42 protein-coding genes and 1 pseudogene (2 of these 43 cut by a window edge) are annotated in these 57,671 nt (G+C 65.0%); 26 read left to right on the top strand and 17 right to left on the bottom strand.

The features are described 5' to 3' along the window. The 3 genes in view from AC27VL_RS07550 to AC27VL_RS07540 are tightly spaced (at most 45 nt apart) and all read left to right on the top strand, a layout consistent with a single transcriptional unit that may run on beyond the window. Positions 1–176, top strand: partial view of a C39 family peptidase gene (locus AC27VL_RS07550; RefSeq protein WP_100553146.1) — the final stretch only. It extends 529 nt beyond the left edge of the window; only the last 176 of its 705 coding nucleotides appear in the window; the start codon falls outside the window, past its left edge; its stop codon occupies positions 174–176. Positions 177–189: 13 nt separating this feature from the next. Continuing rightward, on the top strand, positions 190–942 hold the full coding sequence (locus AC27VL_RS07545) for a hypothetical protein (protein WP_100553145.1): 753 nt from the start codon (positions 190–192) through the stop codon (positions 940–942). A gap of 45 nt (positions 943–987) precedes the next feature. After that, positions 988–2,277, top strand: a complete 1,290-nt coding sequence (locus tag AC27VL_RS07540; protein WP_100553144.1) for a transporter — start codon at positions 988–990, stop codon at positions 2,275–2,277. Positions 2,278–2,321: 44 nt separating this feature from the next. On the opposite strand, the gene AC27VL_RS07535 is transcribed toward AC27VL_RS07540, so the two are convergent. The 3 genes from AC27VL_RS07535 to AC27VL_RS07525 form a co-directional block, all read right to left on the bottom strand. Then, positions 2,322–3,674 carry a sigma-54 interaction domain-containing protein gene (locus AC27VL_RS07535; protein WP_488765948.1) on the bottom strand — a complete coding sequence of 451 codons (1,353 nt, stop codon included), beginning with the start codon at positions 3,672–3,674 and terminating at the stop codon, positions 2,322–2,324. Between the two features lie 231 nt (positions 3,675–3,905). Beyond that, a complete protein-coding gene (locus tag AC27VL_RS07530; RefSeq protein WP_100553143.1) occupies positions 3,906–4,682 on the bottom strand; it encodes a C40 family peptidase in 777 nt (258 codons plus the stop codon). A 132-nt stretch (positions 4,683–4,814) separates the two neighbouring features. Further along, on the bottom strand, positions 4,815–5,354 hold the full coding sequence (locus tag AC27VL_RS07525; RefSeq protein WP_488765947.1) for a C40 family peptidase: 540 nt from the start codon (positions 5,352–5,354) through the stop codon (positions 4,815–4,817). Between the two features lie 111 nt (positions 5,355–5,465). Here AC27VL_RS07525 and AC27VL_RS07520 point away from each other — a divergent pair, with 111 nt between their 5' ends. From AC27VL_RS07520 to AC27VL_RS07490, 7 genes and pseudogenes are all read left to right on the top strand, one after another. After that, positions 5,466–5,948, top strand: coding sequence for an FKBP-type peptidyl-prolyl cis-trans isomerase (locus tag AC27VL_RS07520; RefSeq protein ID WP_025876084.1), 483 nt, complete (start codon positions 5,466–5,468; stop codon positions 5,946–5,948). 99 nt (positions 5,949–6,047) lie between these two features. Next, positions 6,048–7,292, top strand: a complete 1,245-nt coding sequence (locus AC27VL_RS07515) for a DUF418 domain-containing protein (protein ID WP_488765944.1) — start codon at positions 6,048–6,050, stop codon at positions 7,290–7,292. A 54-nt stretch (positions 7,293–7,346) separates the two neighbouring features. Next, positions 7,347–7,498 (top strand): annotated as a pseudogene (locus AC27VL_RS07510) (amino acid dehydrogenase); the annotation flags it as partial. After that, positions 7,495–8,853 carry a glutathione-disulfide reductase gene (gorA, locus tag AC27VL_RS07505; RefSeq protein ID WP_488765943.1) on the top strand — a complete coding sequence of 453 codons (1,359 nt, stop codon included), beginning with the start codon at positions 7,495–7,497 and terminating at the stop codon, positions 8,851–8,853. The pseudogene AC27VL_RS07510 and the gene gorA, both read left to right, overlap by 4 nt. A 437-nt stretch (positions 8,854–9,290) precedes the next feature. Continuing rightward, positions 9,291–10,211: a DMT family transporter gene (locus tag AC27VL_RS07500; RefSeq protein ID WP_488765942.1), complete on the top strand. Its 921-nt coding sequence runs from the start codon at positions 9,291–9,293 to the stop codon at positions 10,209–10,211. Then, positions 10,118–10,546, top strand: a complete 429-nt coding sequence (locus tag AC27VL_RS07495) for an MGMT family protein (protein WP_244900647.1) — start codon at positions 10,118–10,120, stop codon at positions 10,544–10,546. The genes AC27VL_RS07500 and AC27VL_RS07495 overlap by 94 nt, the downstream gene beginning before the upstream one ends. Before the next feature lie 93 nt (positions 10,547–10,639). Then, positions 10,640–11,314, top strand: coding sequence for a rhomboid family intramembrane serine protease (locus tag AC27VL_RS07490; RefSeq protein WP_488765941.1), 675 nt, complete (start codon positions 10,640–10,642; stop codon positions 11,312–11,314). Between the two features lie 177 nt (positions 11,315–11,491). Here AC27VL_RS07490 and AC27VL_RS07485 read toward each other — a convergent pair whose 3' ends face one another. Continuing rightward, positions 11,492–13,078 (bottom strand): phytoene desaturase family protein, encoded by a 1,587-nt coding sequence (locus AC27VL_RS07485; protein ID WP_488765940.1) that lies wholly within the window; start codon positions 13,076–13,078, stop codon positions 11,492–11,494. Then, entirely contained in the window at positions 13,075–13,557 is a 483-nt protein-coding gene (locus tag AC27VL_RS07480) for a VOC family protein (protein ID WP_488765939.1), read from the bottom strand. The genes AC27VL_RS07485 and AC27VL_RS07480 overlap by 4 nt, the downstream gene beginning before the upstream one ends. 125 nt (positions 13,558–13,682) lie before the next feature. On the opposite strand from AC27VL_RS07480, the gene AC27VL_RS07475 reads away from it, so the two are divergent. Continuing rightward, positions 13,683–15,338, top strand: a complete 1,656-nt coding sequence (locus AC27VL_RS07475; protein WP_488765938.1) for a saccharopine dehydrogenase family protein — start codon at positions 13,683–13,685, stop codon at positions 15,336–15,338. A 128-nt stretch (positions 15,339–15,466) separates the two neighbouring features. On the opposite strand, the gene AC27VL_RS07470 is transcribed toward AC27VL_RS07475, so the two are convergent. From AC27VL_RS07470 to AC27VL_RS07440, 7 genes are all read right to left on the bottom strand, one after another. Further along, positions 15,467–17,473 (bottom strand): M13 family metallopeptidase, encoded by a 2,007-nt coding sequence (locus tag AC27VL_RS07470; RefSeq protein ID WP_488765937.1) that lies wholly within the window; start codon positions 17,471–17,473, stop codon positions 15,467–15,469. A gap of 254 nt (positions 17,474–17,727) precedes the next feature. Then, complete coding sequence (locus tag AC27VL_RS07465) at positions 17,728–19,833, bottom strand: M13 family metallopeptidase (protein WP_100553135.1); 2,106 nt, start codon at positions 19,831–19,833, stop codon at positions 17,728–17,730. Between the two features lie 189 nt (positions 19,834–20,022). Continuing rightward, positions 20,023–22,884, bottom strand: a complete 2,862-nt coding sequence (locus AC27VL_RS07460) for a TonB-dependent receptor domain-containing protein (RefSeq protein WP_100553134.1) — start codon at positions 22,882–22,884, stop codon at positions 20,023–20,025. A gap of 177 nt (positions 22,885–23,061) precedes the next feature. Further along, positions 23,062–25,095, bottom strand: a complete 2,034-nt coding sequence (locus AC27VL_RS07455; RefSeq protein ID WP_488765936.1) for an alpha/beta hydrolase family protein — start codon at positions 25,093–25,095, stop codon at positions 23,062–23,064. Positions 25,096–25,263: 168 nt separating this feature from the next. Further along, entirely contained in the window at positions 25,264–28,068 is a 2,805-nt protein-coding gene (locus AC27VL_RS07450; RefSeq protein WP_488765935.1) for a TonB-dependent receptor domain-containing protein, read from the bottom strand. 388 nt (positions 28,069–28,456) lie between these two features. Beyond that, a complete protein-coding gene (locus AC27VL_RS07445; protein ID WP_100553131.1) occupies positions 28,457–31,264 on the bottom strand; it encodes a TonB-dependent receptor domain-containing protein in 2,808 nt (935 codons plus the stop codon). Between the two features lie 357 nt (positions 31,265–31,621). After that, entirely contained in the window at positions 31,622–34,417 is a 2,796-nt protein-coding gene (locus AC27VL_RS07440; RefSeq protein WP_180166303.1) for a TonB-dependent receptor plug domain-containing protein, read from the bottom strand. Between the two features lie 217 nt (positions 34,418–34,634). On the opposite strand from AC27VL_RS07440, the gene apbC reads away from it, so the two are divergent. Continuing rightward, positions 34,635–35,489 carry an iron-sulfur cluster carrier protein ApbC gene (gene apbC, locus AC27VL_RS07435; RefSeq protein WP_089236336.1) on the top strand — a complete coding sequence of 285 codons (855 nt, stop codon included), beginning with the start codon at positions 34,635–34,637 and terminating at the stop codon, positions 35,487–35,489. A gap of 79 nt (positions 35,490–35,568) precedes the next feature. Next, positions 35,569–36,135 (top strand): dCTP deaminase, encoded by a 567-nt coding sequence (dcd, locus tag AC27VL_RS07430; protein WP_089236335.1) that lies wholly within the window; start codon positions 35,569–35,571, stop codon positions 36,133–36,135. A 65-nt stretch (positions 36,136–36,200) separates the two neighbouring features. On the opposite strand, the gene AC27VL_RS07425 is transcribed toward dcd, so the two are convergent. The 3 genes from AC27VL_RS07425 to AC27VL_RS07415 are packed head-to-tail and all read right to left on the bottom strand — an operon-like array spanning position 36,201 to position 37,474. Next, positions 36,201–36,368 (bottom strand): LiaI-LiaF-like domain-containing protein, encoded by a 168-nt coding sequence (locus tag AC27VL_RS07425; RefSeq protein WP_025876120.1) that lies wholly within the window; start codon positions 36,366–36,368, stop codon positions 36,201–36,203. Positions 36,369–36,383: 15 nt separating this feature from the next. Continuing rightward, a complete protein-coding gene (locus AC27VL_RS07420) occupies positions 36,384–36,806 on the bottom strand; it encodes an HIT domain-containing protein (protein ID WP_100553128.1) in 423 nt (140 codons plus the stop codon). Next, a complete protein-coding gene (locus tag AC27VL_RS07415) occupies positions 36,803–37,474 on the bottom strand; it encodes a dienelactone hydrolase family protein (RefSeq protein ID WP_488765934.1) in 672 nt (223 codons plus the stop codon). The genes AC27VL_RS07420 and AC27VL_RS07415 overlap by 4 nt, the downstream gene beginning before the upstream one ends. Before the next feature lie 367 nt (positions 37,475–37,841). Between AC27VL_RS07415 and AC27VL_RS07410 the strand changes: the two genes are divergently transcribed. From AC27VL_RS07410 to AC27VL_RS07360, 11 genes are all read left to right on the top strand, one after another. Continuing rightward, positions 37,842–38,300: a phage tail protein gene (locus tag AC27VL_RS07410; RefSeq protein WP_191078768.1), complete on the top strand. Its 459-nt coding sequence runs from the start codon at positions 37,842–37,844 to the stop codon at positions 38,298–38,300. Continuing rightward, entirely contained in the window at positions 38,300–38,644 is a 345-nt protein-coding gene (locus tag AC27VL_RS07405) for a hypothetical protein (protein WP_100553126.1), read from the top strand. Before AC27VL_RS07410 ends, AC27VL_RS07405 begins: the two co-directional genes overlap by 1 nt. An 80-nt stretch (positions 38,645–38,724) precedes the next feature. Beyond that, entirely contained in the window at positions 38,725–38,967 is a 243-nt protein-coding gene (locus AC27VL_RS07400) for a phage tail assembly protein T (RefSeq protein ID WP_235189890.1), read from the top strand. A 19-nt stretch (positions 38,968–38,986) separates the two neighbouring features. Then, positions 38,987–41,371 (top strand): phage tail tape measure protein, encoded by a 2,385-nt coding sequence (locus AC27VL_RS07395; RefSeq protein WP_488765933.1) that lies wholly within the window; start codon positions 38,987–38,989, stop codon positions 41,369–41,371. Further along, positions 41,368–41,721, top strand: coding sequence for a hypothetical protein (locus tag AC27VL_RS07390; protein WP_100553124.1), 354 nt, complete (start codon positions 41,368–41,370; stop codon positions 41,719–41,721). Before AC27VL_RS07395 ends, AC27VL_RS07390 begins: the two co-directional genes overlap by 4 nt. Next, on the top strand, positions 41,718–42,179 hold the full coding sequence (locus AC27VL_RS07385) for a DUF1833 family protein (protein ID WP_032975025.1): 462 nt from the start codon (positions 41,718–41,720) through the stop codon (positions 42,177–42,179). The genes AC27VL_RS07390 and AC27VL_RS07385 overlap by 4 nt, the downstream gene beginning before the upstream one ends. After that, the gene (locus AC27VL_RS07380) at positions 42,179–42,574 is read left to right on the top strand and encodes a peptidoglycan endopeptidase (protein ID WP_488765932.1); all 396 of its coding nucleotides are present in this window, start codon (positions 42,179–42,181) and stop codon (positions 42,572–42,574) included. Before AC27VL_RS07385 ends, AC27VL_RS07380 begins: the two co-directional genes overlap by 1 nt. Continuing rightward, positions 42,565–50,841, top strand: coding sequence for a host specificity factor TipJ family phage tail protein (locus AC27VL_RS07375; RefSeq protein WP_488765931.1), 8,277 nt, complete (start codon positions 42,565–42,567; stop codon positions 50,839–50,841). The genes AC27VL_RS07380 and AC27VL_RS07375 overlap by 10 nt, the downstream gene beginning before the upstream one ends. 88 nt (positions 50,842–50,929) lie before the next feature. Then, positions 50,930–51,136 (top strand): hypothetical protein, encoded by a 207-nt coding sequence (locus AC27VL_RS07370; protein WP_191078766.1) that lies wholly within the window; start codon positions 50,930–50,932, stop codon positions 51,134–51,136. Positions 51,137–51,283: 147 nt separating this feature from the next. Continuing rightward, on the top strand, positions 51,284–52,645 hold the full coding sequence (gene rimO, locus AC27VL_RS07365; RefSeq protein ID WP_100553120.1) for a 30S ribosomal protein S12 methylthiotransferase RimO: 1,362 nt from the start codon (positions 51,284–51,286) through the stop codon (positions 52,643–52,645). A 38-nt stretch (positions 52,646–52,683) separates the two neighbouring features. Beyond that, positions 52,684–53,466, top strand: a complete 783-nt coding sequence (locus AC27VL_RS07360; protein ID WP_409349552.1) for a DUF3025 domain-containing protein — start codon at positions 52,684–52,686, stop codon at positions 53,464–53,466. A gap of 42 nt (positions 53,467–53,508) precedes the next feature. Here AC27VL_RS07360 and greB read toward each other — a convergent pair whose 3' ends face one another. Beyond that, positions 53,509–54,024 carry a transcription elongation factor GreB gene (gene greB, locus AC27VL_RS07355; protein ID WP_100553118.1) on the bottom strand — a complete coding sequence of 172 codons (516 nt, stop codon included), beginning with the start codon at positions 54,022–54,024 and terminating at the stop codon, positions 53,509–53,511. Positions 54,025–54,102: 78 nt separating this feature from the next. Next, complete coding sequence (locus AC27VL_RS07350) at positions 54,103–55,608, bottom strand: helicase HerA-like domain-containing protein (RefSeq protein WP_180166313.1); 1,506 nt, start codon at positions 55,606–55,608, stop codon at positions 54,103–54,105. A 122-nt stretch (positions 55,609–55,730) separates the two neighbouring features. Between AC27VL_RS07350 and AC27VL_RS07345 the strand changes: the two genes are divergently transcribed. Next, positions 55,731–57,341 carry a transglycosylase SLT domain-containing protein gene (locus AC27VL_RS07345; RefSeq protein ID WP_100553116.1) on the top strand — a complete coding sequence of 537 codons (1,611 nt, stop codon included), beginning with the start codon at positions 55,731–55,733 and terminating at the stop codon, positions 57,339–57,341. A gap of 23 nt (positions 57,342–57,364) precedes the next feature. Continuing rightward, a protein-coding gene (locus AC27VL_RS07340) for a ribonuclease E inhibitor RraB (protein WP_488765930.1) crosses the window boundary here: on the top strand, positions 57,365–57,671 show its 5' portion. The gene runs 41 nt beyond the window's last position; only the first 307 of its 348 coding nucleotides appear in the window; its start codon is at positions 57,365–57,367; its stop codon lies off the right edge, out of view.

The raw sequence follows: 57,671 nt of genomic DNA, 5'->3' as shown, positions 1-57,671 counted from the left end.
GCGCCGCCTGGCCGTCACGTGCTGTTTTCGTCGTGATCGGCAGCGACTTCGATCGCAACACGGCGCTGCTGCAACCCAGCGAACGGCCCAGTGCCCGCGCGTTGTATGCGCGGCAGGGACCGATCACCGATGCCGAACTGGTCGACTTCGGCTTCAGCCACGCCGACCTGTTCTGAAGGAGGCACGATCATGCAATGCCAACGTGTAGTACTCGCCCTGCTGCTGATGCTGTCGGTGTCGCCGTTGATGGCGGCAGACGGTGCACCGGGGCGTGGCCTGAAGGAAATACCCGATCCCGAACTGAACCTGATGCGTGGCCGCTACACCGTTGGTGGCAACAACGTGGCCTGGTTCGGGGTGACGATGATTTCGCAGTGGCAGGGGCCCAACGGTGCAGTGGTGCAGGGAGCGCTGACCCTGGGCATGGATTTCCGCAATGGCGGGACACCGAAACTGAGCTTCCAGCCCAGCGTCCACGTCACCGCCGCTGACGCTCCGTTGCCGACCACGGCAGGGCGCAGCATCGACAGTACCGGCCTGGCCAATGCCAGTGGACTGGTGCAGAGCGTGCAGGTGGCCGGCGATGGCAACACCGCGCGCAACGTGACCACGCTGACCGTGCGTGATGGCGCGGTGCCGACAGCGATGACCGACGACGGCAGCCGCATGGCGCAGGCACAGCAGGGTGGCGCTACCGCCACAGCCATGCTCGATGGCAACCAGGCGCGCCTGCTGCTGCAGGTCGACGGGCAGAGCCTGGTACAGCAGTGGATCCGCAACGGCAGCGTGGGGCAGGGCATTGCCTTGGCCGGCGATGGACAGACCGCCAGCAACCGGCTGCAACTGGAACTGGTACGCAACACCGCGGCCAACAACCTGCCCTTGAGCCAGAACGTGGCCCAGGCGATCGGGATGAACCGCGGCATGGGCCCGGGCCAGTAACACGGCCTGGTCAGGGGGAATCGACGTACAACGCAGGTCACCGACATGCACACTCTCTTCCGGCTTACTCCGTTGGCGCTGGCGGCGCTGGCGGCCACCGCCTTCGCCCAGCAGCCTGCGCCCAATGAGGGCGCCGACATGCAGGCACTGATCGCGCAACTGGAACAGCTCAAGGCCAATTACGCCCAAGAGGTACGACGCCTGCGCGAACTGGACATGCAGGTGCAGGCGATGCAGGCGCGGCTGAGCGGTCGCGCAGGCCCCGGTACGACGCCCGCAGCGCCGTTGGCGCCCGCTGCAGCATCCGCCGTTCCGCCCAGCAGCGAAGGCTATGCCAGCAGCGCGGCCGAGGCACAGCAGGCCAAGCAGGAGGCACGGCGCAGCGTGGACGACGTCAAGCAGCAGCAGGCGGCGTTGTTCTCGCGCCGGTTCACCATCGAAAACGGCCTCACCTATGCGCGCTATGACCGCAAGCAACTCACCCTCAACGGCTTCCTCGCCCTGGATGCGATCTTCCTCGGCAACATCGCGATCGAGAATGTCGAATCCGATTCGTTGACCTACAACCTGGCCGCGCGCTGGGGCGTCAGCCCCAACCTCACCTTGAACCTGGACGTGCCATACCTGGCCCGGCGCACTGTCTACCAGAAGGGCGGTGCCGGCGGTGCAGCAGCGGCGATCGCGCAGGAAGAAACCAACGGCAACGGCATCGGCGATGTCAGCCTGAGTGCCAATTACCGGCTGTTCGCCGAACGCGGCTGGCGTCCGGAGACGGTACTGACCGGTGGCGTGACTGCTCCTACAGGTCGCGCACCCTATGGCCTGGACTGGAAAGTGATCGAGCGCGATGACGACGACTACATCCGCTTCGCGGTGCCGCAGGAACAGCCGACCGGCAACGGCGTGTGGCAGGCCAACCTGGGCGTGTCGATGGTGAAGACCGCCGATCCGGCCATCCTGTTCGCCAACGCCGGCTACATCCACTCGTTCCCGCGCGGCTTCAGCGATATCGACAGCAACCCGGATACGGTCAACCCCGGTGACGTGAAGCTGGGTGGTTCGGTGTACTTCGGTGCCGGTGTGGCATTCGCGTTCAACGAGCGCACCAGCCTGAGCATTTCCTTCAGCGACAAGATCAGCACGCGCGCCTCGACCCGGTTCAAGGGCGGTGAATGGGTGAAGGTGATCGGCAGCGATGCCAATGCGGCCTCGCTCAATCTCGGCGTGACCTACGCGTTGAACCAGCACACCACGTTGGTGACGATGCTGGGCATCGGCCTGACCCCGGATGCGCCGGACTTCACGCTGGCGTTCAAGGTGCCGTACATGTTGTAGGCGGGGCGGCCGGGCCATGCCCGGCTGCTTCAAGCTGCCAGCGGTCAGCGCTGCGCCGGCAGCTCAAGATGATGTTTGCGGCACAACCGATAGACCGTCACCCGCGAGATCTGCATGTGCCGCGCGCACGCCGACACGTTGTAGCCATGCTGGCGCAGCGCCTGCAGCAGTACATCGCGCTCCACCTGGCCACGCGCATCCTGCAGCAGCGCGCGCCGTGCGGGCGCATCGGGTTCGGCCAGATCCAGGTCGGCCGCGCTGATCAGTTCTCCCTCCGCCACGATCGCCGCCCGCTGTACGCGGTTCAACAGTTCGCGCACGTTGCCCGGCCAGTCGAACCCGCGCATCGCCTGGTGCGCGCCAGAATCGAAGCCACGTGCACGGCCGGCATGACGTTGGCGGAATGCGCGCAGGAAGTGTTCGGCCAGCAACAGGACATCGGCGCCACGTTCGCGCAGTGATGGCATCGGCAGGCGCAGCACGTTGAGGCGGTAATAGAGATCGCGCCGGAAGCGGCCGTGGGCGACCGCCTGCTCCAGTTCGACATGGGTGGCCGCCAGCACGCGCACATCCACCCGCAGTGGCTGGTTGCTGCCCACCCGTTCCAGCGTGCCCTCCTGCAGCACCCGCAGCAGGCTGGTCTGCGCATCCGCGGGCAGGTCGCCGACCTCATCGAGGAATACGGTGCCGCCATGGGCTGTTTCGAACAGGCCGATGCGACGTTGGGAAGCGCCGGTGAAAGCGCCACGCTCGTGGCCGAACAGTTCGGACTGCACAAGGTTGGCGGGAATGGCACCGCAGTTCACTGCCAGGAAGGGCTTCCCCGCACGCCCGGACAGCGCATGCAGCGCCTGCGCGGCCAGCTCCTTGCCGGTGCCGGTTTCTCCCGTTACCAGCACCGGCAGCTCGACCGGGGCGAATTTGTGCAGGGCAGTGCGGACGGCCAGCAGGGGGGCGCTGTTGCCGATCAGTGCAGGAAGACCGGCACCGTTGTGGGGCGCGGCGAGTGGCAGGTCATCGCCGTCGCACTGGCGCTGCATCGCCGACAGCAGGTCGGGAAGCTCCAGCGGCAGCGAGAACTGATCCTGGCAGGCCCGCAGCAACGCCCCCCAGGCGGGAGGAGGGCTGCCCAGCCCGGCGGGCAGCACGGCCAACCACGGCAGGTGATGGTGCTGCTCGACCCACGGCAGCAACAACTGCGCCGCCTCTGCGTCCAGATGGCGAAGATCTACGACGGCGACCAGATGATCGCGGCCGCGCAGGCCAATGGCCATGGCAGGTGCCGGGCTGACACAGCGCAGTTGCCATCCGGCGGCCGCCAGCGCGCCGCGCTCGGCGGCCGGTGGCTGGCCGAACCAGATCACGCAGCGCGATGGAATCTCCAGGCTTGCCGCCATGCCTTCCCCCAGCATCCGGGCAACGCGGGCGGCTGACAGGTCATCATCGGTGTGCCGCCCCACGCCGGGATGCTGCGGCCACGCGTGGGTGGCCGGTTGCGGCCCAAACGGACCGTGACATCAATGACCAACGCAGCATGCGTCGACCAGCGGCCATCGCCGGCCCAATGAACCAACAAAAAAGCCGCTGCAGGGCAGCGGCTTGTCAGGTCACGTGCGGACGGCCTCGAATCAGAGGTCGACCCGGCGGGCCTGCATGAACTTGTTGCCCCAGTAGCCACTGAGCAGGGTGTCGACGCGGACGTCCTTGCCGGTGCTCGGGGCATGCAGGAAGCGACCATCGCCCACATAGATGCCGACGTGGTCGACCCGGCCCTTGCGGCCGAAGAACACCAGATCGCCTGCGGCCAGGGCGGCGCGGTCGTTGATCAGTTCGGCATTGGCGTCATGCGCCATTTCACGCGAGACGCGCGGCAGCTCGATGCCCAGGGCCGAGCGGAACACATAACCGACCAGGCCGCTGCAGTCGAAGCCGCTGTCCGGATTGCTGCCACCCCAACGGTACGGGGTGCCGAGCAGGGTCATGGCCCGGCGCAGCAGCGACTGCACCTTGCCGTTGTCGGCAGCGGTACCGACCACGACGCTGCCATTGGCGGCGCTGCTGGTGTCGTAATTGGCGAGGAGGCGGCTGAGGTCACCGGCCACCATGGCCGAGCGGTCCATCAGCGGAATGGTGTCATTGGCGGCCAGGTGCGGCAGCAGGGCGGCCAGGGTGGCGCTGGCGGCGGCATCGGCGCGGCTGCGCTGCGGAGCGGTGGCGTCGGCCTTGGCGGCTGCGCGGGGAGCGGTCTCGGCGGTGGCAGCCGGGGTCGCATCGGTACGGGTGGGAGCGGACTGCGACCAGGCGGGAAGGCTGGTCAGACACAATGCCAAGCCCAGCAGAAGCGGGCGGACACTACGCGAAGAAGCGGCGGTCTGGCCTTGGCACGTCGGGTCGTTTGTCGTCACGCGTCGGTCACAAGGAAAAAAACGATGGGGCATCATGCCCTGTAAAAGCGGTAATAAGTTAAAAATTCCGTTAGTAAATCGTTAGTTGCGCAGTGACGCCTGTCACAATTTTGAACATATCGCCTGTTCATTTTAGCGAAGGACGCGTTTCGCCCCTGTGTAGTGGTCCTTCCAGTAGGGTCCGCTGAGCGAATCCAGGCGCACCGTTCCGCCGGTGCTCGGGGCGTGCACGAATCGACCTTCGCCCACGTAGATCCCCACGTGACTGACATTGCCGCGGCTGCCAAAAAAGACCAGGTCGCCGGTCGCCAGGCGCTTCGGATCGATCTTCGGGCCCTGTACCGCCGCCAGGTCGCGTGAGGTCCGCGGCAGCTTCAGGTCCAGCATTTCACGGTAGACGTAGGCGACCAGGCCACTGCAGTCGAAGCCGGATTCAGGCGTGTTGCCGCCATAGCGGTAGGGCGTGCCGACCAGGCTGATGGCGCGCATCAGCACCGAATTGGCGGCCTCGGGGTTGTCCGGTGTGGTACTGGGCCAGCTTGCCGCAGGCGGTGGCGGTGTGGAACGGACGGCCTTGCCGCCGCCACAGGCGGTCAGCAGAAGGGGCAGGGCCAGCAGCAGGGCGGGCGCGAGGAGCCGGCGCGTGCCGGACGAAACTGGCGTGATGTGCATGTTCTCCGGATAATGCGCGACCTTGGATTGGCCGTCATGATGGCGGCGTCCCCGCCGGGCGACAACCCGCCCCAACCCGCCTGCCTCCGGCAGATCCAGACAGAGTTGCGCATGAAGATCGAAAAAGACCGCGTTGTCCGCTTCCACTACACCGTCTCCGAGGCCGGCCAGGAGCCGATCGAATCGTCCAAGGACCGCGGCGAGCCGCTGGCGATCCTGATCGGCCACGGCAACATCATCCCGGGCCTGGAAAACGCCATGATGGACAAGGAAGCCGGCGCGACCTTCGACGTCGACGTTAAGGCGGCCGATGCCTACGGCGAGCGCCGTGATGGCCTGTCCCAGCGCGTGCCGAAGAAGCACTTCGGTACCGCCAAGCTGGTCCCGGGCCAGCAGGTCGTGCTGCAGACCAACTTCGGCCCGCGTGCCGTGACCGTGCAGAAGGTCGGCATGAGCGTGGTCGACGTCGACCTGAACCATCCGATGGCCGGCAAGGACCTGCATTTCGACGTCGAGATCGTCGACGTGCGCGAAGCCGGCAAGGAAGAGCTCGAACACGGCCACGTCCACGGCGACGGCGGTCACCAGCACTGATCGCGTTGCGATCGTGATGGCAGCAACGGCCCGCTTTGGCGGGCCGTTGCGTATGTGGAACAGGGCGGAGCCATCCATGGTCCGCAGGCCGGCGGCATAATGACGGACCTGCACGCCGGATGCCCCGTGAACACCGCTTCCCCTTCCCTGCAACCGGTGGCTTCCGGCGAACGCATCGCCCTGCTGGACATACTGCGCGGGTTTGCCCTGCTGGGCATCCTGCTGATGAACATCGAGGCCCTCAGCGGGCCGCTGGACCTGGCCTTTACCGGCATCGACGCGCATTGGCAGGGCATCGACTACTGGGCCGATGCCTTCGTCTATGTGTTCGTGCAGGGAAAATTCTTCACCCTGTTCTCGCTGTTGTTCGGTGCGGGCTTTGCGGTGATGGCCCAGCGTGCTGAAACGGCGGGTCGCCCGTTCACTCCGTTCTACCTGCGCCGCAGCGCCGGGTTGCTGCTGATCGGCCTGTGCCACGCATTGCTGGTCTGGTCGGGCGACATCCTGGTGCTGTATGCACTGGCCTCGCTGCCGTTGCTGGCCTGTCGCGAAGCACCGCGCAGCTGGCTGCCGTGGATGGGTCTGCTGGTGTATGCACTGGGTGTTGCGCTGATGCTGCTGGTCGGCGCAATGGTGTCGATGGCCACCCCGCAGGACCTGCAGAAGATGCTGGTCGACGCGCAGCAGGGCATCGACCAGCAACGTCTGGTGTATGGCCAGGGCGACTGGATGCAGGCCAACGTGCAGCGCCTGCATGAGTTCGGCGCGTCGCTGGGCGGCATGTTCATTTCCGGGCCCGAAGTGCTGGGTATGTTCCTGCTGGGTGCCTGGTTCGCTGGCAGCGGCGCATTGACCGCGCCCGAGCGTTTCCCCCGGTTATATGCCGGCCTGCGCTGGGTCGCGCTGCCTCTGGGCCTGCTGGTCACCCTGGCGGGTGTGTTGTGGAAGCCCTATCTGGCGCCGGGTGTCTATGACCTGCCGACCACTGCGGCAATGGCACTGGTGGCCGTGGGCGGCGTGCCGATGTGCCTGGGCTATCTGGCCTGGATCGTGCACTGGCGTGCGCGCATGGGCTGGCTGGCGCCGGTCGGCCGGATGGCGCTGACCCATTACCTGGGTCAATCGCTGGTCTGTACGTTGCTGTTCTATCACTACGGGCTGGGGTGGTTCGACGCAGTGCCGCGTGCCTGGCAGCTGCTGTTCTCATTGCTGCTGTTCGCTGCGCAGGTAATCCTCAGCCATCTGTGGCTGCGCCGTTTCCGCTTCGGCCCGATGGAATGGCTGTGGCGTGCGATGACATACCAGCAGTGGCCGGCAATGCGCGGTAGGGCCGGGCAGGGGTGATCGATGCAGGCCACGCACATCTCTTCCTGCGTGGCTGCGTGCATCGCCACGCGTGTCGCTGCATACCCTCACGTCTGGCCTGCAGCGGGCCATGGCATGCTCGCAGCAGCATGAGCGCCTGCGTCAGCCAGCTGCCCGCCGATCTTCTCTGCGGGCGCACGCCCGCCATCGATCCTGTTCCCTGTCGACCCGAGCGATTCCGATGAACACTCCTTCTTATGACTACGATCTGATCGTCCTTGGCGGCGGTTCCGCTGGCCTGGCCGGCGCCATCCGCGCTGCGCAGCATGGCAAGCGTGTTGCCCTGCTGGAGCCGGGTGAACTGGGCGGCACCTGCGTGAATGTAGGTTGCGTGCCGAAGAAGGCGATGTGGCTGGCGGCCGATCTGGCCGAGCGCATAAGCCTGGCCAGCGCGATGGGCTTCGACGTGGACGCGCGTCCGGCACTGTCGTGGAAGGAGCTGGTGATCCATCGCCAGGCCTACATCAGCAACATCCACACCAGTTATCACAAGCGGCTGGATGAAACCGGCGTGGTGCGTATTCCGGCCCGTGGCCATCTGCTGGATGCGCACACCGTGGCGTGCAGTGATGGCGTGCAGTACAGCGCTGCACAGATCCTCATCGCTACCGGCGCCCATCCGCAGCGGCCCGACATTCCCGGCGCCGAACTGGGCCTGGTGTCCGACGATTTCTTCGACCTGCGCGCGGCACCGGCCGAGGTCGCGATCATCGGCGGCGGCTACATCGCGGTGGAACTTGCCGGGCTGTTGCAGGCGCTGGGCAGCAAGGTGAGCCTGCTGGTGCGTGGCAGTCGCCTGCTGGAGCGCTTCGACTACGAGCTGACCGCGCAACTGGCCGAGAACCTGCGCCAGCAGGGTGTTCGCATCCACTTCGATTACCGTCTGCGTGAGTTGAAGCGCGACGGCGAGCGCGTGCGCGCTTTCGGCCATGACGGCCCGATCGACAGCGTGTTCGACGCCGTTTTCTTCGCGACCGGCCGGCGCGGCAACAGCAGGGATCTGGGCCTGGAAGCGCTGGGCATCGGCATCGGCGAACACCAGCAGGTGGAGGTGGACGAGTGGCAGACCACGGCGGTGCCGAGCGTGCATGCGGTCGGTGACATCGCTGGCAAGGTCGGCCTGACGCCGGTTGCCGTGGCTGCATCGCGCCGTCTGATGGATCGTCTGTTCGGTGGCCGCCCGGACGCGAAGATGGACTACGACAACGTGGCCAGCGTGGTGTTCTCGCACCCGCCGCTGGGCGCAGTGGGCATGAGCGAGGAAGACGCGCGTGCGCGCTTCGAGCAGGTGACGGTGTACCACAGCCGGTTCCGGCCGATGCTGCAGGCACTGGCCAACGGCACCCAGCGCAGCCTTTTCAAGATGGTCTGTGCCGGGCCGGAAGAGCGTGTGGTGGGTGTACACCTGCTGGGTGAAGCGGCCGACGAGATCCTGCAGGGTTTTGCGATGGCGGTGAAGATGGGCGCGACCAAGGCGCAGTTCGACGACACGGTGGCGATTCACCCGACGTCTGCTGAAGAAGTGGTGTTGATGCGCTGAGCCGACACTCACGGTAGTGCCGGCCACTGGCCGGCAACCTCAACAGCAACTCACGGTAGTGCCGGCCGCTGGCCGGCAACCTCAACAGCAACGGTTGAAGCAACAGCAACAGCGTGCATTCCGTGGGATGGCGGGGTGGGTCCGGTTGCGGGGGACGCTGCAAGTACGTCCCTGTAAGCTCGGTCGCCGCATCCATGCGGCTCACGCCCCCGCAACCGGACCCACCCCGCCTTCGACAGGTTCCCGCAATCTGTCTGGATGGCAGGGCCTGCTCTTGGTGGGTGTCGACCTTGGTCGACACGTAGATCCACGTCATGCGTGGATCAGGCGTTGCAGTGGGCATGAACGGGAATCGGATCGTTCGCCCAGAGGTGCCATGAGACAATTGGAAGTAATCCGGCTCCTTCCAGTCGCCCGTGCGGCCCGTTTTCTTCCTGATGTCTACCTCTTCCCCCCGCATTGCCACCACGTCCCCGCGTATCGCCCTGGGCGGCATCGGCCTGGCTGCGATCGGCGCCGTTGCCGCTTCGGGCAAGGCCATCATCGTCAAGCTGGGGCTGCGCCATGGCGTGGATGCCACCACGCTGCTGGCGCTGCGCATGCTGATGGCGCTGCCCCTGTTCGCGCTGATGGCGTTGTGGGCGTCGCGCCGTGCGGAGCGATTGTCCTGGGCTGACCGGGCGCGCGTGCTGTGGCTCGGCTTCACCGGTTACTACCTGTCCAGCCTGCTGGATTTCCAGGGCCTGCAGTACATCAGTGTGACCCTGGAACGGTTGATCCTGTACTTGAACCCGACCCTGGTGCTGCTGATCAACGTGCTGCTGGCGCGGCAGCGGCCGGGTCGCTGGCAGATCGGTGCACTCGTGCTCAGCTATCTCGGCGTGCTGATCGCGTTCGGCCATGACCTGCAGCGCGAAGGTGGGCAGATTATTCTCGGCAGCCTGCTGGTGCTGGGCAGCGCGCTCAGCTACGCGCTCTATCTGTTCGGCAGCGGCCAGGTGGTCGCCCGTATCGGCGCAGTTCGTCTGACCGCCTACGCCAGCTGCGTGGCCAGCGTGCTGGTGCTGCTGCATTTCACCATCACCCATCCACTGCCGTTGCTGTGGCAGGCCCCCGCTGCGGTGCAGTGGCTGTCGCTGATCAATGCGACGGTCTGCACCGTGCTGCCGGTGCTGGCGATCATGCTGGCGGTGCAGCGCGTCGGCTCGTCGCTGGCCGCGCAGGTGGGTATGCTGGGCCCGGTTTCCACCATCGTGATGAGCCTATGGCTGCTCGACGAACCGATGGGGCCGGCGCAGATCGCCGGCACCGTGCTGGTCCTGCTCGGCGTACTGCTGGTGACGCGGCTGCGCCGCTGACACCGGAGCAGGCGCGTGCGCGCATCCTGGCGGTGATCCATGCGATTCCGCCGGGACAGGTGATGGGCTACGGCCAGGTCGCAATGCGCGCGGGCCTGCCCGGACGCGCCCGGCTGACCGCGCGCATCCTCGGCCAGAATGAGGATCCCACACTGCCCTGGCACCGGGTGCTGCGCTCGGATGGGCGCATCGCCATGGCCGAAGGTTCGGCCGGCTGGCGCGAACAATCGCAGCGGCTGCGTGCGGAGGGTGTCGTCGTGGAAAACGGCCGGGTGCGGATGCCCGCAGTCGACCCGGCGGCGGCGCTGGATGCCGCCGTATGGGGACCGGGTTGATCGCTGCCTGCGACTGAACGGGCGACCGTCCGCTCGGGTCAAAAAGGGCCGGTGCTGCGGCTATGATGGAGGCCGTTCCATGCCGGTGTCCCCATGTTCCCGCGACTGCCAACCGTTACCAAGGCCCTGTTGATCGCCAACGCGATCCTGTTCCTGCTGCAGCAGCCGTTCCTGCTCGGCATGCAGACCTTCGAACCGTTCATGCTGCAGCCGCTGCAGCAGGGCTTCGATGCGTTCTCGCCGGGTGGCAACTTCCAGCCGTGGCAGCTGCTGACCTACGGCTTCCTGCATGGCAGCTTCGGGCATCTGTTCTTCAACATGCTGGCTGTCTTCATGTTCGGCGCGCCGCTGGAACAGATCTGGGGCGAGAAGCGCTTCCTGATCTACTACCTGGTGTGCGTTGTCGGCGCCGGCCTGTGCCAGTTGCTGGTCGGCACGATGCTGGAGAACCCGGCCACGGTGCTGGGCGCTTCCGGTGGTGTGTTCGGCCTGCTGCTGGCCTACGGCATGCTGTTCCCCAACCAGCGGGTGATGCTGCTGTTCCCGCCGATTCCGATGAAGGCGCGTACGTTCGTGATCCTGTTCGGCGTGGGCGAGCTGGTGCTGGGCATGACCGGTTGGCAGCCAGGCGTGGCCCATTTCGCGCACCTGGGCGGCATGCTGTTCGGCTGGCTGCTGATCCGCTACTGGCGTGGCCAACCGCCGTTCAACAAGCGTCGTCCCCCCGGCCCGCCGAAGCGCCCGAATCATCTGCGCAGCGTCAAATGAGCCGCAGGTTCATTTGACGCCGGTAGATGCCAACCTTGGTTGGCACGCTTTGACGCCGGTAGATGCCAACCTTGGTTGGCAATCATCTCTGCCACGTTGTGCCAACCAAGGTTGGCGCCTACCAACAGCGGGCAATGCAGGCGGCGGGTTGTGCCCACATCCACGCATGGCGTGGATCTACTGGTCCTGCAGCACCACCTGCGCCGCATTGTGCCCGGGCGCACCGGTCACCCCGCCGCCCGGATGCGTGCCCGCTCCGCACAGGTACAGGCCGGGCAGGGCGCCGCGATAGCCGGCCTGGCCGACCATCGGCCGTGCCGAAAACAGCTGGTTGGCGCTGAGCGCACCGTGGAAGATGTCGCCGCCGATCAGCCCGAACGTCCGTTCCAGGTCCAACGGTGAAAGCGCCTGCCGACCGAGCACGCTGTCGGCGAAGCCGGGGGCGTAGTGATCGACGGTAGCGATCATCAGGTCGGCGACGGTATCCCAGTGGTCATCCCAGTGACGGCCATCGGGCAGCTCCGGCGCCACGTGCTGGCAGAACAGGCTCGCCACATGCTGCCCGGGGGGCGCCAGCGAGTCGTCCAGCGTGCTCGGAATCAGCATCTCCACGATCGGCTCGCGCGACCAGCCATCGCGGCGTGCATCCAGCCAGGCACGGTCCATGTAATCCAGGCTGGGCGCCATGATGATGCCGGCACTGAGGTGGTCGCCCGGGCCGGGCAGGGCGCGGAAATCCGGCAGTCGCGACAGCGCCACGTTCATCCGGAACGTGCCCGAGCCGCAGCGCCAGTTCGCCATCCGCTCGCGGGTGGTGGCTGGAACCTGCGCAGGCTGCAGCAGTTGTTCGTACAGCAGCTTCGGATTGACGTTGGCCACCACGGCACGTGCGCGCAGGTTCTCACCGCCTGACAGTGTGACGCCGACCACGCGTCCGTCTTCAACCTGCAGGCGCTGCACGCCGGCATCGACGCGCAGCTCTGCACCGGCCGCACGCGCGGATGCAGCGATGGCCTGGCTGATCGCTCCCATGCCACCGATGGCGTGGCCCCAGGCACCCTTGACCCCGTTGCACTGGCCGAACACGTGATGCAGCAGCACGTAGGCGCTGCCGGGCGTGTAGGGGCTGGCGTAGTTGCCAACAATGCCATCGAAGCCGAACAGGGCCTTGATCGGCTCGCTCTCGAACCAGCGGTCCAGGTATTCGGCGGCCGACAGCGTGAACAGATCCAGCAGTTCCTGCCGCAATGCAGGATCAAGTGCGGCCAGCTCGCGCCCCAGCCGGCCCATCTGCCACAGCGCGGGCAGCGCGCGCCAGCCAGCTGTCACCCCGAGGTCGGGCGGCGGACGCAGCGCCCAGTCGCGCAGCACGTCGGCAAATACTTCCAGGCGCGCTTCATAGGCGGGCAGCGCCTGCGCATCGCGCTCGGAAAATTTCGCCACTTCCGCCTGGGTGCGGCCCGGTGCAGACAGCAGGTAGCGACCATCGGGCAATGGCAGGAAGTTGTTGGCCGGCCGCGCGACGATGCGCAGCCCGTGCGCATGCAGCTGCAGTTCCTCGATCACCTTCGGCTGCAGCAGCGACACCGTGTACGAGGCCACCGAGTTGCGGAAGCCGGGATGGAACTCTTCGGTGACCGCCGCACCGCCGAGTACACCACGGCGCTCCAGCACCAGCACCCGTTGCCCCGCGCGCGCCAGATACGCCGCACACACCAGCCCGTTGTGGCCGCCGCCAACGATGATCGTGTCCCACGTCGTCATGCGTTGCGGATCGCTGCTTCAATGGTGGCGATGTCGATCTTCGTCATCGGCATCATCGCGTTGAAGGCGCGCTTGGCCAGGGCCTTGTCCTTGCTGGTCACCGCTTCGATCAGCATGCGTGGGCTGATCTGCCAGGAGATGCCCCAGCGATCCTTGCACCAGCCGCATTGGCTCTCCTGGCCACTGTTGCCGACGATGGCATTCCACAGGCGATCGGTCTCGTTCTGGTCCTCGGTGGAAATCTGGAACGAGAACGCTTCGCTGTGCTTGAAGGTCGGGCCGCCATTGAGGCCGACACAGGGGACACCGCAGACCGTGAATTCGACGGTGAGGACATCGCCCTGCTTGCCATCGGGGAAGTCGCCTGGCGCGTGATGCACGGCGGTTACTTCACTGTCGGGAAAGGTCTTTGCGTAGAACGTGGCGGCCTCGAGCGCACCGCTGTCATACCAGACGCAGATCGTGTTCTTGTGAGCCATGGTGGGGCTCCGCAGCGGACGAAGGCGCAGCGATAGCATGGGTCGTGTTAATGCCGGATCGTGCTGCACTGCGGGAGCTGGCGGCGTCGCGCTACCATGGGCAGACGACACGACAGGGACGATGCGTGAAGATCCTGATTCTGGGTGGATATGGGGTGTTCGGGGGGCGTCTGGTCCGCTTGCTGGCGGACCTGCCGATGCTGGAACTGCTGATCGGTGGCCGCAACCTGGCGGCGGCGCAGGTCTTCTGTGCAAGCTACGTGGGGCAATCGACACTGCGCCCGCTGCAGGTCGACCGGCAACAGTTGGCCACGGCCCTGCAGGCCGAGCGGCCGGACCTGGTGGTGGATGCCTCCGGTCCTTTCCAGGACTACGGCGAACATCGCTACACGGCGATCGAAGCCTGCATCGCTGCCGGCATTGATTATCTGGACTTCGCCGACGCGGCGGACTTCGTATTCGGCGTTTCGCAGTACGACGAGCAGGCCAGGGCGGCCGGCATCTACGTGCTGTCCGGCGTCAGCAGCTTCCCGGTACTGACCGCCGCGGTGCTGCGCGAGATGGCCACGCACATGGATATCGTCAGCGTGGAAGGTGGCATCGCGCCATCGCCGTATGCCGGCATTGGTCTGAATGTGATGCGTGCGGTCGTCGGCTATGCCGGTGCACCGGTGAAGCTGCGCCGCAACGGTCGCGATGGGCACGGCATCGGCCTCGCCGAGAGTCGCCGCTTCACCGTCGCGGTGCCGGGGCGGCTGCCGCTGCGCAACCTGCATTTCTCGCTGGTGGATGTGCCCGATCTGCAGGTGCTGCCACCCGAACATCCGACGATGACCGACATCTGGATGGGGGCTGGCCCGGTGCCGGAAATCCTGCATCGCGTGCTGAACCTGCTGGCCAAGGCGCGTCTGCACCTGAAACTGCCGTCGCTGGAGCCGTGCTCGCGGTTGTTCTACACCGTACTGAACCTGATGAAGTTCGGTGAACATCGCGGCGGCATGATCGTACGCGCGGTGGGCACCCGCGATGGTGCGCGCGTCGAACAGAGCTGGCACCTGCTGGCCGAGGCCGATGACGGTCCGTACATTCCGTCGATGGCGATCGAGGCGGTGATCCGCAAGCAGCTGGCCGGTGATCGGCCGACGCCCGGGGCGCGCGCGGCCACGCATGCGCTGGAGTTGAGCGACTACGACCGCCTGTTTGAAGGCCGCACCATCCACACCGGTTTCCGCCGGGACATGCCGGGTGCCAGCCTGTACCAGCGCGTGCTTGGCAGCGCATACGCGCAACTGCCGGCCAGCGTGCAGGCGCTGCATGCGCCGTCTGCAGCCAAGCGCTGGAGCGGCACGGCATCGGTCGAGCGTGGTCGCGGGCTGCTGTCGCGGTTGCTGGGGAAGGTGTTCGGCTTTCCCGCGGCGGGCGAGAGTCTGCCGGTCAGTGTGGAGTTCACCCCGGAGGCCGGCGGTGAGCGCTGGACGCGGACCTTTGCCGGCCGTCGTTTCTCTTCGTTGCAGACGCAGGGGCAGGGGCGCAACGAAGCGCTGCTGGTCGAGCGCTTCGGCGTGATCTCGGTAGCGTTGGCGCTGCTGGTCGATAACGGGCGGCTGCAACTGGTGCCACGACGCTGGTCGCTGTTGGGCATGCCGTTGCCGCAATGGCTGCTGCCGGGGGAAAACAGTTTCGAGAGTGATGAGGACGGATGCTTTGTCTTCGACGTGGAGATCGGCGCGCCAGTGGTGGGGCGGATCGTGCATTACCGGGGAACGTTGAGGGCGGGTTGATGCCCATCCACGCCTGGCGTGGATCCACCCCAGGCAACGGCAGTAGATCCACGCCATGCGTGGATGGCCAGAACCACGAAAAAGGGCGCCACGAAGGCGCCCTTTCCGTTACCGCTATCGCATCAACCTCAGCGCCAGACCTTGATCTGCTCGGCGTCGGTACGCTGCATCGGCTGGCCCGGCTTGCAGCTGAAGCTGGCGCCGAACGCCGGCAGGTTCGACAGCGGGCCGTTGGTGCGCCAGCGGCCCGGTGCACGGATGTCGGCGGTCAGGCGGCGTGCGGCCTCGTTCGGCGACAGCTGCTGCGGCCACAGCGCGGCCCAGGCGCGGAAGAAGCCCTGCTGCTGTGCCGGCTTGGCCTTCGGCTCCTGCGCGGTGTAGGCGGCCCAGGCCAGTTCCAGACCGGCGATGTCGGCCAGGTTCTCTTCCTGGGTCAGCGTGCCGTTGACCTTGGCTCCCTTCACGCCGGGGAACTCGTAGGCGCCGTACTGGGTAGCGACACGGCTGCCGAGCAGGGTCCAGGCGGTCTTGTCGGCCGGGGTCCACCAGCTGCGCAGTTCGCCCTTGGCATCAACCAGTGCACCCTTGGCGTCGATCGCGCGGGTCAGCTCGTGGCCGACCAGGCCACCGAAGCTGCCGAACTTGTCGGCGGCATCGGCCTTGGCGTTGAACACCGGGCCCTGCAGGATCGCGGCGGTGACGATCAGCCGGTTCTGCGCAAGGTCATAGGCCAGCGACGGCTGCTGCGGCAGCACGTCCCAGCGGCGGTCGGCGTTGCCCTTGCCGATGCGCTTCATTTCCTCGCGGTGGCGCCAGGTGGAAGCGATCAGCATGTTGCCGCCGAACGAACCACGGCCCATCGGCTGCACGCTGTAATCCAGGTCACGCAGCGGGGTGCCGATCTCGATCTTCAGCGCGGCCAGCTTGGCCTGCGCTTCGGTCTTGGCCTCGGCGCTCATCCAGCTGTTGTTCTTGACCGCCTCGATCTGCACTTCGCGCACCTTGTCGACGATCCACGCCGCCTGGCGACGGTCTTCGGCAGACAGGTAACGCGCGGCGTATTCGCGGCCGACCATCGGGCCAGCGGCCACGTTGATCGCGTCCAGCACGCTTTCCCAGCGCTGCGGCGGCAGGGTCTCGCCACGCAGCACGCGGCCACGGAATTCGAACTCCGCATCGCGGTACGCCTTGGACAGGTAAGGTGCCATCGAGTCACCCACGCGCCAGCGCAGGTAGGCCTTCCACTGGTCCGGCTTGAGCTTGGTGACCATGCCGTCGAGCTGCTTGAACAGCGCCGGATCGGCCAGCGAGACCAGGTCATCGTTGACGCCCTGCGCCTTCAGGAACGCATCCAGCTGCAGGTTGCGATAGCGGCTGTTGAGGTCCTTGGTGGAGATCGGCGCGTAGTTGTTGAACGGGTTGTTGATGCCCGCCAGCGACTGCGCGTTGCGGGCCAGTTCGGTTTCCAGCGCGATCACTGCCTGCGACTCGGCGTCCAGCTTGGCCGCCGGGGTGCCGGTCAGTGCCAGGATCTGCTTGACGTAGTCGCGGTAGCGGCCCATCAGCGCGACGGTGTCGGCGTCGGTGCGGGTATAGAAGGCCGGATCAGGCAGGCCCATGCCGCCCTGCATGAAGTAACCGATGTGGCGGTCCAGTGCCTTCAGGTCCACGTCCGGACCGAAGTTGAAGGCCACCGGGATGCCGACCTGGTGCAGCGCAGCGATCGAGGCGGGAATGTCCTTGGCCTTCTTGATCGCGTTGATGCGGGTCAGCAACGGCGCGATCGGGTTGGAACCATCGGCCTCCACTGCAGCTTCGTCCAGGCCGCTGGCCCAGAAGTCGCCCAGCAGCTTCTGCACGTTGCCCTGCGGCGCCTTCATCGAGGCGTCCAGCAGCTCACGCTGCTGCTGACGGCTGCGGTCGACCAGCTGGCCCAACGCGGTGGCGGCACCGATCTGCGGCACCGGGTTGGCCTTCAGCCAGCCCGCGTTGGTGGCGTCGTAGAAATCGCTGCACTGCGCACTGACGGCCGGGGCGCGCGCGGCCTTCTTCTTGGCGGCGAACGCATCGTGGGTCGGAACCAGGGTCGCCAGGCTGATGCCCAGGGCGATGGCAAGCGGACGGAAGTTGGGCATGTAGAACGAATCCGTGATGGATTGAGGGCGGGCGAACTATAGCAAGCCGGGCATGGGCGCGGCATGCACGCATCACGGTGCATCCGCCGGGCATGGCCCGGCGCTACCGGGTGGGTGGCATGGGCACGGGATGCACGCGTCACGGTGGCTACTTTGTGCCATGCGCCGACCAAGGTCGGCCTCTACCCGCGCGAAAAAACAAAGGCCCGGGAAATCCCGGGCCTCTGCAGGCAAACCGTGGCCTCAGCCGTGGCTTACCAGATCACCACCTGCGAGTCGCCGGTGCGCGACATCGGCGTACCCGGCTTGCACTGGAAGGCCGCGGTGAAGGTCGGCAGGTTCGACGGCGCACCGATGGCACGGAACTGCGCCGGCGCGTGCGGGTCGGTTGCCAGGCGGACCTTGGCGTTCTCCGGGGTGTACTTGGTGCGCCACACGGTAGCCCAGTTGAAGAAGAAGCGCTGATCGCGGGTGAAGCCATCGATCTTCGCGTCTTCCTTGCCGGCCGACGCCTTCTGCAGTGCGTCGTAGGCGGTGGCCAGGCCACCCAGGTCGGCGATGTTCTCGCCCAGGGTCAGATGGCCGTTCACGGCCTGGCCGTCGACCTTGTACTGGTCGAACTGCTTGACCAGCTTGCCGGTCAGGCCAGCGAAGTTCTTCGAATCGGCTTCGGTCCACCAGTTCTCGAAGTTGCCGGTCGGCCCGAAGCGGCTGCCCTGGTCGTCGTAACCGTGGGTCATTTCGTGGCCGATGACCGCACCGATACCGCCGTAGTTCAGCGCGTCGTCGGCCTTCGGGTCGAAGAACGGCGGCTGCAGGATGGCGGCCGGGAACACGATCTCGTTCTGCAGCGGGTTGTAGTAGGCGTTGACCGTCTGCGGGGTCATGCCCCACTCGGTCTTGTCCACCGGCTTGCCGATCTTGGCCAGGTTGTACTGGTAGTTGAACGCGGTGGCCGCGCGTACGTTGCCCAGGTAGCTGTCACGGTTGGTCTGCAGGCCCGACCAGTCACGCCACTTGTCCGGGTAACCGATCTTCGGAGTGAAGGTTTCCCACTTGGCGATGGCCTTGGCCTTGGTCTCTTCGCTCATCCAGGACAGGCCCTGGATGCGTTCCTTCAGCGAGGCGGCCAGGTTCTTCACCAGCTCTTCCATCTTCGCCTTGGCTTCCGGCGAGAAGGCAACCTTCACGTACAGCTGGCCGAAGGCTTCGCCGGCGTCGCTCTCGATGGTGCCCAGCACGCGCTTCCAGCGCGGCTTCTGTTCCTTCTGGCCATTGAGGGTCTTGCCGTAGAACTCGTAGTTTTCCTGCACGAAGGCATCAGCCAGGTACGGCGAAGCGCTGTCCACGGTGTGGAAGCGCAGGTAGGCGCGCCACACCGACGGATCGGTGTCGCCCAGCGCCTTGCTCACTTCCTGGTGGAAGGCCGGGATGGCCAGCGAGAACTTCTCCGGCGCGGCCACGTTCTGCGACTTGAAGAACTCGGTCCAGCTGAAGTTCGGGGTCAGCGCATCGGCCTCGGCCAGGCTGACCGGGTGGTAGTACAGCGAGACATCGCGCGACAGCTCGACGCTGGACTTGGATGCCTTGGCCAGGCGGGTCTCGAACTTGACGACTTCTTCAGCCTGCTTGGCAGCATCGGCAGCGGCGACGCCGGACAGTTCCAGCACCTTGGCCACGTGGGCCTGGTAGGCCTTCAGCTTGTCTGCCTTGGACGCGTCGGTATAGAAGGTCTTGTCCGGCAGGCCCAGGCCGCCCTGGCTGGCGTAGGCCATGTTCACGGCCGAGTTCTTGAAGTCGGCTTCGGCGCCGAAGCCGAACAGCACGTTCTCGCCCTTGGCGGCGCTGGTGCGCAGGTAGTTGGCGATGGCGGCCTTGTCCTGCAGGCCATCGATCGCAGCCAGGTCGGCCTTCAGCGGCTCGATGCCCTGGGCGTTGACCTTGGCTTCGTCCATGCCGGTGGCCCACAGGTCGCCGACGATCTTCTCGATGCCGGCCGGGTTCTTGACCTGCGCGACCTGCTCGGCCAGCTGGTGCTGCACGGCCACCGAACGCTCGTCGAGGATGGTGAAGGCGCCCCAGCTGGTGCGGTCGCCCGGAATCTCGTTGGCGGCCAGCCACTTGCCGTTGACGTAGTCGCCGAAGGCGGTGCAGGCGTCAAGGTTGCTGTCCAGATCGCTGGCCTGGAAGGCGTTGTAGGCCGGCAGCTTGCTCTCGTCGAGCTTGTAGGTGGTGGCGGCGTCGGCCGCGGCCGGCGTGGAGGCGGTGGCATCCTTTGCCGGGGTTTCGTTCTTGCCGCAGCCGACCAGCGCGGCCGAAACGGCCAGGGTCAGCAGCACGATCTTGGGAGTACGGGTCACTTGAATGGCCTCCAGGCCGAGTGAGTCAGGGAAGGGCCGTGGTGACGGCCGTGGGCCGAACGATACGCCGCCGGCCCGCACTGCAAGGGTGTCGAAGGTCATGGCCGGGCGCAAGGGCCTTGCCGGCACCGGAAAAAGACAGACCCGGCAAAAGCCGGGTCTGTCGGGGGTACTGCATTTGTTGCTGGATCAGAACTTGTACTTCAGACGCACGAACGGGGTGCGGCCGTAGTAGTCGTACTGGGTGGCGAACGGGTGGGTGTTGCCGTAGCGCGAGGAGTACACGCTGCTGGAGATCAGCGGCGGCTTGGCATCGAACACGTTCGAGACGCCCACCAGGATCTGCCAATCGGCCTGCTCGTAGCTCACCGAGGCGGTGTGGTACCAGCGGCTGCCAGCGGTGATGTCACGGTACGAATTCGGACGACCCTGATAGGTGAAGGTCTCCGACAGGTCCGGGTCCTGGGTCGACGCGATGTACTGGGTCATCCAGTTGTAGGTCCAGTCGCCGCGCTCCAGGCTCAGGCCCAGGTTGCCGACCAGGTCCGGGCGACCGAAATCACCCAGCTGATCGGACGAGGACAGGCCGCTGGCAGCTGCGCTGTCGAACAGCTCGGCGGTGTCTTCAACGGTATAGGTGACCTGCGAATCCAGCGAGAACTTGCCGAAGCTGAACTCGTGTTCCCAGTTCAGGGTCAGATCCCAACCGCGGGTACGCTGGCGGTTGATGTTCAAGTACTGCGCGTACACCTCGGTGACCATGTTCGCGTTGGCACCCGAATTCGGGTTACGACGCATCAGGTCGCAGTACCGGTTCGGATAGGTGTTCGACTCGTAGCAGCCTTCCAGGATGGAGGCTGCACTCAGCGCGGTGATCTGGTCGCTGACTTCGTAGTCGAAGTAGTCGATCGCAATGCTCAGGTCAGCAAATTCCGGGGTGAACACCAGGCCGAGGCTGCGTGCACGCGAGGTTTCCGGCTTCAGGTCGCCGCCAGCGCCGCCGCGGGTGAAGACGGTGGCGCTGCTGTTGCCCGCAGCGGTGTAGTCGCCCGGAATACCGGCAGCGGCGCAGTTGGCAGCTGCGTTGCTGTTGTTGCCTTCGGCCCAGCGGATGCAGGGATCGATGGCGGTCTGCGCCTGGAAGCCGGTCTGGTTGCCCAGATACAGCTCGTACAGGCCCGGTGCACGGTAGGAGGTGCCGATGGTGCCGCGCAGACGCAGCGACGGGATGATCTGCCAGTTGACGCCGAACTTCCACACCTTGTCCGAGCCGGACACGGTGTCGTACTTGAAGACACGGCCCGAGCCATTCAGCGACAGCGACTCGATGCCCGGAACACCCTTGATGACCGGCACGTCCAGTTCGACGAAGGCTTCCTTCACCTTCTCATCGCCCTTGGTGCGACCCGCGGTGGTCGAACCCCAGATGTCGGCGAAATCGGCGCCCGGCTGGTCGTCGATCTTGTAGTTGCGGTACTCGACACCGACGGCGGTGGCCACGGCACCGGCCGGCAGATCGAACAGCTCACCACTGAACACGGCGTTGACCGTGGTCTGATCGTAGGTGGTCTTGCCCTTGGCCCAGACGCCGAGGATCGAGACCAGCTCGTCGACCTTCGAGCCATTCAGATAGCCAGGATCGAAGTAGTTCGCCGCTGCAGTGCCGGAACCCGGACGGCCGATGTCGCCGCTGATCGAGTTGCGGATGCCGAGGTTGCTGTACTTGCCACTGGAGTGGCTGTAGTTGGCGTTGACTTCCCAGCCCCAGGTGCTGCTGCCGAAGCCGCCATCGAACTTGTTGGCGAAGTAGTAGTAGTCAACTTCGGTCTCCGAAGCGGACTTGAACGGCAGCACCGGCTGGGCGCGGGTGGTGGTGCCCGGGATCAGCACGGTCGGGAAGAACTGGCGCCAGGCGAAGTTGTCCGTGGTGCGGTTGTTGTACAGGAACTGGGTCTTCCAGTTGAACGAGTCAAAGCCGAAGTCAGTGGCAAAGTAGACCGTCTTGCGCTCTTGGCGGTTGATGATCTGGCTCTGACCATAGGCCGGGAAGTTGTACGGCTCCTGATAGGTCGCCAGCGGATTGCCGTTGGCATAGGTCTGGTTGGCGCGCGGACGATAGCCCGGGAACGGACCGACCGTGCTGCCATCAGTGCTGGGCACGTAGCGGGTAGTGCCGACGTCGATGACGTTGTGCAGCATGTTCTGGCAGTTGGCCAGATTGGTGCCGGCCAGGATCGAACGGTCAACGCGGTCGATGCGGTTGCCCTTGTCGTCCCATACGATGTCTTCAGAGCACTTGAAGAAATCGCGGTCGCCGCGGGTCAGTTCGTTCTGGCGATACCATTCCACGGCGGCAACGATGCTGCCGTTGTCGAAGTTCCAGCCGTTGGCCAGCGATGCGGAGAACACTTCGCCGCCGCCCTCGGTCGGAACGCGACCGCTGATGGTCAGTTCTGGACGTTCGAAATTCTTCTTGGTGATCAGGTTGACCACGCCGGCCACGGCGTCGGAGCCATAGATCGAGGACGAACCGTCCTTCACGATCTCGGCGCGCTGCAGGACAGCGGTGGGCAGCACGTTCAGGTCGAATGCGCCGACCGCGCCGCGGGTGCCGGCCGGGCCGGGACGCTGGCCGTCCAGCAGGATCAGCGTGCGGTTCGCGCCCAGGCCACGCAGCGAGAAGGTCTGTACGCCGGTACCACCGTTGGTGGTGAAACCGCCGAACTGATTGGTGATCTGCGTTTCGGCGGCGCCGATCGCCGACTTCTGCAGGAATTCACTGACGCTGGTCTGGCCCTGGGCGGCATTGCGCTCGGTGTCGATGGTGAACACCGGCGAGGTGGTCTCGTAGTCCGCCCGACGGATCAGGGAGCCGGTGACCGTGACCTTGTCAAGGTCAGTTGCCTTCTTGTCAGACTTCGAAGCACTTGACGCCGCTGCTTCCTCGCGGGTGGATTCCTGGGCCAGCACCGGAGCTGCCTGCAGGCAGGCAAGCACTGCCAGGGCGAGCGGCAGGCGGCTGGGCGTAATAAGGCGGTTGGTCTTGCGCATTGTGTCGGATCCCCACTTGTTATGCTTCGGTTAACGGAGTGTATGCACAGCGTAAATTAAATGCAACATGAATACCCTCGTTGTGTAACTCACTGTTGCTAAGGGGAAATTCAGGAGTTCGGGCGTGAAAAACCCCGCTGGCCTGATCAGCGGGGTGGCGGTTTCCGCACGGGTGGCTTACAGGCCGCCGGGGCCGCAGTCCTTGGCCAGGAAGTCGGCCATCAGCGGCAACGTGGCCCGGTAGTGGCTCGGGTACCACGGCATGCTGTGCGGCATGTCCGCAATCAGTTCGAACTTCGCCGGAACCTTGCCCTGGACGGCGTTGTAGAAGGATCGGGCATGGAACGCCGGAGTGCGTACGTCACGATCTCCGACGTACAGCAGTACCGGAATGTTCGCCTTGGCCGTGTTCTGTATCGGATCCATGCCTTTGACGGTCTGCCCCTGCAGGATGCGCTGCAGGCGGTTCTCGCTCCAGGACATGCCGACTCTGCCGAGATCGGTGACAGGTGCGCCGGCAATGGCGCACTGGAAAGGAGAGGGGCTGCGGACAGTGGCAGCAGCTGCAGCGAAGCCGCCGTAGGAGTATCCGAAGATCGCCAGGCGGTCTTTTGCGGCGATCCCTTGCTGCACCAGCCACGCCGCCGCATCGTCATTGTCGTCCTGCATCTTCAGGCCCCACTGCTTGTCACCTGCGATCCAGTGGTCGCGACCGAAGCCGGTCGAGCCGCGATACTGGGGGCGGATGACGGCGTAGCCACGCGAAGTGAAGTACGGCACCCAGCCGGAGACATCCCAACCGGCATAGTCACGCGCCCACGGGCCGCCGTGCGGGTGCACGAGCGCGGGCAGTGGTTCTCCACCTTCTTTCCAGCCAGCAGGCAGATCCAGGATGGCAGGAATCTTTCGTCCGTCGCGAGCGGTGTAGGTCACCCAGCGTTGCTCGCCGATCTGCTTGCCATCGATCCACGGGCGTTCACTGCCCAGGGTCGTCACCTGCTTGCGGTCGCTGAGTACGTGATAGGTGGTGGGGGTGTTGGCGCCGTTGGTGGTAAAGAGCACGCGGGAGAGATCGTCGTTGTAACCGGTGATGGCGACGTACTTTCCCGGGTAGGCCTGCTTCAGGCCGTCATACAGGGCCTTCATCTGCGGGTCGACATAGATCGCCTCGCGTCGCGGCCCGTCCACATAGAAGCCCAGAACCTGGTTGAAGTTGCTGGGTTTGCTGCCCAGGATGAGGCCGCTGATCGGGTACTGCGGGTGTGCGGCCAACGGCTCCTTGTCGAAGCTCCGGGTTGCCGGGTCGTACAGGCGGGCCTGCACCTGCTCGGAGTATCTGTCGGTGAGGATGTAGAGCTTGCCGGTCTGGTCGTCGATGCCGGCCACGTCCATCGTGTAGCGCTCACTGAGCTTGGTCGTCAGCGCATCGTGCTTCTCGAACTTGCCGCTTGTCTTGTCCTTGATCAGGATCTGCTGTTCGTACTCGTTCGACCCGGCCGGTTCGATCTGGGTCCTGGTCAGGAGCTCGCCGCTGCGGGGGTGGAACAGCCCCGGAGTCGAGCGCGCATCACCACGGAAGAGAAGTTCGGTCTGGCCGCTCTTGAGGTTGAACAGGTAGTAGCTTGCAGAGAACGTTGACTGGTTGATCTGCGAAATGATGACTTTGTCAGGGTCCAGCGGCAGCGAATGCACCAGCGACGCGGTACCTGCCAGCTCCAGGCAGCGTTGTGTCTGTTCGCTGATGCCGAGCTTGCGCGAATTGTCGGCAAAGGCCTCGTCGAACTTGGCCTGGCTGGTGTCGGTCAGGTAAGCCTTCGACAGAAAGGTCTTGGTGGTTCCCACCGAGTTGCCTTCTCCGCAACCGGCCAGCTGCGCGGTCAGTTCCTGGCGACCGATGACGAGGCTGCGGCCGGCCTTCAGGGCGCTGGCGGCAATGAACTTCATGCGATCGCCGGAAGGCGTGATGGCCACCGGGCCGGCGCCCAGATTGTCCAGGTTCCAGTTGGCCAGTGCGGTGTCACCGTTGTCGCTGCCCGGGGCAGCGATGATCGCAACCAGCTGCTTGCCATCAGGGCTCATGGTCACGGATTGGATGGCCGGGATCTTGGCGAAATCGTCGACAGGCAGAGGGGTGGCCAGTACCTGGCCCACGGCCAGGCCGAGCAGGGTGGCAGCGATGCCCAGGCGGGCGGCGAGGCGGGCGTCTTTCATGTACAGGGCATCCTTGGCAGCGTGACTGGAAGATGACCTGAAGATGAACGAACAGCCTTCGTCCGTCAACTTGGCGTGAAATCCCCCCGCCGGACAGGCTGGGCGGGCCTCAACGCAGAAGACCCCGCCGGGGCGGGGTCTTCTGCTGTACGCGAACGTGTCGACGGATCAGTGGTTGCCGAACTCGTACTTGGCCTGCACGTAGATGGCACGGCCGTAGGCGTTGTACAGGTAGTTGTTGTATGGCTGGCCGCTGGTGCCGGCGAAGCTGTACCGCTGGTTGTCCGGCAGCTTGTTGAACACGTTGTTGACCATCAGTGACAGGGTCAGGTTGTCCATCGCCCGATAATTCACGCTGAGGTTGTAGGTGGTGTACGAGCCCCACTTGCCGGCCTTGTAGCCGGAGGTGTGGACGTAGTCGTAGCCGTTGCCCAGGTAGGCCATGTAGTTCGGCGTCTTGCCGATGTAGTTGGCATACAGGGTGGTGGTCCACTTGTCCTTGGCCCAGCCGATCGAACCGTCGGCGCGCACCTTGGCGTACGAGTCGTACACCCACATCGCATACGGGTCGCGCAGCAGGTCCAGGTACTCATCGCCCGGCTGCGGCTGCAGTTCGCGCTTGAGCATGTCGGTGTAGTTGCCGGAGAACTGCAGCGAACCGAAGCGGCCGAGGTCCTGCACGTACTTGAAGCTGGCCGTCAGCGCCTGCAGGTTCTGGCTGGCCACGTTCATCTTCGGCGTATAGATCTCATCGAGTACGCCGGAGGCATCACGGGTGATCCAGTCGCTCACGTTCTGGCAGCTGGCCGAGGTGTTGTTGGTCTGGCCGTTGCGGCAGTAGTACTCGGCCAGCAGCAGCTGATCGGAGCTGAGCGTGTTGACCTCGTTCTTGATCTTCCAGTTGTAGTAGTCCACCGACACCGACAGGTTGTTGATCGGAGCCCACACGATGCCGGCGTTCCATACATCTGCGGTGATCGGTTCCAGGTCGGGGTTGCCGGACTGCGTTCCAAACACTGACACGCTGTCATACGGGCAGCCCGTCGTGTTGGCCGGGTCGTAGCCAAGCTGGCCGCAACGGTAGTAGTCGGTGGAGCCGTTGGCGTAATAGCCGCTGACACCCTGGAAAGCGTCGGACAAGGTGGGCGCACGGAATGCGGTGCCGTACTTGCCACGGAACAGCAGGCTGTCGATCGGACGGAATTCCAGTCCGACGCTGTAGGTTGCCTTGTCGACGGTGCTGCTGCCGATCTTGAAGGCGTCGTAGCGACCGGAGCCGGTTACCGTCAGCGATTCCAGCAACGGCATGCGCAGTTCAGTGGTCACTGCATAGTTGCTGCGATGGCCTGCGCCGGACACCGCAGTGGTGCCCCAGACGCTGCCATCGACCAGGCGTGCATCCGGCGTATAGTCCCAGCCTTCGCTGCCACCTTCGACCACCACTGCGAAGCCCGCATCGCCGCCGGGCAGCTTGAACAACGAACCGTTGGTGACCTGCGCACGCAACAGGTTCTGCCAGGTCCGGCTCTGGCTGTAGGTGTAGCCGGTGAAGCTCTGGAAATCTCCGCTCGGCAGCGGCGAGTAGAACGCTTCCCAGTCCGGGCTGTAGATGTCGTAGCCGGTACTGGTGGTACCCAGCACCGGCCCCAGCACACGCTGCTCGAAGTAATCGTTGATCGGATCGTTCCAGCGCACGAAGTTGCGCTCGGTCAGCTTGTACTCGCCGCGGGTGAAGCTTGCGCTGTAATCCCAGTTGCCGACCGTGCCGCGACCGCCGAGCGTGACCTGGTAGGCCTTGTTGCGATCGGTGTTCATGATGTCGCGGTAGCCGCCGCCGCCGATGTCCTCCGGCGCGAACACGCGCTGCAGGTTCATGTACTGGCCGCTGTCCTGATCATAGAAGCGGCCCCAGCCAGAGGAGGTGCCCCACCAGGTGTAGCCGGAGCCGGTGGCGTACTTCACTTCTTCCAGGCTGTAGAGCGCGTCGCCGAACAGCTGGAAGTTGTCGTTCACATCGAAGGTCATCGAGCTGTAGATCTGCCCGCTTTCCTTGCCGTTCTTGATGGTCTTGTAGCCGGTGCCATACACCGAACCACAGGCCTGGCCGGTCGGCCGGGTGCCGAGCACGGTGGTGCCGTCGAACTGGCCCCCCACGTTGGCGCACAGGTTCGGGTCCATCATCGCGTAGCGATTGCTGTTGGCCGGCAGCAGTACCAGGAAGTCGTTGGAGACGTACTGTGGGCTGTAGCCGTCGGGATTGTTGACCTTGGTCAGGTCGCGCTGGTAGCCCCAGATCGGGCTGGTCTTTTCGTACTGCACGTTGACCAGCGCATTGAAGCGGTCGTCCTTGGAATTGAACCCGCGGGCGCCGCTGAAGCGGAAGCTGTTGCCGCCCCCTTCGCTGTAGGCGCCGCCGCGGATGTTCAGCACGCCGCCGTCCATGCGTTCCTTGAGGATGATGTTGACCACGCCGGCGATCGCATCCGAACCGTACAGCGACGACTGGCCGCCGGGCAGGATCTCGATGCGCTCGACGATGTCGATCGGAATGCCGCTGATGTTGTTGAAACTGTCGCTGCCGTTGTACAGCGCCGGATACGAGAGCATCGGGCGGCCGTTGATCAGGTACTTGGTGTAGCCGGGGCTGAGCCCGAACATGCCGGCTGCCTCGGCACCCTGGGTGAACGAAGCAGAGGTCTGTCCGCCCTGCAGGCCGCCGGTCGACAGCGAGGACTGCTGCAGGACGTCGGCGACACTGGTGAAACCGCGGGTCTGGATGTCCTCGGCGGTAACGGTCAGGACCGGCGTGTGGTTCTCGATCTGCGTCTGCGGGATCAGTGACCCGGTGACGGTGACGCGGTCGAGCTGGGTCGGCGCGTTGTCCTGCGCGTGGGCTGCGCCGGAGGCGAGCAGGGTGCCGATCAGGGCGAGGGTCAGGGGGTGACGCGAAGGCGTGGAGCGATGGCGAGACATGATGGATCCCCGTGTGAGCGATGTCGTCTGGCTGATGTCCTCCGTGACATCTTCATGATTTGTTCAGTTGCAATCCATTCAGCAGGACCGTAACACGGCGTTCACGTTGTCAAAATGCTGCGGTCATACGGATGTGCCACGTGCTCGCGGGAAATTCCTTTGTAATCAATGGATAAACGGGTTTGTCTGGGAATGTTTCAAAATGTTGCGATGCAGAACAATATGCTTCGATAGCAATATTTGTCTTCAGGATCAAAGGCTTGGGGTCGCCTTCAAATTCTTTCTGATTATTTAATTTATGGGACTTATTACTTTGATTCGTCTCAATTGGCGGGCATGAAAAAGGCCCCGCCGAAGCGGGGCCCTTGGGTTGCTGCGAGAGCGGCGCTTATTTCTTGCCGAACTCGTACTTGGCCTGCACGTAGACCGCACGGCCGTAGGGGTTGTAGATGCTGCTGTTGTACGGCGCGTCGATGTTGCCGGCGTAGCTGTGGGCCTGGCCGTCGGGCATCTTGTTGAACACGTTGTTGACCATCATCGACAGCGTCAGGTTGTCCATCGCCTGGTAGTTCACGCTGAGGTTGTAGGTGGTGTACGAGCCCCACTTGCCGGCTTCGTAACCAGACGGATGCACGTAGTCATAGCCCTTGCCCAGGTATGCCATGCGGTTGGGCGTCTTGCCGATGTAGTTGAAGTACAGCGTGGTGGTCCACTTGTCCTTCGCCCAGCCCACCGCACCATCTGCACGCACCTTGGCGTACTGGTCGTAGTTCCACATCGCGTACGGGTCGCGCAGCAGGTCCAGGTAGTCGTCGCCCGGCTGCGGCTGCAGTTCGCGCTTGATCATGTTGGTGTAGTTGCTGGAGAACTGCAGCGCACCGAAGCGGCCGATGTCCTGCACGTACTTGAAGCTGGCCGTCACCGCCTGCAGGTTCTGGCTGGCGATGTTCATCTTCGGCGTGTAGATCTTCTCCAGCTTGCCGGTGCCGTCACGGGTGATCCAGTCGCTCACGTTCTGGCAGCTGGCCGAGGTGTTGTTGGTCTGGCCGTTGCGGCAGTAGTACTCGGCCAGCAGCAGCTGATCGGAGCTGAGGGTATTGACCTCGTTCTTGATCTTCCAGTTGTAGTAGTCCACCGACACCGACAGGTTGTTGATGGGGGCCCACACGATGCCCGCGTTCCAGACGTCGGCGGTGATCGCTTCCAGCTCGGCATTGCCGGACTGTTCGCCGAACACCGATTCGTTGGCATACGCACAGCCCACCGTGTCGCTCGGGTTGAAGCCGAGCTGTCCACAGCGGTAGTAGTCGACCGAGTCGTTGGCGTAGTAACCGCTGCGGCCCTGGAAGGCATCGGACAGGCTGGGCGCGCGGAAGGCGGTGCCGTACTTGCCGCGGAACAGCAGGCTTTCGATCGGGCGGAATTCCACGCCGATGCTGTAGGTCGATTTGTCGACGGTCTTGTCGGCGATCTTGAACGCGTCGTAGCGGCCGGAGGCGGTCACGGTCAGCGACTCCAGCAGCGGCATGCGCAATTCGCTGGTCAGCGCGTAGTTGCTGCGATGGCCGGCGCCGGCCACCGAGGTGGTGCCCCAGACGCTGCCATCGAGCAGGCGCTGGTCGGGTGCATACGACCAGCCTTCGCTGCCGGCTTCGGCCACCACTGCCAGGCCCGCATCGCCACCGGGCAGCTTGAACAGCGAACCATTGGTGATCTGCGCACGGCCCAGGTTCTGCCAGGTGCGGCTCTTGTTGTAGGTGAAGCCGGTGAAGGTCTGGAAATCACCCGCCGGCAGCGGCGAGTAGAACGCGCCCCAGTTCGGGTTGTAGATGTTGTAGCCGTCGTCGCTGACGCCCAGCACCGGACCCAGCACACGATCTTCGAAATAGCTGTCGATCTCGTTGGCCCAGCGCGCGAAACTGCGCTCGGTCAGCTTGTACTCGCCGCGGCTGAAGCTGGCGCTGTAGTCCCAGTTGCCGACGTTGCCACGACCGCCCAGAGTGACCTGGTAGGCCTTGTTGCGATCGGTGCTCATGATGTCGCGGTAGCCGGCGGCGCTGATGTCCTCAGGCGCGAACGCGCGCTGCAGGTTCATGTACTCGCCGCTGGCCTGGTCGACGAAGGCACCGAAGCCGACATTGCTGCCCCAGAAGGCGTAGCCCGAACCAGCGGTGTACTGCACTTCTTCCAGGCTGTAGAGCGCATCTGCGAACAGCTGGAAGTTGTCGTTGACGTCGAAGGACATCGACGAATAGATCTGGCTGCTTTCCTTGCCGTTCTTCAGCGTCTTGTAGCCGGCACTGAAGGGCGAGCCACACGATTCACCGGCCGCACGCGTGCCCAGTACGGTGGTGCCGCCGAACTGACCGGCCACGTTGGCGCAGCGGGTCGGGTCCATCATCACGTAAGCGTTCTGCTGGCCCGGCAGGTAGACCAGGAAGTCGTTGGTCGGCACCTGCGGCGTATAGCCCTTGGTGTTGTTCTGCTTGGTCAGGTCACGCTGGTAGCCCCAGATCGGGCTGCTCTTCTCGTACTGCACGTTGACCAGCGCGTGGAAGCGGTCATCGAAGGCATTGAAACCATGCGCGCCGCTGACGCGGAAATCGTTGCCGCCACCCTCGGTGTAACCGCCGCCGCGCACGTTCAGCACGCCGCCGTCCATGCGGTCCTTGAGGATGATGTTGACCACACCGGCGATCGCGTCCGAGCCGTACAGCGACGACTGGCCACCCGGCAGGATCTCGATGCGCTCGACGATGTCGATCGGGATGCCGCTGAGGTTGTTGAAGGTGTCGCTGCCGTTGTAGAGGGCAGGGTAGGACAGCATCGGCCGTCCGTTGATCAGGTACTTGGTGTAGCTCGGGCTGAGGCCGAACATGCCCGAGGCTTCAGCGCCCTGGGTGAACGAGGCGGAAGTCTGGCCGCCCTGCAGGCCGCCGGTGGTCAGCGAGTTCTGCTGCAGCACCTCGGCCACGCTGGTGAAACCGCGGGTCTGGATGTCCTCGGCGGTGACGGTCAGGACCGGCGTGTGGTTCTCGATCTGCGTCTGCGGGATCAGTGAGCCGGTGACGGTCACGCGTCCGAGATCGGTGGGAGTGTTCTCTTGGGCGAGCGCGATCGCGCTGCTGCTGGCCAGGATCAGGCCGCTGAGGACGGCGCGGGTGAGCGGGTGACGCGGGAAGCCATTGCGAGACATGCGGTACTCCGTGTGGTCGTGAGAGACGCGTTTCCCTTTCCTGGGAACTCATGGATTGTTCAGCAGCCTGCAGACGCAGAAAGGCGGCGTTTTTCGAACGTAACACACGCTTAACTTGATTTGCGCGGCTTTGTAACGCTCCAATGGCTCGGCATTTGAGGTTAATCAAAGTGCCTTTAAAAACAAGATCTTGCGAGATCTTCGATGCTTTGCCGAGTTTGGCGGAATGAATGTTGTGTAAATATTTCTTGATTAACAATTGAGGCGTCGCTGCATTTGGCGCGGCGTGTCCAGCCCAAAAAAAAGGCCCCGCCGAAGCGGGGCCTGGTCCGGAATAAGACCCGGAAAACGACGGGATTACTTGCCGAAGTCGTACTTCACCTGGGCGGAGATCTGACGGCCGTAGACGCTGTAGAAGCCGCCATTGAACGGGGTCGATTCATTGCCCGGGTAGTTGTAGCGCTGGCCTTCCGGCAGCTTGTTGAACACGTTGTTGACCATCAGCGACAGGGTCAGATCGTCCTGCGCCTGGTAGTTCAGGCTCATGTTGTACGTGGTGTACGAGCCCCACTTGCCGGCCTTGGCGCCGGAGGAGTGGACGTAGTCATAGCTGCGGCCGGTGTAGGCCAGGTAGTTCGGGGTGCTGCCGACGTAGTTGGCATACACGGTGGTGGTGAACTTGCCGATGTTCCAGCCTACCGACAGATCGCCACGGACCTTGGCGAAGTTGTCGTAGTACCACATGTTGTACGGATCGCTCAGCAGATCCAGCTTCTGTGCACCCGGCAGCGGGGTCACTTCACGCTTCAGCATGTTGGTGTAGTTGCCCGAGAACTGCAGCGAACCGAAGCGGCCCATGTCCTGCAGGTACTTGGCGCTGACCGTCACCGCTTCCAGGTTCTGGCTGGCAACGTTGAGCTTGGGCGTGTACACGCGGGTCAGGTTGCCGCCGGCATCGCGGGTCACCCAGTCGGTCACGTTCTGGCAGCTGGCCGAGGTGTTGTTCGGCAGACCGTTGTGGCACTGGTACTCGGCCAGCAGCAGCTGGTCGGTGCTGAGGGTCTTGACCTCGTTCTTGATCTTCCAGTTGTAGTAGTCGGCCGACAGCGAGAAGTTGCTGATCGGAGCCCACACCACGCCTGCGCTCCACACGTCGGCAGTGATCGGCTTCAGTTCCGGGTTGCCGGACTTTTCGCTGTACACCGAGGTGGTCTTGTAGAACGAGCAGGCTTCGTCGCGCAGGGCGTAGCCCAGCTGGCTGCAACGGTAGTAGTCGTTCTGGCTCGACGCGTAGGAGCCGCTCATGCCCTGGTAGGCATCGGACAGGGTCGGCGCGCGGAAGGCGGTGCCGTACTTGCCGCGGAACAGCAGGCTTTCGATCGGACGGAATTCCAGACCGATGCTGTAGGTGGCCTTGTCGACGGTGCCGTCGCCGATCTTGAACGCGTCATAGCGGCCCGAGGCGCTGACGGTCAGGGTCTCCAGTACCGGCATGCGCAGTTCGCTGGTCACCGCGTAGTTGCTGCGATGGCCGGCGCCGGCCACGGCGGTGGTGCCCCACACGTTGCCATCGACGAACGCCTGGTCCGGCGAGTAATCCCAACCTTCACTGCCACCCTCGAGGACGATCGCCAGGCCGGCGTCGCCGCCCGGCAGCTGGAACAGCGAGCCGTTGGTCACCTGTGCACGGGCCAGGTTCTGCCAGGTCTTGCTGCGGTGGGTGCCGTAGCCGGTGAAGCTGGCGAACTGGTCCGGGGTGATCGGCGAGTAGAACGCGGCGTAGTTCGGGTTGTAGATGCCGAAGCCATCAGCGGTGGTGCCCAGGCGCGGGCCCAGCACGGTCTGGCCGAAGAAGTCCTCGATCTTGTCCTTCCAGCGCACGAAGCGGTTCTGGTCCAGACGGTACTCACCGCGGGTGAAGCTGGCGCTGTAGTCCCAGTCGCCGACCATGCCCTTGCCGCCCAGGGTGACCTGGTAGGAACGGCTCTCATCCGAGTTCAGGATGTTGTCGTAGTGGCCGGGGCCGATTTCTTCCGGTGCGAAAGCGCGCTGCAGATTGACGACCTTGCCCAGGCCCTGGTCGTAGAAGCCGCCCATGACCGACTTGGTGCCCCACCACAGGGCGCTGGAGCCGGAGGTGAACTCGGTCTTTTCCTTGCTGTACAGCACGTCGGCGAACAGCTGGAAGTTGTCGTTCACGTCGAAGGTCATCGACGAGTAGAACTGACCGCTGTCCTTGCCGTTCTTCAGGGTCTTGTAGCCGGCGCTGTACACCGAGCCGCAGGACTCGCCGGAGGTGCGCTTGCCGACGGTGGTGGTGCCGTCATACAGGCCAGCCACGTTGCCGCAGCGGGTCGGGTCCATCATGTACAGCTTGTTGTCCGAGTTGCCGATCACGGCAAAGTCGTTGGACGGCAGCTGCGCGGTGTAACCGACCGGGTTGTTCTGCTTGGTGATGTCGCGCTGGAAGCCCCAGATCGGGCTGCTGTTTTCCAGCTGCACGTTGACCAGTGCATGGAAGCGGTCATCGAAGGCGTTGAAGCCCTTGGCCGCGCTGAAGCGGATGTTGTTGCCACCACCCTCGGTGTAGGTGCCGCCGCGGACGGTCACGGTGCCGCCGTCCATGCGCTCCTTCAGGATGATGTTGACCACGCCGGCGATCGCGTCCGAGCCGTACAGCGAGGACTGGCCGCCCGGCAGCACTTCGATGCGCTCGACGATGTCGATCGGAATGCCACTGATGTTGTTGAAGGTTTCGCTACCGTTGTACAGCGCCGGATACGAAAGCATCGGGCGGCCGTTGATCAGGTACTTGGTGTAGCCCGGGTTCAGGCCGAACATGCCGGCCGCTTCGGCACCCTGGGTGAAGGCGCCCGAGGTCTGGCCGCCCTGCAGGCCGCCGGTGGTCAGCGAGGACTGCTGCAGCACTTCAGCAACGCTGCTGAAGCCGCGGGTCTGGATGTCCTCGGCGGAGATCGACATCACCGGGGTCTGGGTTTCAACCTGGGTCTGCGGGATCAGCGAACCGGTGACGGTGATCTTGTCCAGGTTGGTGGCCTTGTCCTGGGCCATTGCCGGCGAGGCGGCAACCAGGGCGGAGATCAAGGCGACAGCGAGGGTGTTGCGACGTGCGGAATTGCGAAGGTCTTTCATGTAGTTCCGTTCAAAGAGCAAATACGAGTACGGCACTGCGCATGCGCCATCGTGCGTGCTGCAACAACCAGCCGCGGAGCCCAAAACCAGTGCTCAGCGAACGTAACATGAACTTAACAATCTGTGCACGAATCTGTAGCAATCCTGAATTTCAGTCAGCGTACGTCCAGCTAGTATGATGTTGGGTTCTTCTTATCGATTCACCCCGGAGTCCGCAGTGAACAGTTCTTCCCGTCGTCCGCATGCCAGCCAGGTGCAGAAGGGACTGGCGCCGCATGCGCGCATCCGCAACGTGATCGCGGTGGGCTCGGGAAAGGGTGGGGTGGGCAAGTCGACCACGGCGGTCAACCTTGCCGTTGCCCTGCAGCAGCTTGGCGCGCGCGTCGGCGTGCTTGACGCGGATATCTACGGCCCCAGCGTGCCGGCGATGCTCGGCCTGTCCGGTCGCCCGGAAAGCCCGGACAACAAGAGCATCGAGCCGATGCGTGCCTTCGGCGTGGACACCATGTCGATCGGCTATCTGGTCGAGGACGAGACACCGCTGATCATGCGCGCACCGCGCGCGACGGCGGCGCTGACCCAGCTGTTCGAAGACACGTTGTGGGACGACCTGGACTATCTGCTGATCGACCTGCCGCCGGGTACCGGCGACATCCAGCTGACGCTGGTGCAGAAGATCCCGCTGGCCGGCGCGGTGATCGTCACCACGCCGCAGGACATCGCCACGCTGGATGCGAAGAAGGCGCTGAAGATGTTCGAGAAGGTCGAGGTGCCGGTGCTGGGCGTGGTCGAGAACATGGCCGTGCATACCTGCAGCAACTGCGGGCACGTGGAGCACCTGTTCGGCGAGGGTGGTGGCGAGCGCATGGCCGCGCAGTACGGCGTGCCGCTGCTGGGGTCGTTGCCGCTGCAGATCGGCATCCGCGAGCAGGGTGATGCCGGCACCCCGATCACCGCCGCGCAGCCGGATTCGGCGGCGGCCCAGGCCTACCATCGCGCTGCCCAGCGTCTGGTCGAGGAGGTGGGCAAGCGCCCGCGCGCCTCGATCCCGATCCTGTCCTCGCTGCTGTAAGGGCCCGCTGGCGGGGCTGCGGCGGCGACGCCCGGCCCCCTGTTAGAATCCTCGCGCCCCCTTGCACCCAGGACAGAGCATGAGCATCAAGAGTGACCGTTGGATCCGCCAGATGTCCGAACAGCACGGCATGATCGAGCCGTACGAGGCCGGGCAGGTCAAGCAGGTCAACGGCGAGCGCATCGTCAGCTACGGCACTTCCAGCTACGGCTACGACGTGCGCTGCTCGCGCGAGTTCAAGGTGTTCACCAACATCAACTCGACGATCGTGGACCCCAAGCATTTCGATCCGGGCAGCTTCGTCGACATCGTCGGTGATGAGTGCATCATTCCGCCGAACAGCTTCGCGCTGGCGCGCACGGTCGAGTATTTCCGCATCCCGCGCGACACCCTGGTGGTGTGCCTGGGCAAGAGCACCTATGCGCGCTGCGGCATCATCGTCAACGTGACCCCGCTGGAGCCGGAGTGGGAAGGCCACGTGACCCTGGAATTCAGCAATACCACGCCGCTGCCGGCACGCATCTACGCCAACGAAGGCGTGGCGCAGATGCTGTTCTTCCAGTCCGATGAAGTGTGCGAGACCTCGTACAAGGACCGCGGCGGCAAGTACCAGGGCCAGACCGGCGTGACCCTGCCGCGCACCTGAAGGTGGCGCCGGGCGATGCCCGGCGTTCTGCGTGATCACGAAGGCGGCGCATGCGCCGCCTTTGCTTATTTGCCGCGACCGAACAGGATCGCGATGCCTACGGCCACCAGGCCGAGCGGCCACCAGGTGAGCAGCAGGCGCGACAGGTTCAGGTTGGTCCAGCCCAGGTTGCTGGCCAGCATGAACAGGCCAATCAGGATCAGCAGGATGGCGGCGACGATATTGAATCGCATCGGGTCGGCACTGGCTCAGGAATGGGCCGGATATCCTAGCCGTTCCTTCCAGTAGGCGACATGCTGGTCCAGCGCGGCCGGCTCATAGCGGTGCGCCGGGCCGCTGCCCCAGACCGGTCCCGGCCATGCCGGATCGCCGTCGTGGCGGCCGATCACGTGGAAATGCAGCTGGCGCACGATGTTGCCCAGCGCGCCGATGTTGATCTTCTCAACCCCGTCGGAACCGTGCAGCGCCTTGCAGGCGCGGTTGAGCTCGGTGCGCAGCTTGTCCTGCTGATCGCCATCCAGCTCGATCCACTCGGTTACCCCGGCCAGGCGCGGCACCAGGACCAGCCAGGGGAATCGTTCGTCGTTCATCAGTCGCACTTGCGACAACGGGCCTTCGGCCACCAGCACGCTATCGGTGGCCAAGCGTGAATCGAGTTCGAAATCGCTCATCCAAGATGCTCCGAGAAGAAGTCCAGGGTGCGTTGCAGCGCCAGGGCGGCGCTGTCTGGATCATACGCATGTCCGACCTCGCGGTTGAAGGCATGATCGGCCGGATAGACGTAGGTCGTCATCTGCGGCAGCTTCTCGCGGTGGGCCTGGATCGCCGCCGGCGGGATGCTCTTGTCCTGCGCGCCGAAGTGGAACATCACCGGGGCCTTCGGCGTTTCATCCAGGAACTGCACGTTGCGCGCCCCGTAGTAGCTCACCGAGGGCAGGCCCAGGCGCAGCGCGGACAGCAGCGCGACGCTGCCGCCCCAGCAGTAGCCGACCGTGCCCACCTTGCCGTGCGGCGCCAGCCGGGTGGCTGCGGCGCGGACCACTTCCAGCGCCTTTTCCATGCCCAGGGCGGTGACCCGTTCCAGGCCATCCTTCACGCCTTCGGGGGTACAGGGCAGGGCATCCGGATCGGCCTCGGGGCCGTCCACCAGGTCGAAGAATGACGGTGCCAGCACCGCGTAGCCCTCGGCCGCGAAACGTTCGGCCACGCTGCGGATGTGCGGGTTGGCGCCGAAGATTTCCTGCACCACCACCAGGCTGCCACGCGGAGGGCCTTCGGGCAGGACCTGCCAGGCACGGACCGGACCGTAATGCGTATCCAGGGTGATCCATTCGGACATCGGGGGGTACCTCGTTGCAGGGAACAGAACGGCATTGTCGACGCTGTGAGGGTTAGCGCGATGTCAGCGGCTGTGCCGCATCGGGCGGCTACTGGGAAATGGCGGTGGTTTCCCAAGGCGGTGCAGATGGTGGTTTTCGCATTGACCGGTGCACACCCGGCGCCTAAGCTTTCAGCCAGGATGACATACAAGCCTCCGGCGCAAGCCGGGGGCTTTTTTGTTGTCCGCGCGTTGCCCGAGGGCGGCGTGGAAACAGGCGGCTGTGCCGGGCCAACCGCGACGAAGACATCCAGGCCGACCCGAGCCTGACAACCCCGAAACCCAGCCGCCGCAAGGCGGCTTTTTCATTTCCAGGAGAATCAACACCATGTCCATCAATCAAGCCATTTCCGCCCAGGACTCCGCGCTGTATGTGAAGGCCGGCACCGCGCCGACCGCGCCGAACAATCCGGCTGGCTACACCGAGATCGACGGTCTCACCGCCTTCCCGTTCGGCCGTGGTCAGGCCAACACCCTGGATGCAACCAACCTGCGTTCGAAGCAGATGGAGAACATCGCAGGCCTGTCCGGCGGCCAGGCCGTACAGGTGTCCGGCCATCGTTGGCCGGTGGGCAGCTCGGCGGGTCAGGAAATCCTGCGTGACGCCAATCCGGATGCCGACCTGCACTTCCTGATGGTGCTGCCCACCGGCGATGCAGCCACCTTCGTGGCCAAGGTCGCAGCCTTCAACGTCGCCCCGGGTACCAACCAGGTGCTGACCTTCACCGCCGATCTGTTGCCGCGTGATTTCGCCATCGTCACCGCTGCTGCTGGCGGCACTCCGTGATGTTGCTGGGCAAGCAGCAGATCCTGGATGCACATGATCGCCGCCATGAGGACATCGCCGTGCCCGAATGGGGCGGCAATGTGCGTGTGGCGATGATGTCGGCCAGCGACCGTGACCGCTGGGAGCAGGAGACCTACGGCGGTGATACGCCCAAGGTGGATGACTTCCGTGCGCGCTTCGTCGGCCTGTGTCTGGTCGACGAAATGGGGGGGCGCCTGTTCTCCGACCATGAGGTGGCCCAGCTGGGCGCGAAATCGGCGGCGGCGCTGGATCGCGTGTTCCGTGTCGCGCAGACGCTCAATGCGCTCGGCGATGCGGCCGTGGGAGAGCTGGAAAAAAACTGATCCGCCGGCCTGAGCGCCGGCTTCAGTTCCGGATCGCGTGGAGGCTGGGCCTCCCGCATCCGGACCACCTGCTGGCGGGAGTGACGTCCCGCCAGCTCTCGGAGATGTATGCGTTCGCACGCCTGGAACCGATGGATCAGCCACTGCAGGGGATGCTTGCGCAGCTGACCAGTGTGCTGGCCCAGGTACATGGCAACGCGACCACGGCCGAGGACTTCCTGCTGGTGCGGCCGCGCGCCTCGCCGGAGAAGGCTGCCAAGGAACGCTCGCAGCAGCTGCTGGAGATGTTCGGCAGCGCATCGCGCCGCAACGCTGCGCCGTGAACCCAGGCGGGGCAGGGCATTGCTTCTCCGAGGTGTGGCATGCAATCGAACCTGGGGCCCTGCGGGGCCCCTCATCATTCTTGGAGGAACGCATATGGCGTCCACTAACCAGAATCTAGACGTAGTACTGCGGGTCAACACGACGGGCTTCCGTAACGCAATGGCGGAGGCCAGCCGCCTGGCAACGCAGAATCTCAAGACGCTGCGCGCAGAGGCAGAGCGGACGGCAGCGGCCCTGGCGCGTGTGCATTCGGCACCGGAAGGCGCGGCGGCAAAGGCAGGGGCAAGCGCAAAAGGCGGGGAAGATGTACTCCGCAGCGGCGTGAAGGAGCTTGGCAACGGCCTGCTGACTGCTGCAGGCGGCCCATGGGGCATCGCCATCGCGTCGGTGCAGAAGCTCGGCGAAGCGTACATGGACATGGTCAAGGCATCCGAACGTGCCCGCGCCGAGTTCAATGAACAGATGCAATCGCTGAAGCTGATGTCGTTCACGATGGATGAAGTCGGCAAAGGTCTGCGGGATCGCAGCATGCCGATGGATGTCGCCGTCGCTTCGCTGCATGAGCAGGCAAAGGCCATGCGCGAGCTCGAAGCGCGCAAGCGCGCGCTGGAGGGGGCCGTCACCCATTGGGAAGGGCGCGTGGCCTATGGCCAGCAGTCGGCGCGGGAGGGCGCCGGCATGAGCGCGGGGGCCGACTACGCAGGGCTGAAGGCCGCGCAGGACGCCTTGAAGGAGTTTGAGGGCAAGACCGATCCGGTGCGGCGCCAGTTTCAGGAGCTGCAGGAACAGATCCGTGGCTCAATGGATCCAGAGCTGTTCAAGAGGGTCCAGGACGCCATCAGCAATCTCGACATCCAGACGTTGGTCCAGCTCAAGGCGGAGCTTGGCGCTGCCAAGTGGGAGGCGCTGCAGGCGGGCTCGGCCATCAGCGGCATGTTGGGCGGAATGCAGGGTGATGCGTGGCGGGATGAGGTGGAATGGATCCGCCAGACCCGTGGCGAGTACGCGGCGTGGATGGTCGAGCGTGGAAAGCAGATCAATGCAGCCGGCGGCCCGGACAAGATGAACGCGCGTAGCCGCGCCGAATTCAATGCGCTGGCGGCGCTGAAGAAGGCGGACATCGAGCGCAAGGATCGGTTGCGCGAGCAACAGCAGGGATCGCAGCGGACTGTTGAGCGGGTCGATGCTGAAGCGGCGGCTTATCAATCTCTTATCGACCGCATTGACAAGCAGATCGCACAGGACCGGGTGCAGAGCCAGTTGAAGGAAGGCATGACTGCGACAGAGAAGCTGCAGATCACCCTGCTGGATGAAATGCGGCATGCCGAAAAACAGCTGAGTCTGGAAAAGCGCCAGCGGATCGAAGCATCGCTCGCGGGCGCTGTCGTCAACGCCAAGGAAGCGGCAGCACTTGAGGCTACGAAGAAGGCCCAGCAGGACCTGCTGAAGCTGCAGCGGGAGCTCCAGCAGGCGGCGCAGGCACAGCAGCGCGGCAACGACCAGGAACTGTTCGGCATCGGCCGTGGCGCAGCGAGCGTGGATCGCATGCAACGCCGTTCCGCGCTGGATGAGGACCGCGACAACCGAAAGCGTGCGTTGGACGACGAGTCGCGCAGTGAAGACGGCAAGGTCATCGAATCGGAGCGCTACAGGACCCTGCTGGCCGAGCTCGATGCGTTCCATGAGCAGTCCCTGCAACGCGAGGCCGCGTTCCAGGAGAGCAAGAAGGCATACCAGTCCGATTGGAAGAACGGCGCGATGCGGGCCTTCGAGGACTACGCCGACGCTGCCGCCAACGCTGCCGAGCTGAGCCACGGCGTGTTCAGCAATGCCCTGGGGGGGCTGGAAGAAGGCTTGGTCAAGTTTGCCCAGACCGGCAAGCTGTCCTTCTCCGACCTGGCCGACTCGATCATCGCCGATCTGGCGCGCTTGGCAGCCAAACAGATGGTCAGTGGGCTGATCAGGTCGGTCGGGCAGATGTTCGGGCCGAAGATCACCGGCTTTTCCATCGGCGGTTACACAGGCCCGGGCGGCAAGCACGAGCCGGCGGGCATCGTCCACAAGGGCGAGGGCGTGCTCAGCCAGGAAGACATGGCCGCTCTCGGCGGCCCCTCGGCGTTCTTCGCCCTGCGCACGTCGCTGCGGACCGGCAATGGCCTGTCCGGTGGCGACAGCGGTGGCTATGTGCAGGTGCCGATCGCCCGTGCCGGCGAGGGTGGGATGAACGTGGAAATCAACAACTACGGCGAAAGCCGGGTCAATACCCGGGAAGAGCGACAACGCATGCCGGATGGCAGCGAAGTGCGGCGACTGGTGATCGACATCGTGGGCGACAGCCTCAACGGTGGCGAGCTGGGCGCCATTGGACGGGCCCGATATGGATGGACGGAGGCAGTGGGATGAGCAGTTGGCCAGAGTATGCAGAGATTCGTTTCGCCGACTATGGCGAGGAGATCGTCGCGTCCGAAGAGCGGACCGACATGGAGCGCGGGCCGAGCAAGATGCGCACGCTCAACAGCCGGGTGATGAAGAATGTGTACGCCTCGGTGCAGTTCCGCAGTGCGGCCGACGCCGAAGCGTTCGAGGAGTGGTACCTGCGCGATGTCGGTCGTGTCGGCTGGTTCACGATGGAGCACCCGCGGACCGGGCAGCCGATCAGCGCCCGCTTTCCGCAGGGGATCGGCCGCCTGGTGCCGCTCAACACCCAGTTCCGTTTCTCCAAGCGTGATCTGGTGCTGGAGTACATGCGATGAGCTCGTTCCATGAACGTCGCCAGCGCCTGGCCGATACCCAGGGTCCGCTGATGCTGCTGGAAGTGTCGGCGCCATCGATGCCGGAAGTACTGCGGATCGTCAACGACAACGTGAACTGGACCAGCAATGGCAGCGAGTTCATCGCCGCGCCATTCGGCTTTCAGCTTCCCGACGACGTCAGCGGGCAGGCTCCGCGTGCGCAGCTGGTGATCGACAATATCGGCCGCGCACTCACCGAAGACCTGGAAGCACTGGCCCCGGGCGAGATGGTGACCGCCCGGTTGATGCTGACCGACCGTGCCAACCCGGATGCCATCGAGGCCGAGTACGACCTGCCGATGACCCAGGTATCGGTCAACACGCGCACGGTCAGTGCCCAGTGCGGCGTCGACTTCCTGATGCGCCAGCAGGCCGTGCTGCTGCACGCCAATCCTTTCACGTTGCCGGGGATCTTCTGATGCGCCTGGTCGACGTCGAGCGATGGGTGGGCATTCCCTATGACGAAGCCGCGTACGACTGCGCCGACCTGGTGGTGCAGGTGCAGCGGGCGCTGTTCGCCCGTGAAGTGGAGCTGCCCGGACGGCGACCGCGCGGGCGGCGCGGCTCGGCCGAGCTGGGCCCGCTGTCGCGCGCGCAGGCGGTAGCCCGCGAGGGCCCCCCGCAGGACGGCGACCTGGTACTGATGATCGAACGCGGACAACACAACCCCGGCCATGCCGGGGTTTTCTTTTTCCTGGCCCACGAGGGCTGGGTTCTGCACAGCAATGAAACGAACGGCTGCAGCGTGCTGCACCGCGTTCGTGACCTGCCCGGATATGGGCTGAGGATCGAGGGATACTACGCATGGAACTGACCCCACAACCGGCGACCGACGGTCGCCTCATCATCACCCCGCATCCGGTGCTGCTGGATGGCCAGCGCAACGTGCCGGTCGACCTGCGCCCGGGCGAAAGCCTGTACGCCTTCCTCATGCGCCATATCGATGGCCTTGATGGGCAGGCCTGGCAGGTCTGCGTGGATGGTATCGATGTCCCGCGTGAGCAGTGGATGCAGGTGCGCCCGCGGCATGGGCAGCTGATCGAAGTGCGCAGCGTGGTTGGCAAAGCGGTGATCCCGCTGGTGGCGATGATCGCGCTGACCTACTTCACCTTCGGCATCGGCGCGCTGGCGGCAGGCTCCGCCTGGGGTGCGGGAGCGATCGCGGGCACTTATGGCACTTTGGCCGCTTCGGCGGTCTACGTGGCCGGCAGTGTGCTGATCAACAAGGTTCTCACTCCGAAGCCTCCCCGGCCCGGTGGTGGTGGTGTTGCCGATACCGCCTATTCGCTGGCTGCGCCTCGCAACCGCGTGCGCGCCTATGAGCCGCTGGGCCTGCTGTTCGGCTCCACGCGCGTGGCGCCCGATCTGATCAGCCGTCCCTATACCTGGTTCGAAGGCGATGAGCAGTTCGTCGGCATGACCCTGAGCCCAGGCATCAATGTCGGCCGTGTCGAGGCGCTGCAGAACGGTGAGTCACCGCTGTCCAGCTATGAGGGGGTGCGCACCTGGTTCCGCGGTTTCCCGCAGATGCCGGACGAAGCGATTCCGCTCTACAGCAACGCGGATGTGATCGAAGGCGCTCTGTTGCTGGATACCGGCAGCGACGCCAAGCATGTGGCCAGCCCGTGGGTGGAGCGCACCAGTTCGGCCGAGACGCTTCGCCTGCAGGTGAACGTGGAATTCCGTCTGTGGGACACGACCTCCAAGGGCAAGGACAAGGACAACCGCGAGCAGCTCCAGATCCAGTACCGCCCGGTAGGCACCACCAACTGGCAGTTGTTCGGCAACTACAACCTTGTGGGGCGCACGCAGAAAGCCCGTCGGGTGAGCTACGGTCGCGATGTGGAGCTTGGCCAGTACGACGTGCGTGTGCGCGTGGCTGGACAGAACACCGATGGCAGCGGTGCGCAGGCGAACTTCACCTGGACCACGCTGGTCAGCGTGCAGCGTGACGATGCCAGCCATGCCGGCATTCCCGCGATCGGCCTGCAGATGAAGGCCTCCGGCCAGCTCAACGGCACCCCGGATGAAATCCGCTGCGTGGCCCATTCGCGGCCGATCCCGGTGTGGAAGGGCGATGCGGTTGGCTGGGTGACCGAGGAGACCAGCAACCCGGGCGCGCAGATTCTGGCCTACGTGCGAGGCATCAACGACGAGAATGGCAAGCGCATCGCCGGCCTGGGCATGGCGGATCGACGCATCGACATTGAAAGCCTGAAAGCCTTCATGTTGCATTGCGCAGACAATGCGCTTGGCTATGACTACTGGCTGACCGAAGTGCGCAGCCACCAGGCGGTACTGGATGCCATCGCCCTGGCCGGCTTCGGCCAGGTGACCTGGGCAAAGGGTCGCCTGGGCGTGGCATGGGCCGCCGACGAGCAGCCGCTCTCCGGCGTAGTCAACATGGCGACGATCAAGAAGGGCCAGTTCCAGGTCGACTACACCCTGGCCAATGCCGCCGATGGCATCGAGTACAGCTATCTGGACCGCCGCACCTGGAAGGCGGCGACGCTGCGCGTGCCGGCACCGGGTGTGGAAGTGATGCTCAACCCGGCCAAGATCACCGGCGAGGGCGTCAGCACCGAAGCCCACGCCGCGATGCTGGCGCGTTGGCATCTGGCGCAGAGCGTCTATCAGTACAAGTCGATCAGCTACAGCACCGACATCGAGCACCTGGCCTACTCGCGGTTGTCGGTGCTGGCGTTGCAGCACGACCTGACCCAGTGGGGCTTCGGTGGCCGCCTGATCGGCGCGACGGTCGATGCCGAAGGTGTGACCACGCTGCAGCTGGACGAGCCGGTACCGCCGCCGGCGGTGGGCAGTGCGTTCATTGGCCTGCGCATCCCGGGCGAGCGCGTCTACCGCGTACTGCGCGTGGTACCTGGCAGTGAGCCGAGCGACACCCTGGTGTTGGCGGATCCCTGGCCGGCCGACGCGTCGCTGCCTGGCAGCAGCGAGAACAATCCTGCCCACGACACGATCTGGATCTACGATTTCAAGCAGACGCCGGGTACCCGCGTGCGCGTGACCGGCATCCGTCCGGAAGGCGACCTCAAGGGTGCATCGGTGGACGTGGTGCAGGAAGGGCCAGCGTTCTGGCACTACGTGCGCACCGGCCAGTACGTGCCGCCGTCGAACGAATCGTCGCTGCAGACCCGGCCGATCGCCAGCAACCTGAAAGTGATCGAACGGCAGGTCAGCCAGGGTGGCAGCGTCCATACCGAACTGCAGGCGAGCTTCGACATCAGCGGGCCGGTGGGTGACACGCTGGTGCTGTCCGATCCAGACGGCAATGCCGCGTTGGAGGAAGTCGCACGCACCACGACGCGCTCGGCAAGCTGGTCGATCCCCGGTGCGGGCACCTATCCCGTCGTCGTGCGTCCGTACAGTCCGGAGGGACGCGCCGGCGTGGCGGTGTCCACCCAGTACACCACGATGGGCGCCGATGCCCCGCCTGTCCTGGTCGACCTGTTCGACATCGAAGAGCTCAGTGGCGGTGTGCGCCGCTACGTATGGGGCTTCTTCAGCGATACGGTGCAATCGACCGACTTCGCCGGTGTGGAAATCCGCTACACCGCGGGCAGCATCGACAACCCGCTGTGGGAGCAGATGACACCGCTCGGCGATGCGGGTGGCTTCTTCACTGCCGCGATCGAAGCGGTGCTGCCGGCGTCGGGCAGCTGGACCTTTGCCTGCCGCAGTCGCAACACCTCGGGCGTACTGTCGACGGCCGCCCGCTACGTGCGACGTGCGCTTGGCCGCAACGTCGGGCAGACGCTGGAGGGAATCGGCGGCGTGGTGGAGTCGGTCAAGCAGGATCTGGGCAAGGAAATCACTGCCCGCATCGACAACGACCTGGCCAACGCCACCCAGGCGGCCGAAGCACTGCGCAGTGAATCGCTGCGCCTGCAGGGACAGATCACCGAGAGTGCCACGCACCTTGCCCAGCAGGCCGGGCAGCTGGACCAGCAGGCGCTGGCGATCAAGGCAAGCACCGATGGCCTGGCACGCGAAGTGCTGGACCGCGCTGCAGGCGATCTGAATACCCGCACCGAGCTGACCACGGCGGTGACCCGCGAAACCAGCGAACGCCGGTCGGATGTCGAGAATCTCACGCGGATGGTGAGCCAGCTGTCGGCCGGCAGTGGCGTGCAGTTTGACAGCAAGCGCATCTGGTACTTCGACAGCAGCGTGGAAGGATGGGGCGCGAACGGTGGCAGTCCTACGCTGGTGGATGGCTGGCTGCGTCCGGCCAACCATGCCAGCGATGCCTTCGTGACCAGCCCGCGTGGCCAGGACGTCCAGGGTGCGGCGCACCGCTTCGTCAAGCTGCGCATCCGCAAGGTGGGTAGTCCTGCCTACGACGGGCGACTGCTGTGGAACGGCCCCGGCCAGTCGTGGGACGACGCGCGCATGGTGCAGTTCGCAGAGCCGGGCTATGACAGCAATGGCATCGCGACGCTGGATGTGGACAACATTCCGTGGAACGGAACCGTGGTCGACCAGATCCGCCTGGATCTGTCCAAGGCGCAGACCGATGCCCACTACTTCCTGCTGGACTGGGTGGCGATCGGCCGACCGACACCGGGCGCATCGGTGGCGATGCTGCAGGACGAAGCCAGTGCACGCATCGCAGCCGATTCCAGCGAGGCCAGTCGTCGAGAGACACTCGGCGTGCAGCTGCGAGGCAGTTACGAAGGAAGCGATCTGGCGGGCGTCAGCCAGGGCCTGATCGCGGCGGAGAAGTCCGCGCGGCTCAGCGGTGACCAGGTCAACGCACAATCGATCCAGGCACTGCAGGCACGCATGCCCGCAGGTACCGGCGCGGTGGCTACCAATGCAAGCGTCAGCAGCCTGCAACAGGCAATGGTCACTGCCGATACCGCGCTGGGGCGTCGTGTGGACAGCCTGGACGCCACGATGGGTGACAAGGTCGGCTCCAGTGCCTTCAATGCGCTGAAGTCGGAAGTGGGGCAACTTGACGGCAAAGTCACCACCAGCAGCCAGGACCTGGTGCAGCTGAAGAGCCGGATGGAGGCGGTGATGGGGGCGGGCAGCAACCTCGCGCTCAATGGCGATTTCAACCTGGGCCCCGAAGGTTGGACGTTCTTCAATACAACGGCTGCATCGGTGGTGCGGGAGGGGCGTGGCAACAGCCTGTGCTGGAAGGCCGGCCCCTATGCCGGTGGCGCCAACACGGTGGTCAGCGCGGCGGTCAATGAGGGGCGGATCATTGCCTTGACGGCCGGGCGCCGCTATCGCGTTTCCTGCTGGACGCGGACCAGCGAGGACTTCGATGGTACGGCCGACAATACCAAGCTTCGTATCGGCGACCAGAACGGCAATCTGATGGCGGCTGCGACAGCGTCGTTCCCCAGGTCCGTGGATTGGGTGAAAACCGAGACCTTCGTGAACCTACCGGCCTCCGGCACGGTGCAGGGCATCAAGGTCACGATCAATCGCAACGGCACGGCCGGCACGCTGTGGCTGGATGACCTGTGGGTGGAGGAAGTGACCGACGCCGATGCGAATGCTTCGGCGATCACGGGTCTGTCGACCAAGGTGGAGCAGATCGATGGCAAGCTGACGACCGCCGCCGAGGATGTGACACGCCTGGCGTCCGGTATCGGCAACATGGTGGCCTACAACATCATTGCCAATGCGCACATCAACGCCTGGCCCACCGGCGGACCGCGTGCATCGGGTGTTTACCGCGCCAACGGCAGCATCGTGGCCGGCATGGGGGCCAACCGCGGCCTGCGGGTAGGGGTGATCAATGCGGACAACAGCATCAGCAGTACCGCTGTGTTCGACACGTACGGCAATCTGCAGGCTGAATCGGCCCGTTTCAACGCCTGGTACGACGAGACCCTGAAGGACAACCAGTACTTCATCGCCTATACGTCTGACGCGGTGGGGGCGATCAGCAGTGGTACCAACGCCGACACCGTCGGCCTGCGCACGCGCCTGCTTGATGCCGGTCTGTCGCAGGAGAATCTTGTGGCGCTTTCCGGCGGACGGATGCTGGTGATGGTCGGGCGCAGGAAGAGTGGCGCCGGTGGCGGCAGGCAGATCCTGTCTCCGCCCGCGCTGGATGCCAGCCGCGTTGGCATGTGGGTGGAAATGACCATCACCCTGCTCAATGGTGTACCGACCGGATCGCAGGACTCGTCGGCGCTCGACCGTGCCTCGCGGGCCAATGCCGAAGCGCTGACCGGGCTGCGCACCGATGTGGGCAAGCTCGGTACCGACCTGGCATCTGCGGCGGACAGCATCACCAGTCTGGGTGCACGGATCGATACGTCCGTGGTGAGCAATGACAACCTGCTGCGCAACAGCACCTTCGCCGGCAGTGCCGCGTGGTGGACGTTGACCCGCACGCTGCCGGCCAACACCGTGGAGTGGGTGAAGGCCTCTGGCCAGGGCGGCGATGCGTTGTTGATGACGCACGGGCCGCAGGCGGGCCAGAATCCGGCAATCACGGCCAATGATGCGCGCTGGTTGCCGGTGGCTGCCGGCAAGTCACGCCGGTACCGGATGGTGATGATCGCCCGTGCCTTCGATGGCGCGACGGCGACGCTGGTATGTCGCCTGAGGGTGCGCACCACGGGCGTTGGCGAAAGCCATGCGGACGTGACATTGAACCTGACTGACGGTGCCTGGAAAACGTACACGGCGGAGTGGTCGACGGGGCTTGACCGCAATGAGGTGATGCCGCAGGTGCATCTGACCAATGCGAATGGCAAGGTGCTGTTCGACCGCGTCGAGTTCTACGACATCACCGATGCACAGGACATCGCCGGCAATGCCACGGCGATCTCCAACCTGCGCACCGACGTGGTGCAGCTTGGCGACCGCGTCACCAGCAGCGCGACCAATGTGGTCAAGCTGCAGTCGGATGTGCAGTCGATTCTCAACGGAAGCGACAGCCTGTTCCCGCTGGGATCGTTCGAAACCTTCCAGGACGGCCAACTGCTGGCGAGTGCGGCGGGCACGATCTACACCGCCCGCGCCGATGCGCGCCGGACCGGTGAGCGGGGCCTGGACGTGAATGTCGCAGCCAATACCAGCCAGAGCACAAACGCGGACATGTACGTCGGCCAGTGGACCCCCATCACCGGCAATCGTCGCATCTACGTGGAGTACTACGCACGCCTGCATCCGGACAGTATCCAGCCTACCGGAGGCTCCATCCGGGTGGGCTGGCAGACTACCAACGAAGCCAACGCGGAAAGCTTGTGGCCATTGCAGGCCTATGCACTGGCCTCCCTGCGCAAGGATGCATGGACCAAGGTCAGCGGCTACATGGATACTGCGGCCTCTGCCGCGAAGTGGCGGATGCTCGTCAGTATCCCGGGGGGAAATGGCGCTCGGGAAGTGGGCGTCCGCGTACAGGTTGATGATATCCGCATGATCGATGTCACCGATGCCTACGCCGCCCAGCAGAGCGCCGCCGCCACGGCAACGGCGGTCACTGCGCTGACCACGAAGGTGGACCAGCAGGGGGCGAGGGTCGATGCGCAGGCACAACAGGTCACTGACCTGTCCAGCAGCCTGAAGGGAGTGCTCAATACCGGCAGCGGCCTGCTGCCCAATCCCGATTTCGCAGAGGGCCTGGGAGGCTGGACGGCATCGGCAGCCGCCAACGGTGCAGTGTGGAGCACGGTCAACGGCGACGGCCGTCCGGGCGTGCTGCTCAATCGATATACCAGTGTGAATCCCACGCTGCAGCCCAATGGTGGCAAGTGGGTGCCAATCAATGGTGCGCGTCGATTGCGCGTGGTCGTACGTGCCTGTGGCGCAGGTGGGGCGAACAACCTGATGGTGCGGATGTATCGCAGAAGCGTCGCCGGACAGCAGTCCAACCAGGACCTGCGTGCGGTGTTCGCTGTGGAGGCATTCGAGACCCGCACGTTCGATTTCGATGCGTTCAACAGCGGGATCGACGCGTGGCGGCTGAATGTGTATGCCTATCCGGACAATGGCCAGGTGCGCGTGGACAGTGTGCAGGTGTACGACATCACCGATCAGTTGGCCAATGATGCCAACGCCTCGGCGATCAGCGGGCTCAGCACGTCCGTTGCGCAGCAGGGCAGCAAGCTGGACACCACCGCGCGTGACCTGACCCAGCTCAAGACGCAGGTGGGCGATGTGTCGGCCAGCGGCTTCTCGCAGCTGAAAAGCCAGGTGAGCCAGCAGGGAACACAGCTGACGGCACTGTCCGGGCGCGTGGATGGCGTGCAGGCATCGTTGGGCGGCAAGGCGGACGCTGCCGTGGTCACCAGCATGCAGGCGCAGGTCAAGAACCTCGGTTCGGGCGGCAACCTGCTGATGAACACCACCTTCCCGTTCTGGCAGCGCTCGGGCTGGGGATGGGGGGGGAACACCAATGGGCGCTGGATCGAGCTGGGGGATCCAACCGGCGATGGCAACTGGAGTCCGCGGGGAGTGTTCGGCCTGGGGTCGCGGACTGGCGGGGTGGTGTCACCCAGCGAAGTGTCCTGGTGTGGCACCGAGTACGACATCGCCGTCGAGGCGGGTAAAACTTATTGCGCCTCGAGCTGGATGAACACGCATCGCGTCGAAGGCAAGGTTGAACTGACGTTTTTCGATGCCTCCGGCAATCACCTTGGTCTGGTGCACAGTCCGGGCGTGCGCAATTACGTAGGGGGCCCCGTCACTCTGGACAAGCTGTCGCGCCCGTTCCTGATCACCAAAGCGCCAGCGAATGCGGCCTTTGCGCGCTTCCGCATCATCCTCCTCGGCACGGGGGAGGAGAACCCGTACTTCTGGATCTTCCGCCCGATGCTCAGCCAGGTGGATGCGGCAGCAACTACGCCACCGACCTGGTCAGCAGGTGGCACCGAGTCATCCGCACAGTGGTCGGTCAACGTCCGCGCCGACGGCAGGGTAGGGGGCGTGCAGCTGGCTTCCAATGGTCTGGTCTCGCGCTTCGACGTGGTGGCCGATGCATTCAGCGTCAGCGCACCGGGCGGCGGCCGGCGTACCGAGTACAGCGACGGCAACTGGCGTGTCTTCGACGAAGCCGGACGTCTGCGCGTGCGCATGGGAGTGTGGTGACAGGGCGTCTGCCGGCGACGGCAGACGCCCAGCTTGTCAACCGTATCGGCCGCCGGTGAAAGCGGCCTCTTTTTTTCCTGGAGTTCTCATGAAATTCAATGCTCGACTTGTCCTGCTTACCCGCGCCGTGGAGCAACCCGGCGTGGTCAACCTGCACTTCCGCGCGGAGGGGGAGGCGGTCCCGCCGCAGATGGTGATTCCGGTGGCACCGGCCGATGCCTACGCCCTGAAGTTCGGGGGGCTGTATCGGTTCGAGCCGGTGGAAGTGGACGAATTGCCTGCCGCTCTGGCCTGAAAGGTCGGGCTGGGGCGGACAAGGCGCTGTCGCGGCAGTTCAGGGACCATGGCCCAACCCCGGTATACTGGCGCCCTTTCAGGCCCCGGCCCCCAGGTCCCCCTGCCATGCCGGCAGGGGCCCAGGCCCCCAGAGTCCCGCGATTCCATGTCCCAGCTGAACCCCAAAGTCGGCTTCGTCAGCCTTGGCTGCCCGAAGGCCCTCGTCGATTCCGAGCGCATCCTTACCCAGCTGCGGTCGGAAGGCTACGACATCGTCCCGTCCTACGATTCGGCCGATGTGGTGGTGGTCAACACCTGCGGCTTCATCGATTCGGCGGTGACCGAATCGCTGGATGCGATCGGCGAGGCGATGAACCAGAACGGCAAGGTCATCGTCACCGGCTGCCTGGGCAAGCGCCCGGAGCAGATCCGTGAGGCATACCCGAACGTGCTGGCGGTGTCCGGGCCGCAGGACTACCAGAGCGTGATGGAGGCCGTGCACGCGGCGCTGCCGCCCAAGCACGACCCGTTCGTGGATCTGGTGCCGGACTACGGCATCAAGCTGACCCCGCGCCACTACGCCTACCTGAAGATTTCCGAGGGCTGCAACCACCATTGCAGTTTCTGCATCATTCCGTCGATGCGCGGCAAGCTGGTCTCGCGCCCGGTGGATGACGTGCTGCGAGAAGCCGAGCGCCTGGTGCGTGGCGGTGTGCGTGAGCTGCTGGTGGTTTCGCAGGACACCTCTGCCTACGGCGTGGATGTGAAGTACGCCGAGAAGATGTGGCGCGACAAGGCTTACCAGACCCGGCTGAAGGCACTGTGCGAAGGCTTGTCCGAGCTGGATGCGTGGGTGCGCATGCACTACGTCTATCCGTATCCGCACGTCGATGACGTGGTGCCGCTGATGGCCGAGAACCGCATCCTGCCGTACCTGGACATCCCGTTCCAGCACGCCAGCCCGCGCATCCTGCGCCTGATGAAGCGCCCCGGCGCGGTCGAAAAGACCCTGGAGCGCGTGCAGAACTGGCGCCGCATCGCGCCGGACATCACCGTGCGTTCGACCTTCATCGTCGGTTTCCCGGGCGAGACCGAGGCCGAGTTCGAAGAGCTGCTGTCCTTCCTGGACGAAGCGCAGCTGGACCGCGTCGGTGCGTTCGCCTACTCGCCCGTCGAGGGTGCCACGGCCAACAACCTGCCGGACCCGGTGCCGGAAGAAGTGAAGCAGGAACGACTGGCGCGCTTCATGGAAAAGCAGGCGCAGATTTCGGCCTCGCGTCTGGAAGCCAAGATCGGCACGGTGCAGCAATGCCTGGTCGATGCCATCGAAGGCGATATCGCCGTGGCCCGTTCCAAGGCCGATGCGCCGGAAATCGACGGTCTGGTGCATATCCAGAACGCCGACCAGGTGGCGCTGCGCGTGGGTGAGTTCGTCGACGTGGAAATCACCGAGAGCGACGAGCACGACCTCTACGGCGATGCACTGCCGCCGACCACGCGCCCGGCCTTCGACCTCAAGGTGCTGTGACCGGGGCGGAGGCTGCTGATGGCGGCCCCCGCCGCTTCGTGGCACCGCTGCGCGCGGCGGTGGATCGGTCTGCGTTCGATCATCCGGTGTTTGCCGGTATCGCCGAATTCGTTGATCTGCTGACCACAGCGGACTGGCCGCGCGTGTCCGACCTGGACGCGCGCCTGGCGCTGCCGGGCAAGCGCATTGTTGAACAGGATGCGGCGCTGCTGGCCGATGGCCTGCACTATGAAACGCGCATCGCCGAAGGGCGCATCGCCACCCGTGCCGACAACTGGCACGACCTGTTCAATGCCCTGGCCTGGGCACGCTACCTGCCGATCAAGCGCGCACTCAACGCGCAGCAATGCCGGCACATCGAGCGCATGGCCGCCGGACAGCGCAACCGCGCGCAGGCTGCGCTGACCCAGTTCGATGAAACCGGCGTGGTGGTGCATGTGCGCGACCGGGCATCACTGGCAGCCTGGGATGCTCACGATTGGCGCGCGTTGTTCGAACCGAGCCATTGGCAGTCAGGGCGGATCGCCATTGCCGCTGTATTTGGTCATGCCTTGATGGAACAGGCGCTGCTGCCGGGCCGGCTGCTGGTGGGTAAATGCATCGTGCTGCAGGGCGATGACGATGCCGGCTGCATCGATGTGGTCGCGCAGGCCATCGACGAGGGCAGAGTGCTGCTCGACCCTCTGGAGCTGCGCCCGCTGCCATTGGCAGGCATTCCGGGCTGGCACGCCGATCAGGCACCAGCCTTCTACGCGAACGACGATTATTTCCGCCCACTGCGCGAAGGGCGTCGTTATCCGCCGCCGCTGCCGCTCCAGTAGAGCCGAGCCCGTGCTCGTTGAGCGCTGCTGCCCGGCAGAGGCTCAGCCCTTGGCCGCAGTCTCGTACTCGACATCGATCACCGCAAAGGTGTGATGACCACTGGGCAGTTCCACCGAAAACTCATCATCCAGGCGCTTCTTCAACAAGGCCCGCGCCAACGGCGAATCGATGCTGATCCAGCCCAGTCCTGCATCGGTCTCATCCGGCCCGACGATGCGGTAGCGGCTGGTCTGCCCGCTGTCCACGTTCTCCAGCTCCACCCAGGCACCGAAGAACACCGCTTGCGGATCGGTCGGCGTGGTGTCGACCACGCGCAGCGATTCCAGGCGCTTGGTCAGGTAGCGCACGCGACGATCGATCTCGCCCAGCTGCTTCTTGCGGTAGGTGTATTCGGCATTCTCCGAGCGATCACCTTCGGCTGCGGCCGCAGCCAGCGCCTTGACCACCTCGGGTCGACGTACCCGCCACAGCTCATCCAGCTCGGCTTTCAAGCGTGCATGGCCGGCTGCGGTGATCAGCGCGGTGCTCTTTTCTGCGGGGGGACGCCAACGCGACATGTAATGCGGCTTCTCGTACGGAATGAAACAAATACGGCGCGCCGCTGCCGGCGCGCCGCGAAGGTGCTGCCGGAGTTCTCAGCGCTTGCCGCCGAAGATGCCACCGAGGATGCCGCGCACGATCTGGTTGCCCAGCTTGGTACCGACCGTACGCGTTGTCTGCTTGGCCATCGTCTCGATCATGCCCTGGCGGCGCTTGGTGCCAAAGATCGCGTCCTTGATCGATTGTCCGAAGCCACCTTCCTGCGCCTCGTCCTGCTCACGGCTGCGTGCGGCCGGCGCATCGGTTTTCTCAACCGCCTTCTGCGCGCGCTGGGCCAGCAGTTCGGCGGCCGATTCGCGGTTGACGGCAGTGTCGTAGCGCGTGCCGACCGGGCTGCCGGCACGCACCTGCGTACGTTCGGCCTCGGTGACCGGTCCCATGCGGCAGCGCGGTGGGGCGATCATCGTCTGCTGTACCGGCATCGGCACGCCCTTGTCCTGCAGCGTGGACACCAGCGCCTCGCCGGTACCGAGCTGGCTGAGTACCTTCACCACATCCAGTTTCGGGTTCGGCACGAAGGTCTCGGCGGCGGTCTTCACTGCCTTCTGGTCGCGCGGGGTGAATGCGCGCAGCGCGTGCTGCACGCGGTTGCCGAGCTGGCCGAGGATGTTGGCCGGTACGTCGTCCGGGAACTGCGAGCAGAAATACACGCCCACGCCCTTGGAGCGGATCAGCCGCACCACTTGTTCGATGCGCTGTACCAGTGCAGGCGGTGCATCGTCGAACAGCAGGTGCGCTTCGTCGAAAATGAAGACCAGCTTCGGCTTGTCGAGGTCGCCGACTTCGGGCAGCTGCTCGAACAGCTCCGACAGCAGCCACAGCAGGAAGGTGGAGTACAGCTTGGGCTTGAGCACCAGCTGGTCGGCGGCAAGGATGCCGATGACACCGCGGCCATCATGGTTGACCCGCATGATGTCGGCCAGTTCCAGCGCCGGTTCGCCGAAGAAGTGCTCGCCGCCGTCCTGCGCCAGGCGCAGCAGGGCGCGCTGGATGGCGGCCACCGACTGCGCGCTGACCAGGCCGTACTCGGTGGAGATGTCCTTGCGCTCCTCGGCCACCAGGCCGAGCAGGGCGCGCAGATCGTCCATGTCCAGCAGCAGCAGGCCGCGGTCATCGGCCAGCTTGAACACGATGTCGAGCACGCCGGCCTGGGTGTCGTTCAATTCCAGGATGCGTGCCAGCAGGGTCGGGCCCATCTCGCTCACGGTGGTGCGCACCGGGTGGCCGAGCTTGCCGTACAGATCCCAGAACACGGTGGGGCTGGCCGCCGGGGCGTAGTCGCCCACACCGATCTCGGCCGCGCGCTTGAGCAGGTTCTCGGCGCCGGTACCCGGCACCGCCAGCCCCGACACATCGCCCTTCACATCGGCCAGGAACACCGGCACCCCGATCCGCGAGAAACCCTCGGCCAGGGTCATCAGGGTCACGGTCTTGCCGGTGCCGGTGGCGCCGGCCACCAGCCCATGGCGGTTGCCGAGTTTCGGCAGCAGGGTGACAGCCACATCGTCGGTGATGCCTTTGCCGAGCAGAATCGGATCCATGGTCCAGCCCTTGTGATGAATGTGCCAATGTTAACCGCCGACAGTGACGGGCCGAAGGTCGGCTTGCCCCGACCTTGGCAGCGCCGCTACTCTGCCTGCCTGTTTCATACACAGTGCCACCAATGCCCGTTCCTGTCCTGATTTCCCGTACCTGGCCGCTGCTGGCCCTGGCTGGCCTGGTTTCCCTGGCGCCGGAGGCCCACGCACAGCGGGTTTCGGCCCGGGACAAGGTGAAGGTGGATACACTGCAGCAGCGCATGACGGCTGCCGAGAAGCGCTACAGCGATGCCGTGCTGCTGGTGGCCAACGCCGATCCGAAGGGGCGCAACGAGGCTGATGCCGCGCTGGAGGACATGGAAGATGTCATCAGCGAGTGCGTGAAGCAGAAGGGGTGCCAGATGAGCAACATGCTGGCGACCTACAAGCGGCTGCTCAAGCATGACGCCGATGCCGCCGCCGATGATGACGTGGCCGATGAAGCCGGCGACCGCCTGGAAGCCGACCCGGACCATGTCGGCCCGCTGGCTGCCGACGTGCCCGAGGCCGCCCGCGCAGCGGCGCTGCTCAACGACAAGCGCCATGCCTTCGACAACATGGTCGAATACAACCCGGCCGTGCAGGCCGGCATCCGCCGCTGGCTGACCGACATGCGCCCGGCGCTGATGACCACCTACGAGAACTACCAGAACCTGCGCGCGGTGATGTGGCCGGAATGGGAGAAGCGCGGCCTGCCCGAGGCGCTGCTGTTCGGCATCATGGCCAAGGAGTCCAATGGCCGCGTGCATGCGTCCTCACGTGCCGGCGCCGCAGGCCTGATGCAGTTCATGCCGGCCACCGGCCGCCGCTTCGGTCTGGGCCCGGACGGTACCGGTTTCGATACCCGCTTTGATGCGCGCAGCGCCGCCGAAGCCAGCGCGACGTACCTCAACGAGCGCATGCGCGAGCTCAACAACAACGTCGAACTGTCGTTGGCCGGTTACAACGGCGGTGAGGGCCGCGCGGCGCGCGTCTACAAGCAGTACCCGGGCCAGAGCTTCTGGGTGGACAGCGTTTACAACCAGTTCCCCGGCGAGACCAAGGACTACGTGCCGATGGTGATCGCCGCGTCCTGGATCTTCCTGCACCCGCAGCAGTACGGCGTGGAGTTCCCGAAGATCAATGCACAGCCGGCCACCATCCGCCTGGCCCGCTCGACCACGATCTACGAGCTGACCATCTGCCTGGGCAGCCATGGCACCCGCGATGGCTACATGCGCGCATTGCGCAACCTCAACCCGCGCTATGAGGCCGATGGCTGGATCCCGGCCGGGACCCTCATCAACGCCACCAACCGCATTGCCGGCCTGTACGCGCGCAACTGCGTCAGCGGCCCGCGTGCGGATCTGGCACGCACCCTGATCACCGCCGACCTCAATGCCGCGATCGTGCGCCCGAGCGCCGCCAGCTACACCGGCAGCGTGGCCGTGGGCGGGGTGGTGCCGGTGGTCGATCCCAATGCCGCCAGCAGCGTGCCGACCACGCCCGCAGCGCCCGTGGCTGCGCCGCGCCCGGCGCCGGCACCGCGTGCCAAGCCGGCCCGCAGCTACAAGGTCGGCAAGGGGGAGACCCTGGGCCGGATCGCCGCGAAGTTCCAGTGCGATGTGCCGGTGCTGGCCCGCGCCAATGGCCTCAAGGCCCCCGGCTACAGCCTGCGCCACGGCCAGGTGCTGAAGCTGCAGGGCTGCGACAAATAATCTCTCCGCACTCTGGATATCGCATGGACATCGAAGACACCCGCAACCTGTTCACCAACCTTCGCGAGAACACCGACTGGGACCTGGATGCCCCGCTGCTGTGGGGGTACTTCTTCGTGCACTCCACCGCCGAGCCGCTGCAGGCACTGGGCACCCACCTGCAGGCGCAGGGCTATGTGCTGGTGGAACTGTTCGAGCAGGAGCCGGAGGACGGTGACGCTGCATTCCACGTGCTGCACGTGGAGCGCGTGGAAGTCCACGACGAAACCTCGCTGGACAAGCGCAACCAGGAACTGAGCGCGCTGGCCACGCAGATGGGCGTGGGAGACT

It is taken from the genome of Stenotrophomonas sp. 14P6.2.3, from assembly GCF_057799055.1.
This window is presented reverse-complemented; position numbering and strand designations above follow the sequence as displayed.

Bases quoted from the DNA above. Each gene is read 5' to 3' on its own strand.
- AC27VL_RS07545 (WP_100553145.1), top strand. From the start codon at position 190: ATGCAATGCCAACGTGTAGTACTCGCCCTGCTGCTGATGCTGTCGGTG.
- AC27VL_RS07540 (WP_100553144.1), top strand. From the start codon at position 988: ATGCACACTCTCTTCCGGCTTACTCCGTTGGCGCTGGCGGCGCTGGCG.
- AC27VL_RS07535 (WP_488765948.1), bottom strand. From the start codon at position 3,674: ATGGCGGCAAGCCTGGAGATTCCATCGCGCTGCGTGATCTGGTTCGGC.
- AC27VL_RS07525 (WP_488765947.1), bottom strand. From the start codon at position 5,354: ATGCACATCACGCCAGTTTCGTCCGGCACGCGCCGGCTCCTCGCGCCC.
- AC27VL_RS07520 (WP_025876084.1), top strand. From the start codon at position 5,466: ATGAAGATCGAAAAAGACCGCGTTGTCCGCTTCCACTACACCGTCTCC.
- AC27VL_RS07515 (WP_488765944.1), top strand. From the start codon at position 6,048: ATGACGGACCTGCACGCCGGATGCCCCGTGAACACCGCTTCCCCTTCC.
- gorA (WP_488765943.1), top strand. From the start codon at position 7,495: ATGAACACTCCTTCTTATGACTACGATCTGATCGTCCTTGGCGGCGGT.
- AC27VL_RS07500 (WP_488765942.1), top strand. From the start codon at position 9,291: ATGTCTACCTCTTCCCCCCGCATTGCCACCACGTCCCCGCGTATCGCC.
- AC27VL_RS07495 (WP_244900647.1), top strand. From the start codon at position 10,118: ATGGCTGCTCGACGAACCGATGGGGCCGGCGCAGATCGCCGGCACCGT.
- AC27VL_RS07490 (WP_488765941.1), top strand. From the start codon at position 10,640: ATGTTCCCGCGACTGCCAACCGTTACCAAGGCCCTGTTGATCGCCAAC.
- AC27VL_RS07485 (WP_488765940.1), bottom strand. From the start codon at position 13,078: ATGACGACGTGGGACACGATCATCGTTGGCGGCGGCCACAACGGGCTG.
- AC27VL_RS07480 (WP_488765939.1), bottom strand. From the start codon at position 13,557: ATGGCTCACAAGAACACGATCTGCGTCTGGTATGACAGCGGTGCGCTC.
- AC27VL_RS07470 (WP_488765937.1), bottom strand. From the start codon at position 17,473: ATGCCCAACTTCCGTCCGCTTGCCATCGCCCTGGGCATCAGCCTGGCG.
- AC27VL_RS07460 (WP_100553134.1), bottom strand. From the start codon at position 22,884: ATGCGCAAGACCAACCGCCTTATTACGCCCAGCCGCCTGCCGCTCGCC.
- AC27VL_RS07455 (WP_488765936.1), bottom strand. From the start codon at position 25,095: ATGAAAGACGCCCGCCTCGCCGCCCGCCTGGGCATCGCTGCCACCCTG.
- AC27VL_RS07450 (WP_488765935.1), bottom strand. From the start codon at position 28,068: ATGTCTCGCCATCGCTCCACGCCTTCGCGTCACCCCCTGACCCTCGCC.
- AC27VL_RS07445 (WP_100553131.1), bottom strand. From the start codon at position 31,264: ATGTCTCGCAATGGCTTCCCGCGTCACCCGCTCACCCGCGCCGTCCTC.
- AC27VL_RS07440 (WP_180166303.1), bottom strand. From the start codon at position 34,417: ATGAAAGACCTTCGCAATTCCGCACGTCGCAACACCCTCGCTGTCGCC.
- dcd (WP_089236335.1), top strand. From the start codon at position 35,569: ATGAGCATCAAGAGTGACCGTTGGATCCGCCAGATGTCCGAACAGCAC.
- AC27VL_RS07425 (WP_025876120.1), bottom strand. From the start codon at position 36,368: ATGCGATTCAATATCGTCGCCGCCATCCTGCTGATCCTGATTGGCCTG.
- AC27VL_RS07420 (WP_100553128.1), bottom strand. From the start codon at position 36,806: ATGAGCGATTTCGAACTCGATTCACGCTTGGCCACCGATAGCGTGCTG.
- AC27VL_RS07415 (WP_488765934.1), bottom strand. From the start codon at position 37,474: ATGTCCGAATGGATCACCCTGGATACGCATTACGGTCCGGTCCGTGCC.
- AC27VL_RS07410 (WP_191078768.1), top strand. From the start codon at position 37,842: ATGTCCATCAATCAAGCCATTTCCGCCCAGGACTCCGCGCTGTATGTG.
- AC27VL_RS07405 (WP_100553126.1), top strand. From the start codon at position 38,300: ATGTTGCTGGGCAAGCAGCAGATCCTGGATGCACATGATCGCCGCCAT.
- AC27VL_RS07390 (WP_100553124.1), top strand. From the start codon at position 41,368: ATGAGCAGTTGGCCAGAGTATGCAGAGATTCGTTTCGCCGACTATGGC.
- AC27VL_RS07385 (WP_032975025.1), top strand. From the start codon at position 41,718: ATGAGCTCGTTCCATGAACGTCGCCAGCGCCTGGCCGATACCCAGGGT.
- AC27VL_RS07380 (WP_488765932.1), top strand. From the start codon at position 42,179: ATGCGCCTGGTCGACGTCGAGCGATGGGTGGGCATTCCCTATGACGAA.
- AC27VL_RS07375 (WP_488765931.1), top strand. From the start codon at position 42,565: ATGGAACTGACCCCACAACCGGCGACCGACGGTCGCCTCATCATCACC.
- AC27VL_RS07370 (WP_191078766.1), top strand. From the start codon at position 50,930: ATGAAATTCAATGCTCGACTTGTCCTGCTTACCCGCGCCGTGGAGCAA.
- rimO (WP_100553120.1), top strand. From the start codon at position 51,284: ATGTCCCAGCTGAACCCCAAAGTCGGCTTCGTCAGCCTTGGCTGCCCG.
- greB (WP_100553118.1), bottom strand. From the start codon at position 54,024: ATGTCGCGTTGGCGTCCCCCCGCAGAAAAGAGCACCGCGCTGATCACC.
- AC27VL_RS07350 (WP_180166313.1), bottom strand. From the start codon at position 55,608: ATGGATCCGATTCTGCTCGGCAAAGGCATCACCGACGATGTGGCTGTC.
- AC27VL_RS07345 (WP_100553116.1), top strand. From the start codon at position 55,731: ATGCCCGTTCCTGTCCTGATTTCCCGTACCTGGCCGCTGCTGGCCCTG.